Raw genomic sequence first — 54,160 nt, 5'->3', positions numbered from 1 at the left:
TCCGCCGCGCGGTGTCGCCCGCGATGCAGCTGACGGCGGTGGTCTGGTACTCCTGGAGAGTTCCGTTCCGGATGGACAGCACAGTGCCGTAGCCGTCTGTGCGCCAGATTCCGTCGGTGGCCGGCTGGTGGGCGGTGGCAGCCGGCGCGGCTGCGCCGACGAGGGCCAGGGCGACGGCGGTGGCTGTGACGATGCGCACGATGTTGCCTTCTCTGTAAGCGACTTGCCGGGTACCGCCCCACCGTCGCCGACACGGGACCCACCGGGCCATCCGGCTGTCCGGCCGATGGAGGGTGGGGCCAGCCCCCGCCACCCGCGGTACCCGGGACCACCACGCACTTAGGGCTCTTCCCCGATGTCCTCGTGCCAGAGGGCGGGGTGCGCGGCGATGAACTCCCGCATGAGGGCCACGCATTCGGGATCGTCGAGGACGATCACCTCGACGCCGTGCCGGGCGAGCCAGTCGTGCCCGCCGTGGAACGTCTCGGCCTCGCCGACGACGATCCGCGAGATCCCGAACTGCCGGACGAGGCCGGAGCAGTACCAGCACGGCGACAGGGTCGTGACCATGGTCGTCCCCCGGTACGAGCGCTGCCGGCCGGCGGCGCGGAACGCGGCGGTCTCGGCGTGCAGGGAGGGGTCCCCGTCCTGCACGCGCCGGTTGTGCCCGCGCCCGAGGAGCGTGCCGTCGGCGCCGTAGAGCGCGGCCCCGATCGGGATCCCGCCTTCGGTGAGCCCGGCGCGGGCTTCGGCGAGGGCGGTGCGGAGCCAGCGCTGTGCCTGTTCCTGGTCCATGGGGGACCTGTTCCCCGCCGGACCGTCGGCGTCACGCCTTGGGGTCGCCCGGGGTGGGGGTGACGTAGGAGCCCTTGCCGCGCACGGTGATCACAAGCCCGCGATCGCGCAGTTCCTGGGTGGCACGCCGGGCGGTGAGCCGGGCTACGCCGTACTCCTCGGCCAGGCGGTTCTCGGAGGGGATGGGGCGGTCGGGGGCGAGGGCGCCGGAGGCGATCTGCTTGCCGATGAGCTCGGCCAGCTGGATGTAGAGCGGGGTGGCGCTCTGCGGGTCCAGGGGGCCGGTCGGCGTGGAGTTATCGCTCATGTGTCCAGCGTAGAGCGATGTGCATCTACACGATTGGGTGGATCTCTCTCCACTTGTCTACAGAGGACTGTGAGGAAGCGCTAGATTCCTCGGGCAAGTAAGACCCCGGCAACCGCTGGCACGGCCCCGGGGCATGGCCACCAACTATCAACGGAGTTGATGACGTGCGGAACCCTATCGCGCGCGTACTGGGCAGGGCGCTGATCCCCGTACTGCTCGGGCTGCTGATGCTGACCCTGCCTGCCACCGGCAGGCACCGCCCCCGCCGGATGACCCACCCCCGCCGGGTGACGCCGGCCCCCGCGCCCCGGCACCGCGCGCCCTCCCGGCGGTCTCCCTACGCCGTCGAGCAGACCGCGCTCCTCGATGGCGCCCGATCGCCCCTGGAGCGGCCCTACTTGGCGGCGGACTCGGCGCGGGCCGTGCAACGGCGTCGGCGGCGGGCGCTGTGGCTGGCGACGGTCGGGGTGGACGTCGATCAGCGCAACATCCACGCCGGGAGCCCCCGATGAGTCGCTGCGGGGCGCGGCGGTCCGTGTTCGACGTCGCCGAGGCGGTGCGGCCGGTGTGGGGCGGCTCGGTCTGCGTGCTCGGCGTGGGCCACGACGGTCCGCACCGCGACCGCGCGGGCGACGGCTGGTGGGTGACGCCGGAGATCGCCGACGCCGTGACCGTGTCCCTGCTGACCCGCGCGCTCAAGGTCCCGCCGGAGCCGGAGTTCCGGTCACCGCGTTGCGTCGTCGGCCGCCACGACCGTTGCCGGGACGGGGTCCCCCGCGACAGCGGCGTACAGGGAGTCCGCTACCTCGTGTGCGGGTGCCTCTGCCATCCGGCGCCTCCGCCCCGGGCCGGCGACCGTCCATGACGTGCGGGCGCCGGCGGGCCTCCTCGGTCTCCCTACGGGGCAGCCTGGGCGTCGTTGGCTGCGAATACCGTGTCGGTGGCACAGGGCTTGCCGTCGAACCGGTCGGAACTTCCGCCGCCCAGCCCCACCTTGTCGCCTTCGCGGGCGAAGAGCTTGCCGTCGGCGTCGTACACGGCGGCCTTGCCGCTCTCCTCGCGAACCGACCAGCCGTGGCCCCAGACAACGGCAATCGGCTTCTCGCTCCGGGCGGTGGTCACGGCGATGCAGTTGTCGTCGGTGACGACGAGAGTCCCTGGGAGGTGGGCGTAGAGGCTGGGAGTCGGGTCGCCCGCACCACGGGTGATGATCTTCGCGGAGGGCTTCTCGTTCGCCGTGACCTGCGAGTCGCCGTTCGCGGCCTTCACCGGTGCGGGGGCAGCCGCCTTCGCGCTCTCCGCGTCGGCTCCTCCGCACGCGGAGAGCGCGGCGGCGAGGAGCAGGAAACCCGCGAGGGCGTGGATGCCACGGTGGGTTGCCTCGGGACGTCGATCGCGGTTCTCGGGCATGGCATCCGACTCCTTCGGACTCTTCGGGAGAACAACGTATCCCGCGCCAACTCCCTTTGCAGAGAGTCAGGTTCATGATGGATGGTCACAGATGCACATGGGCAGGAAAGCGACGGCCTTGGTGGCGGGCGGGGTGGTCGCCGGGGCGTTGGCGTTGGGCGGCTGGTCCGGCTATCAGTATCTGGAGGGGCAGGTGTCTTCTGGCTGTGTCCTGCGGGGGTACGACGCCACCAGCGTGGTGGACACCGCCTCGTACGCCGAGAACGTCTTCACCGGGCGCGTCGTGGAGTCCGTGGAGCCGCGCGTGGACGAGTACTGGGCTACGGACGTCTACCGGGTGGAGGTCGTTTCGGCGCTGCGCGGGGACGTGCGGGGCACGGTGTTCGTCCCGTTCGCGTCGGACGAGCGGCCCGCTCGGCGGTTGGCGGACGGCGAGACGTACGTGTTCGCGACCCAGGCGAAGGCCGACGACGGTTACTGGCTCATGTTCCAGGGTGAGATGACGCCCGTGGACGACGGGCAGTTGCTCCTGTGGAAGGCGGCGGTGGCACTTCCGAGGGAGGGGGAGAGGGAGTCGTAGCGGTCGCGCGGGCGAAGCATCGCGTCCGCCGATGGGCCCCTCATCGGTCCCGCCGATCGGGCCCATCGGGAGGACGGGGCACTGGCTCGTGGACCGGGGCCCGGGCCCGCTCGTAGCGTCGCTGTCATGAGAAACGAGACCAGGGGAACCGTCGAACTCACCCTCGCCATGGTGCTCTCCGGCACGCTCGGCGTCTTCGTCGTCGAGTCCGGGGCTTCGCCCTTCGAGGTGGTGTTCTTCCGGTGCCTCTTCGGCGCCGCCGCGCTCGGGGCGTACAGCCTCGCCCGGGGGTTCTTCACCGGGCACGGGTTCACCGCCAAGAAGCTCGGGCTCGCCGCACTCGGCGGGGTGTTCATCGTCTTCAACTGGGTTTTCCTGTTCGAGGCCTACGAGGCCACCTCGATCTCCCTCGCCACCGTCGTCTACCACACGCAGCCGTTCTTCCTCGTGCTGCTCGGGGCGGTGTTCATGCGGGAGCGGATATCCGGTGCCAAGCTCGGGTGGCTCGCGCTCGCCTTCGGGGGGCTCGTGCTCGTCTCCGGGGTGAGGCCCGGGGACACCGCCTCCCTCAAGGGGCTCGGCTTCGCCCTCGCCGCCGCCGTCCTCTACGCCCTCGCCACCTTCGTCACCAAGCGGATCACCGGCGTGCGGCCCCATCTCGTCGCGCTCGTCCAGGTTCTTGTGGGACTGCCGCTGCTCCTGCCCTTCGTCGACTTCGGCGCCGTCGGCGGGATCGGAGGCGGGTGGCTGTGGCTCGTCGGGCTCGGGGTCGTGCACACCGGGCTGATGTACGTCCTCATGTACGCCGCCTACGCCAAGCTGCCGACCGCCAAGATCGCCGTCCTCGCCTTCACCTACCCCGCCGTCGCCATGGGCGTCGACTGGGCCGTGTACGGGCACCACATCGGCCTCGTCCAGGCGCTCGGCGTCCCGCTCATCGTTCTCGCCAGCCTCAAGGTCACGCTGGCCGGGTCTGCTCGGACACCAGTCGCCGCGCCTGCTCCACGAACAGCCGGACATGCGCCGGAAGCTTCTTCCCCCGCCGCCACGCGAGCTGTGTGAAGAGGGTGAAGGGGGCCTCCCAGTCCAGGGCGACCAGGGTGCCGGAGGCCAGTTCCTCCGCCACCGCCACCCGGGGGAGCAGGGCCACGCCCAGGCCCGACGTCACTCCCCGCTTCGTCGCCTCGATCGTGCCGAACTCCATGAAGGGCGGCGCCCACTCCCGCAGCTCCTCCTCGAAGAGGTCGCGGTACGGGCAGCCCGGTTCGGTGCCCACCAGGCGGGCCGCCGCCAGGTCCGCGCTCGTCAGACCCGTACGGCCCGCCAGGGGATGGCCCGGGCCGGCGACCAGGACCAGCGGCTCCGGCGCGAGGACCTCCGACTCCAGGCCCTCGTGCTCCGTGCCCGGCTCCATCAGGAAGCCCACGTCGTACGTGCCCTGGCGCAGCGCCGCCCGGGTCTCGTCGCCCAGGGTGGGCCGCAGCGTCAGCCGTACCTTCGGGTAGCGGTGGTGGAAGTACTCCAGCAGTGGCGGCAGGCGGTACGAGGTCAGGGACTCCATCGTGCCGACGGCGATCGTCCCCGAGGGTTCCGCGGCGGTCGCGACGGCCGTCCTCGCCTCCTCGGCCAGCTCCGTCATCCGGCGGGCGTACGGCAGGAGCCGCTCCCCGGCCTCCGTGAGCCGGATGCGGCTGCCGAGCCGCTCGAAGAGCTCCACGTCGAGCGACGACTCCAGGGAACGGATCTGGCCCGTGACGCTGGACTGGGCATAGCCGAGGTCGGCGGCCGCCCGGGTGAAGGAGAGGACGTCGGCGACCTTCTCGAAGGTGAGGAGGAGTCGCAGTTCCATCGGTTCTCCGTCAGCTCTCGCGGTTCTCCGTCAGCTCTCGGTCTCCTCGCCGCTCTCGCGCTTCCTCAGTTCTTCCTCGCGGCGGCGGAGGTCCGCCTCCCGCTCCTCGAACCCCTGGGTGTTCTCGTCCTTCAGGGACTTCAGGAACTCCGGGTTGTCGTCGGGGGCGACCCAGCCGCCCGTCCTGCCCCGCGCCCCGGCCGGGCGCCGCACCTTGCCCGCGAAGAACCAGACGATCGGCCCGACGATCCAGAACAGCAGGATGATGATGACCCAGACCACCTTCGGCAGGTGCTTGGTCTCTTCCTCCGGGGTGTTCAGGCAGTCGATGAAGGCGTAGATCGTCAGCGCCAGCGGCAGGATGTACAACAGCGCCCTGAGCATGTGGGACAGCCCCCTGGAAGCGGTGGCGGGGGCGCGTTTCGGCGGCCCCGGTGACAGGTCAAGGGTAGCCGGTGACCGATACTGGCCCTTATGGCTTACGACGATCTCCGCTCGCTGCTCAGGGCCCTTGAGCGCGATGGCGACCTCAAGCGCATCAAGGCCGAAGTCGACCCGTACCTGGAGGTCGGGGAGATCGTCGACCGAGTGAACAAGGCAGGAGGCCCGGCGCTTCTCTTCGAGAACGTCAAGGGCTCCTCGATGCCGCTCGCGATGAACGTCTTCGGGACCGACCGCCGGCTGCTCAAGGCCCTCGGCCTGAAGTCGTACGGCGAGATCAGCGAGAAGATCGGCGGGCTGCTCAAGCCCGAGCTTCCGCACGGTTTCGTCGGGGTCCGCGAGGCCTTCGGCAAGCTCGGCTCGATGGTCCACGTGCCGCCGAAGAAGGTCAAAGAAGCGCCTGTCCAGGAGGTAGTGCTCACCGGGGACGACGTCGATCTCGACGCGCTCCCCGCGCTCTTCACCTGGCCCAAGGACGGCGGCTCCTTCTTCAATCTCGGGCTCACGCACACCAAGCACCCCGAGACCGGCGTGCGGAACCTGGGGCTCTACCGGCTCCAGCGGCACGACAAGCGCACCATCGGCATGCACTGGCAGATCCACAAGGACAGCCGCAACCACTACGCGGTGGCGGCGGCCCGTGGCGAGCGGCTGCCCGTCGCGATCGCCTTCGGCTGCCCGCCGGCCGTGACGTACGCGTCGACGGCCCCGCTGCCCGGTGACATCGACGAGTACCTGTTCGCCGGCTTCGTGCAGGGCAAGCGGATCGAGATGGTCGACTGCAAGACCGTGCCGCTCCAGGTGCCCGCGCACGCCGAGGTCGTCATCGAAGGGTGGCTGGAGCCCGGTGAGACCCTGCCGGAGGGGCCCTTCGGCGACCACACCGGCTTCTACACGCCGCAGGAACCGTTCCCCGCACTGAAGATCGACTGCGTGACGATGCGGAAGCGTCCGCTGCTCCAGTCGATCGTCGTCGGCCGGCCTCCCACCGAGGACGGGCCGCTCGGCCGGGCCACGGAGCGGTTCTTCCTGCCCCTGCTCAAGATCATCGTGCCGGACATCGTCGACTACCACCTGCCGGAGTCGGGCGGCTTCCACAACTGCGCGATCGTCTCGATCGACAAGAAGTACCCGAAGCACGCGCAGAAGGTCATGCACGCCATCTGGGGCGCGCACATGATGTCGCTGACCAAGCTGATCATCGTGGTCGACAAGGACTGCGACGTGCATGATCTGCACGAGGTGTCCTGGCGGGCCCTCGGCAACACCGACTACGCCCGCGACCTGACGGTGGTGGAGGGGCCGGTCGATCATCTGGACCACGCCTCGTACCAGCAGTTCTGGGGCGGCAAGGCCGGTATCGACGCGACCAAGAAGCTGCCCGAGGAGGGCTACACCCGGGACGGCGGCTGGCCGGACATGGTGGAGTCGGACCCGGCGACCGCGGCCCTCGTGGACCGCCGCTGGAAGGAGTACGGCCTGTGACCACGGCCGCCGTACCGGGCGCCGATCCGGGACGTACGAAGGCGTTCCTGCGCCTCGTGATGATCGAGCACTCGGTCTTCGCGCTGCCCTTCGCGTACACCGCCGCGCTCACCGCGATGTACCAGGTGGACAAGAACATCCACTGGTGGACGCTCTTCCTCGTCACCGTCTGCATGGTGGGCCTGCGGACCTTCGCCATGGCCTGCAACCGGATCATCGACCGCGAGATCGACGCCCGCAATCCGCGGACGGCGGGGCGCGAGCTGGTGACCGGGGCGGTGTCCGTGCGGTCGGCGTGGACCGGGGCCGGCATCGCGGTCGTGGTGTTCCTCGGGGCCGCGGCGCTCCTCAACCCGCTCTGTCTGGCGCTCGCGCCGCTCGCCGTCATCCCGATGGTCGTCTACCCGTACGGCAAGCGGTTCACGAACTTCCCGCACGTCATCCTCGGGCTCGCCCAGGCCATAGGGCCGATCGGCGCCTGGCTCGCGGTCACCGGCGAGTGGTCCTGGGACGCGGTGATCCTCGGCCTCGCGGTCGGCATCTGGATCGGCGGCTTCGACCTGATCTTCGCCTGTCAGGACGTCCAGGCGGACCGCGCCGAGGGTGTCATGTCCGTCCCGGCGCGCTTCGGCGTTCCGGCGGCCCTGTGGGGCGCGCGCGCCTCGGCGGTCGTGACGACGGGGCTGCTCGTCTGGTACGCGGTGGCCACGGACGCGGGGATGTTCTTCTGGGTCGGCCTCGTCATCGTGGCGGCGGCCTTCTGCTACGAGCACTCGATCGTGAAGCCGAACGACCTGTCCCGGCTCAACCGGGCGTTCTTCACGACGAACGGCTTCATCGGGATCAGCCTGTTCGTGTGCGCGCTGCTCGATCTGCTGGTGCGCGGGTTGTCTGTCTGAGCCTTCAGGCTTCGGGGGCGAAGCGGTCCAGGAGGGCGTCGAGGCCGATGGCCAGGCCCTCCGGGGCGCCGCGCCGGGCGAGTGTCGGGGCGGCGCCGCGCAAGGAGGGGAGCTCGCGGGCCGGCATGCGGTGCAGGCCGAGGCGGAAGGCGGGATCGGGCTCGTCGGGGTTGTCGACCATGGCCCGCAGGTCTCCGAGGATGTAGCCGAGGACCCAGCCGGTGACGGCCCGGAAGGCCATGACGGTGGCGTCCTCGTCCAGGCCCGCCCGGTTCAGGAGGACCAGGATCCGCTCGTGGTCCCGGAGGACGGGGAGCGGGCGGCGGGCGAGCGGGACCGCCAGCATGCGCGTGGCCAGGAGCGGGGCCACCTGGGGATGCGCGAGGGCGACCCGGTAGGTCGCGGCGGCGATCCGGTGGAGTTCGTCCCGCCATCCGGGTGACTCGTCGGAGGCGGCCAGCTGTTCCTCCAGCTCGGTGTAGAGGGCCTCCACCAGACCGTCGAGCAGCGCGTCCTTCCCGGCGGCGTACCGGTACAGCGCCATGGCCTCCACTCCGAGCTCCGCGCCGGTCCGGCGCATGCTCAGCGCGGACAGCCCCTCACGGTCGACCAGCTCCAGGGCGGTGGCGAGCACGCGCTCGCGGCTCAGGCGGCCGTACCGCCCGTGGTCGCCGGCGCGGCGGCCCGGCGCGCGGCGGCCCGACGAGGGGTCCTTCTCGATCGCCATGTGTCCGCCTTCGCTGTGCACGCCTTGACCGCAGGACATCCAGGGATAAAGTGTACATATACGACGTAAACGTATGGTGCATTTCGAGGGTCGACGTACCTGTCACCCGGCACCTCACTCCGGCGGACGGCCTCCGCAGCACGACGCGACCGTGCACCGATTCGATCCCGGAGACATCATGACCACTCACCCGACTCTGCGGCAGAACACCGACTTCCCGCCCACAGAGCACCCACTCCGCCGCTCCACCGACCCGGCCCCGCACCCCATGCGGCGCGCCGAGGACAAGGCGCCGACCCGGCTCGCGGTGAGCCTGGTGATCCCGGCCCTCAACGAGGCGCGCAACATCCCCTGGGTCTTCGAACAGATCCCGGACTGCGTCGGCGAGGTCCTGCTGATCGACGGCGACTCCCACGACGCCACGGTCCGCATCGCGACCCAGATCCTGCCGACGGTCCGCAGCCTGAAGCAGAGCGGGAAAGGCAAGGGGAACGCGCTGCGCACCGGCTTCCTCGCGGCGCGCGGCGACTACGTGGTGATGATGGACGCCGACGGCAGCATGTCGCCCGCGGAGATCCCGCACTTCGTGCACTTCCTCGAGAACGGCTACGACTTCGTCAAGGGCTCCCGTTTCGTCGAGGGTGGCGGCTCCCTCGACATCACGCGCTTCCGGCAGCTCGGCAACCACGCCCTGCTGGCCCTCGTGAACCGGCTCTACGACGCCACGCTGACCGACCTCTGCTACGGCTTCTGCGCGTTCCGGCGCACCTTCCTCGACCAACTCGACCTGCACGCCACCGGTTTCGAGATCGAGGCCGAGATGATCGTGCACGCGCTGCGCTCCGGACTGCGGATCGCCGAGGTCCCCAGCCTCGAACTGCCCCGCCGCAACGGCCGGTCCAACCTGCACGCGATCTCCGACGGCCGCAGGGTGCTGAAGACGCTCCTGTCCGAGCGCCCCGGCGGGCAGAAGGCGACCGCCCAGCCGGCGTCCGCTCCGCTGGAGCGGAGCGCGTCGTGACCGGCGGACGCGCGCTCGCGTCCGCCGCGCCGCTGCCGGTCGTGGACATCGACCTCGCCGAGCCCGGGGCGTTCCGGCTCCCCGGGGGCGGGGTGCGGACCAGGCCGTCCGGCCGCGCGCTCGGACTCGTACGGTTCCACGGCCGTCCGCTGGGGATGGCCGAGGCGTCCGGCGGCGGGCCCGAGGAGCTGTGGCAGGCGCTCGCGGCCGCGGCGGTCCGGGAGTTCGCGGTCACCGATGAGGACCCGGAAACCCACGAGCCCCACCGGACGCCCGTCGAGGCGCCCGTCAGGACGCCCGCGATCAGCGTGATCGTCGCCACGAGGAACCGCGCCGGGATGCTCCGGGACTGCCTGGACTCGCTGCTCGCGCTGACGTACCCGCGGTTCGAGGTGATCGTGGTGGACAACGCCCCGGCGGACACGACCACGGAGGAGCTGGTCCGGCGGGAGTACGACGGCGGCACACGTCCCGTGGTCCGCTACCTGCGCGAACCCGTGCCCGGTCTCGCCCGCGCCCACAACCGCGGGCTCGGCGCGGCCCGTGGCGGCATCAGCGCCTTCACCGACGACGACACGCTCGTCGACCCGCAGTGGCTGACCGCGCTCGCCGCGCCCTTCCTGGCGGACCCGCGCACCGGCTGCGTCACCGGGCTCATCGTCCCCGCCGAGCTGGACACCGAGGCGCAACTCGCGCTGGAGCGGCACGGAGCGTTCGCGAAGGGGTACGCCCCCCGCGTCTGGTCGCTGCGCGCTCCGCCCGCGGACCCGCTGTTCCCGTTCACCGCGGGCCGCTTCGGCTCCGGCGCGAACATGGCGTTCCGTACGGAACTGCTGCGCGACCTCGGCGGCTTCGACCCCGCCACCGGCGTCGGCACCCCCGCGCACGGCGGTGACGACCTGCTCTCCTTCTTCCGGGTCCTCGCCCGCGGCCGCTCCCTCGCCTACGAGCCCGCCGCGATCGTCTGGCACCGGCACAAGCGCACCGCCGAAGCGCTCGACGCGCAGGCGTTCGGCTACGGCGCGGGCTTCGGCGCCTATCTGGCCGGGGCGATCGTCCACGAACCACGCATGCTGCCCGCGCTGCTGCGACGGCTGCCCGGCGGCGTACGGCACGCGCTCACCCGACACCACGAACACGGTGGATCGGACTCCGGGAGCGGCGCCACCCCGGCCAGGCTCACCCGCCTGGAGCTGCGGGGCATGCTCTACGGCCCGTACGGCTATCTGCGCAGCCGGCGGATCGAGCGTCGGGTGCTACGGCGGACCGAAGGCCGCCACGACGACCTCGCGCACCCCGGCCCGCGGAGACGGGGCGGACCCCGATGACCGAGCCGCGCACCACACGGCACGCCCGGACGTCACCGGCGGCCGGCACCACGGTCGCGGTCGTGGAGGACAGGCCTTCCCCCGACGCGCCGCGCCGCTCGGTCGGTTCGGTGGTCCGGTCCGGCGTCACCGCGGTGTTCCCCCGCGACCCGCTGCTGCGCAACGGCCACCTCCTCGCGATCAGCTCCCTCGTCAGCGCCGCGCTCGGCTCCCTCTTCTGGGTCCTGGCCACGCGCTGGTACGACGACGAGGTGGTGGGGCTCAGCTACTCCGCGCTCTCCATGACCCTGCTCCTGGCCAACATCGGCCAGCTCAACCTCTCCGACTTCCTCGTCCGGTTCGTGCCCTCCGCAGGCCACCACACCCGCCGGCTGATCCTCCTCTGCTACACCGTGAGCGCCGTCATGAGCGCCCTGGCGGCCTTCTGCTTCCTGCTGCTCGTTCCCTCGGTCGCCCCCGGCCTCGACTTCCTGCTGACCCCGGTGACCGCCGTCTGCTTCATCACGGCCACCGCCGGATACGCCGTCTTCGTGATGCAGGACGGCGCGCTGACCGCGGTGCGGCGGCCCGGCTGGGTGGTCGGCGAGAACGTGATCTTCGCCTGCGTGAAGATCGGGCTGCTCGGCGTGGGTGCGGCACTGGCGCTGTTCTCCGGCATCCTCCTCTCCTGGGTCGGGGCGCTCGCCGTCTCCCTCCTCGTCGCCAACTTCGTCCTGCTGCGGCGGGCCGTACCCGAACACGTGCGGGTGTCGACGCAGGCGAAGCGACCGGACCGGGCGCTGCGGTACGCCGCCGCCGACTACTTCGGCTCGCTGTTCCGGATGGCGGCGTACACCGTGGTCCCGCTGATGGTCCTGAACGCTCTGGGCGCCGAGCAGAGCGCCTACTTCTCGCTCGCCTGGATCGTCGGCTACGTGCTCTACCTGGTCGCCCGCAACCTCGGCAGCTCCCTCGTGGTGGAGGCCGTGAGCAACCCGGAGCGGCTGGTCGAGCACACGGTGAGGATGCTGCGCCACACGGGTCTGCTGCTCGGCGCCGGCATCGTCTTCGTCGCCGCGCTCGCGCCGCAGATCCTCTGGTTCTTCGGCCCCGGGTACGCCGAGCACGGCACCACCCTGCTGCGGCTCCTCGCCCTGTCCGCCCTGCCGAACATCGTGGTCAGCCTCGCCATCGACGTGTGGCGGGCGCGGCGGCGCCTGCGGTGGGCGGTCGGGGTCCAGATCGCGATGTGCGTGATGGTCCTGGGGCTCACCAAGTTGCTGCTCCCCACGATGGGGATCACCGGCGCGGGCGTCGCCTGGCTGGTGACCATGTGCGTGCTCGCCACGCCGCTGCTGATCTGGCGGAAGCGCTGGCTCACGACCGGAACCGGGAGGTCCTCGTGAACACCGACACCCGCAGCCTGCCGACTCTGACCGTCGTCGTCTGCGCCTACACCCTCGACCGCTGGGACGACCTGCGGGCGGCGATCGGGTCGCTGCGTGCCCAGCGGCGCCCCGTGGAGGAGACCGTGCTGGTCGTCGACCACTGCCGCGAACTGTACGAGCGGGCCGCCGTCGCCTTCCCCGGCGTGCGGGTGCTCGCCAACGCCGAGCGGCAGGGCCTGTCCGGCGGACGCAACACCGGTGTGGCCGCCGCCCGTTGCGAGGTCGTGGCCTTCCTCGACGACGACGCGGCCGCCGATCCGGACTGGTCCGCGCGGCTCCTCGCCCGCTATGCCGACCGCGCCGTCGCGGGCGTCGGCGGTCTGGTCCGGCCATGGTGGGTCACCCGGCGGCCTGTCTGGTTCCCGCGCGAGTTCGACTGGGTGGTCGGCTGCTCGTATCACGGACTGCCCGAACAGCCTTCCCCCGTACGGAACTTCATCGGCGCCAACATGTCCTTCCGTCGGTCCGAGCTGGTCGCCGCCGGTGGCTTCCGGACGGATCTGGGCCGCGTGGGGACCCGCCCCCTCGGCTGTGAGGAGACCGAGCTCTGCCTGCGCATCGCGGCCCGTCGCCCGGCCGCGGTCCTGCTCCACGAACCCGCCGCCGCGGTCCGCCACCGCGTGCCCGCGGCCCGCGCCACCTGGGCCTACTTCGTCGCCCGGTGCTACGCGGAGGGCCTGTCCAAGGCGCGCGTCGCCCGGCTCGGCGGCACACGCGCGGCCCTGTCCAGTGAGCGGGCCTATCTGCGGTCGACCGTCCCGAGGGCGTTCGTCCGGGCGCTGCGGCCCGGCCGCCCCGGGGGTCTGCGCACGGCCTCGGCGCTCGCGGGAGGCGTCGGGGTGACCGTCGCGGGCTACGTAGCGGGCCGGGTCCGGCATGCGGAGCCGGACCCGGTGCCGGACCCGCCACCAGGGCCGGCCGCCGTACCGGCCCTGGGACGGGTGGGGGAAGCCGGCGGTGGGCTGCCATGACCGCCGTACCCGTCTTCCTCTACCACTCGGTGGCGTCCGACCCGGCGCCCTGGATCGCGCCGTTCACGGTCGGCCCGCGCGCCTTCGCCGAGCAGCTGGAGACGATCGCCGACAGCGGTCTGCGGATCGTGCCGCTGCACCGGCTGGTGGCCGCGCAGCGCGGCGGCCCGCCGCTCCCCGACCGGGCCGCGGTCCTCACCTTCGACGACGGCTTCGCGGACTTCCACTCGACCGTGCTGCCCCTGCTCGCACGGCGGGACCTGCCAGCGACCCTGTACGTCACCACCGGCGCGCTGCGCGGCCGGGCCGGCGGGCCGACGGAGGGCGTCTTCCCGCCGGAGTCCCGGATGCTGAGCTGGCGGCAGCTCGTCGTCCTCGACGCGTACGGCATCGAGATCGGCGGCCACACGCGGACGCATCCGCAGCTCGACACCCTGCCCGCCGACCGGGCGTGGGACGAGGTGGCGGGGTGCGGACGCGAGCTGGAGGACGTCCTCGGCCACCCGGTCACCTCGTTCGCCTATCCGCACGGGTACTCCAGCCCCGCGGTGCGCGACCAGGTGCGCGCGGCGGGCTGGACGTCGGCCACGGCGGTGCGCGACGCGTTCAGCTCGGCGGATGACGATCCGCTGCGCATCGCCCGGCTGATGGTGCGCGCCGACACGGACCGGGAGCGGTTCCGGCAGTGGACGACGGGCGCCGCGGCGCCGGTCGCGCCGTTCCCCGAAGGGCCGAGGACCAGGGGGTGGCGGGCCTACCGCCGGATGAGGGCACGGCTGAACATGCCGTACAAGGCGGTCGCCTGAGGGAGCCCGGGGCGGGGCGCCTCACCGTGCCGGGAGGCGCCCCGCCCCGGCTCACCGCTCCCACACCCGTACCCAGTCCACGCGCATCCGGGCCGTGTCGACCGTGTCCGGCGGGGGCTTCGGCACCCCGACCGCCAGATTGATCAGCACCTCCATGGGCACGTCCGGGATCCGTTCCGTGTCCGTCACCCGGAGGCGTTCGACACCGTCGACGTACCAGACCAGCGCGTCGGGCTCCCACAGCAGACCGAACATGTGGAACCGGTCCGGGAAGTCGGCCGGGCCGTACGTGCCGCGCTGCCGTTCCTCGTCGCCGTCGGATCCGCGCCAGTGCACGTACATGCTGACCTGCTCGGTGGTGTCCAGGAACTCCATGATGTCGATCTCCGGCGGCGTGAACTTCGACTCGGGCATCATCCAGAACGCGGGGAACATGCCCGCCTCGGGCGGGATCCTGATCGCCGCCTCGAAGTAGCCGTACGTGAACGTGCGCCGCGGCTCGCCGTACCAGTCGTCCCGGCCGGTGGAGATCATGCCGGAGGTCCACGGGTAGGTCAGGTCGTCGCTGCCCTCCGTCTCGCGCCGCTCGGCGGTGAGGGTCAGTTCGCCGTCCCGCACCGAGACCTGCTCCGGCAGGTACCACTGTTCTTCGTCGTTGCCGCTGTTGGTGCAGCCGTCCTTGTTCCAGTCGTAGCAGGTGGTCCACGTCCGGCTGTCGAGTTCCGTTCCGTCGAACTCCTCGTCCAGGACGATCCGCCAGGAGCCGGACGGCGGCGGCCCGGTGGTGGGCGCCCGCGGGGCCTCGGCCGTTCCGGCGCAGGCGGTGGCCGTCATCAACAGGGCGGACGACAGCGCCAGCGCCACCCGCCGAAGGGACCGGCGGGCGCCCTTCGCGGTCACCGTGTCCCGCCCGCGACCGAGCCCGCGACCGAGCCCGCGACCGAGGCCGCGACCCGGTGGGCGGCGAACGTCGTCCCGTGGACGAACCGCAGGAGCGGGCCGAAGGTGGGGGCCGCGGCCAGGCCGGTGAAGTACAGGCCGGGGACCGAGGACTCGAACCCCGCCGAAAGCACCGGAGCGCCGCCGGACGAGGTGGCCACCGACGTCCGCAGCGCCGGTTCCAGGACGGGGATCCGTCCCACGTCCACCCGGTAGCCGGTGGCCGCCAGGACGTGGTCGGTGTGCAGGACGTCCCGCCGTCCCGCCGGGTCCTCCAGCTCCAGGCGTACGGCACCGTCCGTGCCGTCCTCCTGCCGGGCCGAGACCAGGCCGCGGTCGCACCACACCGGGAAGCGTCCGTCCACCCGGTCCCGGAGCCACCAGGCGCCGGACGGTCCGAGCACGGTGCGCAGGAAGTGCGCGCGTACCGGGAGCGGCAGACGGCGGTAGGCGGCCGGGCCGTGGCTGACCGCGAACAGCGACCAGCCCGGGCCCAGCGCCGAGCCGGGTTTGCGCAGCCGGGTGGACCGGGACCGGGAGGCCGGCCGGTCCGCCGGCGGAGGGTCGCCGAACAGCAGGGCCCGGGTCCGGGCGATCACGACGGGCCGGGCGCCCGCCTCGTGCAGCAGCGCGGCGCTCTCCAGGGCCGACTGACCCGCGCCGACGACGGCGACGCGCCGGCCCTCGAAGGCGGCGAAGTCCTGGTGATCGCAGGAGTGGGACGCGAGGCCCGCCGTGAAGAGCGGCGCCAGTCCGGCGGGCCGGTGGGCGTACGCGACGAGTCCGGTCGCCACCACCACGGCCCGCGCGGTGACCTCCTCGCCGGTGTCCAGGGAGACGCCGAACCCGCCGTCGGCGCTCCGCACCTCGCGCACGGCCGTACGCTCCACCTCCGGCACCAGGCGCTCCTGGAACCAGTGGCCGTACGCGATGAACTCCTCCACCGGGATCGGATAGGTGTCGCCGACCGGGGGCCGTCCCCGCGCGGCACGGAAGTCCGCGAACCGGTGCCCGCTCTCGGGGGCGGAGATCGAGGAGGCCGCCGGGACCGACTTGAGGAACATGCCGTCGGGCATGTGGGCCCGCCAGGTCGCCATCGGATCGCCGAACACGCGGGTGGTCACGCCGTTCGCGGTCAGCCAGGCGGCGGTGGCGAGTCCGAACGGACCGGCGCCGACGACCACCACGGGAAGCCGCCGGCGCGCGCCGGGGTGCGGGGGCGGGATCGGGGGCGGGTCCTGGGCCATTGCGCGCCTCCTCTCCCGTGCGGGCTTCCTCGGTGCGGAAGGGCTCTTCAACCAGCGTGCACCTCCGTGTCCCGGTTCCGCGCGCCGGAGCGGCCGGGCAGCAGGGCCAGGACGGAGGTCAGGACGGCGAGGACGAGGAGGGACCGGGTGGCGGTGAAGACACCGCCGAGGAAGAGCGCGACGGCCACGAGGGTCGCCGTCGCGAGACCGAGCACGAGGCTGACGAGGGCGGTCTCCAGGGCCGCGGCCGGGTTGCCCCACAGCGGGCTGCCGGCCGGCCGCAGGACGCGCAGGGCCGCGAGCCCCGGGCAGGCGAGCAGGAACGCGGTGACGACGGCCACCCGCACCGGGGCGGCGTCGGGAAGCGTCGTGGCGAGCAGCGCGAGCCACCCGGAGGCGGCGAGTCCCAGGCGCGGGAGGATCGGCGGGAGGTTCACGGGTGCCTCCTCAGTCCGGTGGCGGTGTCACGTAGCGGTAGACGATCGCGTCGCCGTTGTCGTAGACGCGGGTGAAGCCCGGCGCGCCGGCCAGCGCGGCCTGCAGCCGCTCCGAGACGTCGGCCGGCAGGGCCCCGGTGACGTAGAGGTTCATGTCCTGGGCGCGGGTGAGCACGACGTACGCGGGCTTCTCCTCGGTGGCGCCGTAGATGAACCCGGTCACCCCTTCCAGTGGGTCGACGACCATCTGCCGCAGGTCGTCCTCGTCCTGGTAGGCCAGCTGGACCCGGCGGTGTTTCTCGTAGTCCAGGTCGAGGTCGGGCACGTCGGCGGTGAGCGAGACGATCGTCGAGCCCGGTGGGGCGTTCTCGATCACGTAGCGGGCGGCGGCGACCTCCTTGAGCGTGTACTGGTTCAGGGCTTCCTTGCCGAAGTAGCCGAAGACCAGCCCGCCGAGCATGGCGAGGAGGACGGGGTAGACGGCGAGCGTGCGCGCGACGCCCCGCCGGTCGCTCGTCGGCAGCAGGAGGGCCGCCACCAGGAACGCGGCGGCGGGCAGCGCGAAGAGGTAGGCCCGGAAGAGCATCTCGCCGCCGTAGGCGTTGACGGCGAGCAGCGGCAGCGGGGCCACGGCCAGCAGGGGCAGGCCGGTGCGCCAGGTCCACCGGCGGATCAGCATGCCGGCCAGAGCCAGGAGGGCGACCGCGGCCGACAGACCGCGGTCGACCCAGGACAGCAGGATCTGTCCCGGAGCGGCGTCGCCCAGCGCGGCAAGGCCGGAGGCGACGTTCTGGTCGGGCTCGGTGAGGGACTGGATGACGGCGCTGATGTTGACGGAGATGTACGACCGGGCCACGGTCGCGTCCCAGACGGCGGTGAGGACGACCGCGGCGATCAGCACCGGCAGGGCAAGCCGTCGGCTGCGGCGGGGGAAGGACAGCATGGCCATGGCGCTGATCAGCATCAGCGGCGTGAGCGGGTGGGAGACCACGATCGCGGCCACGATCACCACGACCACCACGAGGAGCCCGGGCGGCCAGCCGTCCCGGCGGTCCGGATCAGGGCGGGGGAGCATCGACGACGGCAGCTGCCGGTACAGGAGGGCGATCACGGTCAGGAAGAGGAGGAAGGCGAAGGACTGCGGCGCGAAGTAGTCCTGGCCCACCCAGGAGCAGCTGTAGAAGATCCAGACCGCGCCCCACACGAGCCGCCGGTCGCGGGTCACGCTCCGGTACACCAGGAGCAGCGGGGCGAGCAGCAGGACGTTGGCGACCGGGGGCGTCCAGGAGGCGTACCCGACGGCCGAATCCAGGCCGGTGGTCCGCAGGAACATCGCGTGGAGGTCGAAGAAGCCCGGCCACTCGTTGTAGACGGAGAACTTGTCCGCGTTCGGCACGTCGCCGCCGTGCCGGTTCACCGCGTCGATGACCGCCAGGTGTTTCCAGGCCCAGGAGTAGCGCAGGGTCGGGTACAGCAGCGTGGGCGTGGCGTGGATCAGGGCGATCAGCGCGAAGACGTAGCCGGCCAGCCAGGCGCTGTGGGTGCGGCGGTCGCTCAGGGCCAGCAGGAAACCCAGCGTGAGCAGGGCCGTCGCGACCCAGAAGAGCGGGGGCAGCACCTGGAGCAGTCCGAGGTCCCGCATCTTGTCGAGCGGGACCGAGCGCAGCGACAGCAGCCAGAGGGCGACCGAGACGGGCAGGACCACCCGTGCGGCCCGGACGCGGACGACGTCGGCCCGGGTGCGCGCCGCCGGGGCGGTGGTCTGCTCGGCGGCGGACTGCTCGGCGGCGGGCTGCCCGCTCATCAGGAAACGTCCATGACCTGTTCGGCGGGACCGCACCTTTCGGGAAGTCGCAAAAGGGACATAGTGGTGGTAATTCTAGAACGCCCCCTGCTGTGGGGCCTGATGAGGACGTCGGGCCCCCGGAAACCCGCCGAAGGGAGAGCCGTGAGGCAGCGCGCGCCGGGCGACCCCTCCCTCGATCCGGCGGTGCCCGCGCTCCTCGCCAAGGTCGGCGGGTACCCCCAGCACCACGGCGGGCTCGGCGTGGTGCGCAGCCTCGGCCGGGCGGGCGTCACCGTCCACGCCGTCGTCGAGGACCGGCTCACCCCGGTCGCGCTCTCCCGCCACCTGTCCCGCGCCTTCGTCCGGCCGACGACCGGCCTGGAGCGGCAGGACGAGCTCGTCGCGGCCCTGCTCGACATCGGCCGGTCCGTCGGTACGCGCTGCGTCCCCGTGCCGACCGACGACGAGGCCGCGATCCTGATAGCGGAGCACTACGACGCCCTGTCCGAGTGCTTCCTGCTGCCCCGGGTGCCTCCGGGCCTGCCGCGACTCCTCGCCGGAAAGGCGAGCCTGCACGTGCTCTGCGAGGAGCTGGGGGTCCCGTCGCCGCGCACCAGGGTGCCCGTCACCCGCGACGAACTCGTCGACGCGGGCAGGGAGCTGGGCTACCCCGTCGTGCTGAAGAACCGCGACGCGTGGACCAGGCTGCGCAACCCGGCCGTGGGCGGCACCACCGCGGTCCGCGACGAGCGCGGACTCCTGGACCGGTTCGAGCCGGGCGTCCTGCCCCCGCTCCTGGTGCAGGAGTACATCCCGAGGGAGTGGGCGGAGGACTGGATCACCCATCTGTACTGCGGATTCGGGGGCGAGCCCCGGGTCGCGTTCACCGGTCTGAAGCTGCGGTCCTGGCCGCCGTACGCCGGGGTGACGACCCGGGCCGTGGCGCTGGGCAACCCCACCCTCGTGAAGCTGGCCGCGGACCTGTGCCGCCGGATCGGCTACAGCGGCGCGGCGGACCTCGACTGGCGCTACGACCGCCGCGACGAGCGCTACAAGCTGGTGGACTTCAATCCGCGGACCGGCGCCCAGTTCCGGCTGTTCGAGAACGTCGACGGCGTCGACGTCGTACGGGCCATGCATCTCGACCTGACGGGCCGTGACGTGCCCCGGGGTCCGCTGGTCGAGGGGCGGGTGTTCGTGGCCGGACAGCTCGACCTGCCGTCCGTGGCGGCGTGGCTGCGCGAGGAGCACCGGCTCCCGCCCGGTCTGCTGCCGGGACCGGAGACCGAGCGGGCCTGGCTCAGCCGCGAGGACCCGCTGCCGGCCGTGGCCGAGGCCGTCCGGTTCCTCGGCACCGTCGCACGCCGTGTCGGCCGGGAGGTGAGGGCGAGCGGCGCGCGGAGGTCGTCAAGGCATGGTTAGAGTGAAATATCCGCATTCATTCGATGAATGGCCGGGAGGATCCGTGGACACCGCGCTCCCCCGGACCGTGCCGGGGGACCGGCCCGGCCCCGGACGGTCGGGATGGAGCGGCTTCCTTCCGCTCGATCCGAACCCGCTCCTGACGCGGCCGCTCGACCTGGTGCGGGCCCGCCGCCTCGCCGGTCTGCTGCGCGGCCGGGACGTCCGCTACCGCGATCTGCACCGGCTGGAGCGGACCGTCTCCGACCTGCTGGTGTTCCGCCTGGACGACCGCGCCACGGATCCCCTCGTCATCAAGTACCCGCGCAGTGCCCGCGCGGCCGGATCCCTCACCCACGGTTGCGCGGCCCTGCGGGAACTGGCCGGGGACGACCGGGTCGGGGAGTGGCGACGGCTGCTGCCGCCGGCCGAGGAGCTGCGGTACGACGGCCGGCTGCTGCTCGTGGCGGAGCGCTGCCTGCCGGGTGTCGAGGGAGACGTACTGCTCCGGCGCGCACCCGGCAGGGCCTGGCCCCTGGCCGTCGCGGCGCTCGACTCCGTCGCGGCCCTGCACCGCGCGACCGGCCGCCCGGAGCGGGCCGAGCGCAGGACCGTCGACTGGGTGGACGCCCGCCTGGCGGTGCTGGCCCAGGAGGTCCCCTGGTGCGGCGGGGCCCGCGGCACGGCCGCCGTACGGGCCCTGCGGGAGCGCCTCAACGGCGGCCTGGCCGGACGCACCCTGACCGCAGCCTGGACCCACGGCGACTACCACCCCGGGAACATCCTGGTGGACGAGGAGAGCGGGGCGCTGTCCGGAGTGATCGACTGGGCGGACGCGCGCCCCGACGGGCCGTGCGCCGTCGACTCGTACCTCTTCGTCCTCACGCTGCGGCGGCAGCGCGAGCGGCGGGAACTGGGGCGCATCGTGGCCGACGCCGTGCGCCGCGGCGGGCTGCTGCCCGAGGACCGCGCCCTGCTCGCCCATTCCGACGTCCCGCCCCCGGGGCAGGAGTCCGACGAGGCCCTGCTGCCGCTGCTCACCTGGCTGTGGCACGTGGCGGGGAACGCGGCCAAGTCCGCGCGCTACGGACGCAGTCGCCGCTGGGTGGCCGGCAACGTGGTGCCGGTCCTCACCGAGGTGGTGGCGCGGCGATGAGCACGGTGGAGGTCCTCGCGCGGACCACCGCCGCGGGCCCTGTGCGGGTGACGTCCCCGGCCCCGCGCGACGTCTGGTGGCGGCTGGCCGAGGAGGACGGGGCCACCCTGGTCACCCAGACCCCGTCCTGGCTCGACTGCGTCTGCGACACGGGACCGTACGAGGACGCCAGCCGGCTGTACGCCTTCGAGGGCGGCCGCCGGGTCCTCGTCCCCCTCGTCCGGCGGCGCGGACTGCCCGGGCGGCTGACCGCCGAGGAGTCCTTTCCGTCCGTCTGGGGGATCGGCGGGCCCATGGCGTCCCCGGGCGCGCCCGACGCGGAGGAGGCCCGGGTCGTCTTCCGCGACCTGGCCCGGCGCCCGGCGCTGCGGGTCGGCGTGCGGTTCGGGCCGGACGCCGACCCGGTGTGGCCGTCCGCCGCACCGCCCGACTTCGTCGCCGAGGGGCTCACGACGCACGTACTGGACCTGAGCGGGGGCTTCGGCACCGTCTGGGACCAGCGCTTCCACCAGCGGGCCAGGCGCGACGCGCGCAGGGGGGAGCGGTCGGCCGTCGAGGTGGAGATCGACCGCGAGGGCCGGCTGGTGGGGGAGTTCTACGGGCTGTACGAGACGTCCATGCAGCGGTGGGCCCGGCAGCAGCACGAGCCTCCGGCGCTCGCCCGCCTGCGCAGGTCCCGGGCGTTTCCGCGGCGGTACCTGGAGGCGGTCGCCGACCGGTTCGGCGCCTCGTGCGCCGTCTACCTGGCCCGCGTGGACGGGGAGCCGGCCGCCGGCCTGGTGGTGGTGTCGTACGGAGGCTGGGCGAAGTACTGGCGCGGCGCGATGGACAAGGAACTGGCCCATCCGGTGCGGGCGAGCTTCCTCCTGCAGCGGCTCGCGATCGAGGACGCGTGTGCCGAGGGCCGCGGGTTCTACATCATGGGCGACTCCCGTCCGGGGTCCTCGCTCGCGCGCTTCAAGGAGGGGTTCGGGGCCGAGGGCCGCCCCTCGCTCCGCTACCGCCGCGAACGCCTTCCCCTCACCGAGGCGGACCGCCTCATGAGGGCCACGGCCAAGCGGCTGCTGCGCTTCCGGGACGCCTGACCGGACGCCTGACCGAGGTGGTCCGGGGCCGGGTCGGGGCCGGGAGCGTGCCGTGCTCAGGCCTGGCTTTTCCCGGCCGGATAGGCTCACTGTCGTGGAGTCGCAGGAGATGAAGAGTCGTCGGCCCTGGGTGGTGGGGGTTTCGGGCGCGTCGGGTACGCCGTACGCGGCCGCCGTACTGAGGGGGTTGCTCGCCGCGGGCGAGAGCGTCGACCTCGTCGTGTCGAGGGCCTCGCGGCTCACGCTCCTCGACGAGACGGGCATCTCCTTCCGGGACGCGCACTGGCGCGAGGACCTGGGGACCTGGCTGGCGCGGGGCGCCGACGGGAAGCCCGGCACGTTCGAGGTCGGGGACGCTCTCGACGACGTCCGGTACTGGGCGGCCGGGGATCTGGCCGCGGGGCCGTCCTCGGGCTCGTACCCGGCGAAGGGGATGCTGGTGGTGCCGGCCTCGACCGCCGCGGTGGCGGGAGTGGCACTCGGGCTCTCGAAGGACCTGCTGCAGCGGGTCGCGAGCGTGACGCTGAAGGAGCGGCGGCCGCTGGTGGTCGCCGTGCGGGAGACCCCGCTGAACGGTCAGACGCTCAAGCACATGGTGGCGCTGGACGAGGCGGGCGCCGTGGTGCTGCCCGCCTCTCCGGCGTTCTACGCGGGGGCGACGCACATCCAGGATCTGGTGGACTTCGTCGCCGGGCGGGTGCTGGACGCGGCAGGTGTGCCGCATCGGCTGTACCGCCGGTGGGAGGGAGAGCTGGGTGCGGCTCTCCAGGCTGATTAGCGCTTCTTGGCGCGCTTCTTCGCGGCGCGCTTCGAGGCGGAGGTCGACTGGTGGGCACGCGAGCGGTTGGCCAGGTCCTGCAGCTCGCGCATACGGGCGTAGGCCATCTCGATCGTGTACACGGTGAACACCACTCCTGAAAGATCGTCTTTGATCAACTGAAAGATTCACAGGGCGTCTTCCCTGTGTACCTTAGATTCTATACCTAAACTCGCGGTATCGCTGGACAATGGAAGGCCTCATACCTATGGACGCCGTGGACAGGCAGCTCATCCAGGCTCTGCGCGAGAACGGTCGTGCCTCGTACGCCGAGCTCGGCCGGCTCGTCGGGCTCTCCGGCCCCTCCGTCACCGACCGCATCAACCGTCTTGAGGCGGCCGGGGTCATCACGGGCTACCGCGCCACCGTCGACGCCGCCTCGCTCGGCCTCGGCGTCACCGCCCTCATCGGCATCTCCCTCTCGGACGCCGCCGACCACGAGGACGTGGCGCGCCGTCTGAAGGACCTCGCCGAGATCGAGGACTGCTGGTTCATCGCCGGTGACGACTCGTACATGCTCAAGGTCCGCGTCGGCGACGTCGACGGCCTGGAGAAGACGATCCGCCGCCTCAGCGGCACGAAGGGCGTCTCCCGCACCCGTACGACGATCGTGCTCTCCACCAAGTGGGAGAACCGGGTCGGGGACCTGCCCGAAGAGGGCTGAGAGTACGGTGGTGGAGCCTGATTTCGGAGACGTGGAAGACGAGAGGGAGGCGGCCGTTCATGACCGCATCTATCAAAGATGTAGGCCTCAAGCGCGAACTTGAGCAGAAGGTCCGGGACGGTGAGCGGCTGAGCCGCGAGGACGGCATCGCCCTGTACGAGTCCGATGACCTCGCCTGGCTCGGCGGGCTGGCCCACGAGGTCCGGACCCGCAAGAACGGCGACGTGGTGCACTTCAACGTCAACCGTCACCTCAACATGACGAACGTGTGCACCGCCTCCTGCGCGTACTGCTCCTTCCAGCGCAAGCCGGGCGAGAAGGACGCGTACACCATGCGCATCGAAGAGGCCGTGCGTCTCGCGAAGGCGATGGAGAACGACAACCTCACCGAGCTGCACATCGTCAACGGGCTGCACCCCAACCTGCCCTGGCGGTACTACCCGCGCTCGCTCTCCGAGCTCAAGAAGGCCCTGCCGAACGTCTCCCTCAAGGCCTTCACCGCCACGGAGATCCACCACTTCGAGACGATCTCCGGGATGTCGGCCTCCGACATCCTCGACGAGCTGATCGAGGCCGGTCTGGAGTCCCTGACCGGCGGCGGCGCCGAGATCTTCGACTGGGAGGTCCGGCAGCACATCGTGGACCACCGCACCCACTGGGAGGACTGGTCCCGGATCCACCGCCTGGCGCACTCCAAGGGCCTCAAGACGCCTTCGACGATGCTGTACGGGCACATCGAGGAGCCGCGCCACCGCGTCGACCACGTGCTGCGGCTGCGTGAGCTCCAGGACGAGACCGGCGGCTTCCAGGTCTTCATCCCGCTGCGCTACCAGCACGACTTCGTCGACATGCAGGACGGCAAGGTCCGCAACAAGCTCCAGGCGCGCACGACGATGGCGACCGGCGCGGAGGCCCTGAAGACCTTCGCGGTCTCCCGGCTCCTCTTCGACAACGTGCCGCACGTCAAGGTCTTCTGGGTCATGCACGGTGTCCAGACCGCGCAGCTCGCGCTCCAGCACGGCGCGGACGACATGGACGGCTCGGTCGTCGAGTACAAGATCACGCACGACGCCGACAACTACGGCACGCCGAACAAGCTGGGCCGCGAGGACCTGCTGGAACTGATCAGGGACGCGGGCTTCCGCCCGGTCGAGCGGAACACCCGCTACGAGATCATCCGCGAGTACGACGGCCCGGACGCGAGCCGCCGCGAAACGCCGCAGTCGATGCGCTTCTGACGACGTGTGAGGCACCAGGAGAAGGGCCGGCGGCGACACCCCGCCGGCCCTTTTCTCACAGGGGCAGCAGCATGATGATGTCGTCGCGGTCGTCGCCGGGGGCGACCCGGATCGCGTCGGGGACGCGGCCGACCTCCTTGTACCCGGACTTGGCGTAGAAGCCGTCGACTCCGGTGCCGCCTCGGCAGGTCAGGCGGATCGCGTCGATCGCCTCGAAGCCCTCGGCGGTACGGGCAGTGTGCTCGACGGCCGCCATGAGGTCGGCGCCGTAGCCCTTGCCCTGGTGGCGGGGGTGGACCATCACCGTGTAGAGCCACACCCAGTGGGTCATCAGCGGGTGGGTGTTGAAGGTGAAGAACGCGGTGGCGGCGACCTCGCCGTCCTCGTCGCGGCCGACGAGCAGGCGCGTACCGCCCTCGGTCATGGCGACGAGGTGCTTGAGCAGTGCGGGGCGGATCGCCTCGGGGGTCACAGGGGGGACGAAGCCGACGGCGCCGCCCGCGTTCGAGACGTCCGCCCAGAGGGCGAGCACGCCGTCGCGCAGGGTCCGGTCGACCGCCGGATCGACCTCGAAAGTAAGGGTCATGGGCGAAGCCTATCTATTACCTCTCGCGGCTCAACCCCCCGCTCCCGGCGAGCGCCCCTCGCCGTGCTTCACTGGAGGGGCGCTCGTCCCGTATGGGAACTTTTCGGAACGGAAGAGTGGACTGACTGACATGCTCCGCTACTCGCTGATGCGGCTCGGCATCTTCGCCGGGTGCTTCTTCGCCCTGTGGGGTCTCGTCTACGTCGGCGTGCTGCCGCGCGGCCTGGGCGACTCGAACCTGCTCTGGGTCCTCGCCCTCGCCATCGTCATCTCCGCCCCCCTCAGCTTCGTCCTCCTGCGCAAGCAGCGCGACGACATGAGCGTCGAGATCGTCGAGAAGGTCGACCGCGCCAAGGGCCGGCTGGCCTCGAACCGGTCCCAGGAAGACGCGCTCTAGCCCGTATAAGGGCTGCGTAAGCTTCGTCACAGATCCACCCGGATCCTCCCGGATCCCACCCACCCCAGCTGGAGCTTCCCAGGCTCCTGCCTGGGGTGTTCTGCGTTTCGGAGGCGCGGAGGCCTCTCCAGGTCTCAAAGAATGGCTTTGAGGATCTCAAAGTTCAAGTGTTAACGTGTTCGACATGACGACAGCAGTGCGCCTCTCTCATGCCGCGAGCATCCCGCTCGTGGCGCGCCTGCACGTCGATCTGTGCCGCTGTATGTCCGCGGTCTGTTGCCGCGAGCTCTGACCCGGCATCATGCAGCGGCCCGCGTGAAAACGCGTGTGTGCCGCACCCCCGTCCCGTATTCCCCGATACGCACCTGTGGAGTGTGTCTGTGTCCGCGTCCGCGACCACACCCGAGCAGAAGTCCCCGGCTTCCTCGCGCATACCCAAGATCCCCTTCTGGGCCCAGATCATCGCCGGTCTCGTCCTCGGCGCACTGCTCGGCTGGATCGCCCGCAGCCAGGACGTCTCCTGGCTGAAGGAGACCCTCGGCCAGGTCGGCGACATCTTCGTCCAGCTGCTGAAGCTGGCCGTCGCGCCGCTCGTCTTCTTCGCGATCCTGGTCTCGATCACCAACCTGCGGAAGGTGAACAACGCCGCCAGGCTCGCCACCCGCACGCTGCTCTGGTTCATGATCACCTCGCTGATCGCGGTCGCCATCGGCCTCGCGATCGGCCTGATCACCAACCCGGGCGCCGGCACCGGCCTCACCCCGCAGGACGGCAAGCTGCCGAAGCGCGAGGGTTCCTGGATCGACTTCCTCACGGGCATCATCCCGTCGGACGTCATCACGCCCTTCACCGAGCTGAACGTCCTCCAGATCGTCTTCATGGCCGCCGTCGCCGGCATCGCCGCCCTCAAGCTCGGCGACCGCGCCAAGCCGATCCTCACGCTCTCCGAGTCGATCCTGGAGCTCCTCCAGAAGGCCCTGTGGTGGGTCATCCGCCTCGCCCCGCTCGGCACCGTCGGCCTCATCGGCTTCGCCATCGCCGACTACGGCTGGGACCTGATCGGCAAGTACGCGACCTTCACCGCCGACGTCTACATCGGCTGCGCCCTGGTCCTCTTCGGCGTCTACCCGCTGCTGCTCGCCACGGTCGCCAAGGTCAACCCGCTCCAGTTCTACAAGGGCGCCTGGCCGGCCATCCAGCTGGCCTTCGTCTCCCGCTCCTCGGTCGGCACCATGCCGGTCACCCAGAAGGTCACCGAGCGCCTCGGCGTCCCGAAGGAGTACGCCTCCTTCGCCGTCCCGTTCGGCGCCACCACCAAGATGGACGGCTGCGCCGCGATCTACCCGGCGCTCGCCGCGATCTTCATCGCGCAGATCTTCGACGTCCAGCTCGGCATCGGCGACTACCTGCTGATCGCCTTCGTCTCGGTCATCGGCTCGGCGGCCACCGCCGGTCTGACCGGCGCGACGGTCATGCTGACGCTGACCCTCTCCACCCTCGGCCTCCCGCTGGAGGGCGTCGGCCTCCTCATGGCGATCGACCCGATCCTGGACATGATCAGGACGGCCACGAACGTCGCAGGTCAGGCGCTCGTCCCGGTGATCGTCGCCGCCCGCGAGAAGATCCTCGACCACACCGCGTACGCGAACGCCTCCTCGTCCCCGCTCGACGAGCTGGTCGCGGTCGGCGAGACCGACCAGAAGGTCGCGGTCACCGCCGCCGCCTGACGTACCACCAGCCCTGCCTGAACGCCTTCGTGCCCCCTGCCCCCGTCCGGGCAGGGGGCACGTAGGCTTTGGCGGGGCAGCCGATCGATCTTGGAAACAGGGGTGGGCGCCATGACCGACGGCGCGAAGGCGCGGCGGTTGCCGCGGGCCGTCCGGGAGCGGCAGATGATGGACGCGGCCGTGTGCTGCTTCGCCCGGCACGGGTACCAGACGGCGTCCATGGACGAGATCGCCGAGCTCGCGGGGGTCTCCAAGCCGCTGGTCTATCTGTATCTGGGCTCCAAGGAGGAGCTGTTCACCGCCTGCATCCGGCGGGAGGCGGGCGCGCTGCTCGCCGCCGTGGCCGCCGGTGTCGAGGACCGGAGCCGGCCCGCCGACGAGCAGCTGTGGGCGGGGCTGCTCGCCTTCTTCACGTACGTCGCGGACCACCCGGACGCCTGGGTGATGCTGAGCCGGCGGTCGTGGACGCAGGGGGAGCCGTTCGCGAGCGAGGCGGCGCGGATGCGGGAGGGGATCGCGGCCTTCGTGGCGGGGTTGCTCGGGGAGGCACACGGGGGCGTCGCCGGGCGGGAGGTGGAGGCCCTCGCGCAGGCGCTCGTCGGGGCCGCCGAGTCGCTGGCCGACTGGGCCGGTTCGACGCCCGGGACGACGGCCAGGGACGCCGCCGCGACGCTGATGAACTTCGCGTGGGCGGGGCTCGGAAACCTCATGAAAAGCGAGCGCTGGTCTCCCCCTTGAGGCTTACCCCGCAGTAAGGTTACCGGCTAGTCATCACCTGGCACGGCCACCGCCGGCGGTCCCCAGGAGCGCAACGTACCGACGCACGACCTCAGTTCATCGCGAAGACCGAGGAGCCGCACGTGTCCGTCGTCACCGCCGCATCCGGGACCGAGCCGGTCGAGCCGCAGAAGTTCCTGGTGGACGGGCGGGTACGGGAGGTCTCCATGCCCGCCCTCGTGCCCCAGGTGCGCCGCGGCTCCCTCGCCGACCTGCCGTACGACAACGCCCGTCAGGACCCCGAAGCCCCGCTCTTCTCCCGCAAGAACCCGCAGGGCGAGTGGTACGACGTCACCGCGTCCCGCTTCGCCGCCGACGTCCACGCCGTCGCCAAAGGGCTCATCGCCCACGGCCTGCGCCCCGGCGACCGGCTCGCCCTCATGGCCCGCACCACCTACGAGTGGACCCTGATCGACTTCGCCGCCTGGGCCGCGGGACTCGTCACCGTCCCCGTCTACCCCACCTCGTCCGCCTTCCAGACCCGCTGGATCCTCCAGGACTCCGGCGCCGCCGCCTGCGTCGTCGAGGACCCCGAGCAGGCCCGACTCGTCTCCGCCGAACGGCGCCAGCTCCCCGGCCTCGCCCACCTCTGGGCCCTCGACACCGGCGCCGTCGACCTGCTCCGCAGAGCGGGTGCTCGGGTCGCCGACGAGGCCGTCACCGCCCGGCGCGGACTCCTCACCCCCGAGACCCTCGCCACCCTCGTCTACACCTCCGGCACCACCGGCCGCCCCAAGGGCTGCGCCCTCACCCACGCCAACTTCTTCGCCGAGGTCGACAACGCCGTCCGGCTCCTCCACCCCGTCTTCCTCGCGGAGAGCAAGGAGCCCGCCGCCACCCTCCTCTTCCTTCCGCTCTCGCACGTCTTCGGCCGGATGGTCTCCGTCGGCTGTGTACGGGCCCGGGTCCGCGTCGGCCACGCCCCCTCCGTCGAGGGCGAGGAACTCCTCACCGACCTCGCCGCCTTCCGGCCCACCTTCCTCCTCGCCATCCCGTACGTCCTGGAGAAGGTCTTCAACACCGCCCGCGCCACCGCCGAACGCGGAGGCAAGGCCGCCGCCTTCGACCGCGCCGCGAAGATCGCCCGCCGGTACGGCGGGACTTCGGCCCCCTCGGTGCCCCTGCGGGCCGCGCGGGCGCTGTACGACCCGCTCGTCTACCGGCGGATCCGGGCCGCGCTCGGCGGCCGCGTGAAGTACGTGATCTGCGGCGGATCCCCGCTCGGCGCCCCGCTCGCCGAGTTCTTCAACGGCGCGGGCGTCGAGGTCTTCGAGGGGTACGGCCTGACGGAGACCACGGCCGCCTCGACGGTCACCCCGCCGCGGCGGCCGCGCACCGGCACCGTCGGCTGGCCCCTGCCGGGCACCGCCGTCCGGATCGCCGACGACGGGGAGGTCTGGCTCAAGGGCGCCCACGTCTTCGCCGGGTACTGGGACGCCCAGCGCGGGGCGGCCGTGCCGTACACCGACGACGGCTGGTTCCCCACCGGCGACCTCGGCTCGCTCGACGACGACGGCTACCTGCGGATCACCGGCCGCAAGAAGGACATCCTCATCACCTCGGCCGGCAAGAACGTGGCTCCGGCCCCGCTGGAGGACTGGCTGCGCGCCCACCCGCTGGTCGCCCAGTGCATGGTCGTCGGCGACGACCGCCCGTACGTCACGGCCCTGATCACCCTCGACCACGAGGGCCTCACGCACTGGCGGCGGATGCGGCACAAGGACCATCTGGCGCTCTTCGAGCTGACCCGGGACGAGGAGCTGCTCGCGGCGGTCCAGCGGGCCGTCGACGACGCCAACCGGCTGGTCTCGCGGGCCGAGTCGATCCGCGCCTTCCGGCTCCTGACGACCGAGTTCTCGGAGCGCTCGGGCCACATGACCCCGTCGCTGAAGCTCAAACGGCGGGCCGTGCTGCGGGACTTCGCGCGCGAGATCGACGAGATGTACGGGGCGGGGGGCACCCCGTGAGGGGTGCCCTTCGGGGATTCCTCACACCGTGAGGGACACCTCGTGGATCTCGTCGGCCGGGTGGCCCGTGCGGGCGTGGACCCGCTGGACGGATTCCATCGAGGGGCCGTGCGACAGGCAGTAGACCGTTCCGGACTCCGGGTCGGCCCACGCCCTCTCGAAGTGGACGCCCTCGTCCTTCTCGACGGCGAGGTCGGCCGCGTGGGCTTCCTTGAGCTGCTCGGCCGTGATGCCCACCATGTCGCGGTGCACGTCCATGTACGTCGCCATGGTTCTCACACCTCCACTTCCATGGTGCGCCGCTTTCACGGCCAGAGCAGCTCGCGGACCCAGCCGGTGCCGGTCGCCGGGTCGCGGCGGTAGCGGAGGCGGAGGTGGCGGCGCCGGGCGTCGCCCTGGAAGAACTCGACCTCGGCCGGTTCGACCACGTACAGGGTCCAGGTGGGGGCGTGGGCCTCCGGTTCGGCCTCGGCCCGGCGCCAGGCCGCCGCGCTCGCCTCGGCGAGGGCCTCGGGGGAGTCCAGGACCTCGCTCTGCCGGCCGACGAGCGCCGAGGCGAGGGCACCGGTGGTGCGGGCGTGGAGGTCCTCGTACGCCTCCTCGGCGGTGCCGGTGGTGACGTGGCCCCGGATCCGGACCTGGCGGCCCTGGACCGGCCAGTAGAAGCCGAGGGCGGCCTCGGGGCGGGCGGCGAGCTGGCGGCCCTTGGCGCTGCCGGCGTGCGAGGCGAAGTGCCAGCCGCGCTCGTCGGCGTCGTGCAGCATCACCGTACGGACGTCGGGCCTGCCGTCCTCGTCCACGGTGGCCAGGGAGAGGGTGTGCGGCTCGGTCTGGCCGGCCGCGACCGCCTCCGCGAACCAGTCGTGGAAGAGGGCGAGGGGCTCGGGCGGGGCGCCCGCGGGGTCGAAGGAGGGCAGCTCGGTGTCCCAGACCCGGAGGGAGCGGAGGGCGTGGTGGAAGTCGGTCATGCGGTCACGGTAGGGCTCGGGGTGCCGTCGCCGGTGGCCGGAGTGGTGGCCGGAGTGGCGGGCGGCGTGGGGGTCGAGGCGGCGGTCGGTGCGGCGGGCGCCGCGTAGTCCTCGATCGGGACCGCGTTCGCCGCCGCCTGGATCCCGTCGCGGATCTTCTTCGCGATGAGGTTCTTCCAGGGCGTCTTCGGCAGCGTCCGCACCATGAGCATGCGCAGGGCGATCTTCCACTTCGAGCCGACGGTCATCTCCTTGACGAAGCCCTCGGCCATCTTCTGGTTCTGCTCCACGCCCGGCCGCATCCGCTCCTCGTAGCGGGCGAAGGCCACGGTGTGGTCGCCGCCCGCCCGGGCCAGCTCGCCCGCCAGGACGTACGCGCCGGTGAGGGCGAGGCCGGTGCCCTGGCCGGAGGCGGGGGAGGAGCAGTGGGCGGCGTCGCCGAGGAGGACGACGCGCCCCCGCGACCAGCGGTCCATCTCGACGAGGGCCATGGAGTCGAGGTAGAAGTCGTCGGCGTCGGCCGCGTGCCCCAGGAGCCGGGGGACCTCCCAGCCGTCCCCCGCGAAGGTGTCGGCGAGCAGCCGCTTCTGGTCGGTGACGTCCCGGAGGTCGTAGGGGACGTCCTCGGGTGCGGAGAAGATGAAGAGGTTCTTCGCGTCCGTCTCGCCCGAGGCGCTGTAGACGCAGAGCAGCTTCTCCGGGATGGCGTGGTACGTCTCCCAGCGGTCCAGGCCCAGGTGGTTGGGGGCGGTGAAGATGGAGATGTACGCGCCGAGGTGGCGCTTGAACCGCTCCTCCTCGCCGAAGACCAGGCGCCGGGTGTTCGAGTGCAGTCCGTCGGCGCCGACGACGAGGTCGAAGCGGCGGACGGTGCCGCTCTCGAAGGTCACGGTGACCCCGTCCGTGTCTTCGGGGCCGTCTTCGAGTGCGGCGATCGAGTCGTCGAAGAGGTACTCGACGTCGTCGCGGGTCCGGTCGTAGAGGATGCGGGCGAGGTCGCCGCGCATGATCTCGTCGTCCTCCTCGACGCGTCCGCCGAAGATGTCGGCGGGCAGCTCGCCGATGGTGCGGCCGGCGTCGTCCACGTACGAACCGCCGCGCATGTCCGTGGACTTGGCGCGGATCTCGTCGAGGACGCCCATCCGCCGGCAGACCTCGATCGCGGTGCCGCGGATGTCGACCTTGTAGCCGCCGGTGCGGAGCTCGGGGGCGCGCTCGACGACGGTGGGGGCGAAGCCGTAGCGGTGCAGCCAGAGGGCGAGGGCGGGGCCGCCGATGGAGGCGCCGGAGATGAGGACGGTCTTGGCGGCGGTGTTCATGGCCTGGTGCGTCATCGCAGGACTCCTTGTCGGGTGGTGCGGGCCTTCCCCTGCCCGCACCGATGACTATACGGATGTCCTACACGTCTGTCTATGACGCTTGTATAGATTCTTGGGGCGACGTCGGGCGCCGGGGTCAGTCGCGGCCGAGCACCACCGTCCCCGAGGAGCAGAACCAGCCCCCCGTCCCCGAGGCCACCGCAAGCCGCGGGAGCGAGCCGTCCGCCCGCCGCACCTGGAGTCCTGGCGCCTCCCCGCGCAGCTGCCGCACCGCCTCCACCAGCAGGAACAGCCCCCGCATCCCGGGGTGGCAGGCCGAGAGCCCGCCGCCGTCCGTGTTCACCGGCAGCCGGCCCTTCTCCCCGAAGAACGCGCCCCCCTCGCCCTTCGCGCAGAAGCCCAGGTCCTCCAGGGTCACCAGGGTCATGTAGGTGAAGGCGTCGTAGATCTCGGCGAGGTCGACGTCGGCCGGGGTCACCCCCGCCCGCTCGAAGGCGAGCCGGCCGCTGACCGCCGCCGGGGAGACCGTGAAGTCCTCCCACTCCGACATCGTGGTGTGCGAGACGTGCTCGCCCGTGCCGAGGATCCAGACGGGGGTCGTCCGGCAGTCCTTGACGTACTCCTCGGCGACGAGCAGCACCGCGCAGCCGCCGTCGCTGCGCAGGCAGCAGTGCAGCTTGGTGAACGGGTCCGCGATCATCGGCCCGTCCAGGACCTCGTCGACGGTGATCGGGTCGCGGAACATCGCCTCGGGGTTGAGCGCCGCGTTCGCCCGCGCCTCCACGGCGACCTCGGCGAGCTGCTCCAGGGTCGTCCCGTACTCGTGCATGTGGCGGCGGGCGGCCATCGCGTACTTGGCGATCAGGGTGTGCCCGTACGGGACTTCGAACTGGAGAGGGCCGCGCGAGCCGAAGGAGAGGTTCGCGGTGCGGCGCCGGGCCCGGATGTCGGCGCGGGCGGTGGAGCCGTACACCAGCAGCACCGCGTTCGCGTGGCCGGCGGCTATCGCGTCGGCGGCGTGCGCGGCCATGACCTCCCAGGTGGCGCCGCCGACGGCGGTCGAGTCCACCCAGCGGGGGCGCAGGCCCAGGTATTCGGCGACCTCGACCGGGGCGAGCGTGCCGAGCCCCGTCGAGGCGACGCCGTCGATCAGCGAGCGGTCGAGGCCGCTGTCCGCGAGGGCGCGCCGGGCGGCCTGGGCGTGGAGTGCGTACGGGGTGGCCTCGTCGACGCGGCCGCTGTCGGAGAGGGAGACGCCGACGACGGCGACGCGGCGGGGGCTGCGTGGAGTGGCGGGCATGAATCTGACGGTACATCAGATTTGTCGAAACGGGACCGGCGTCTCTCTGGGCAACCGGCACCGTACCGCCCTAGCATGACGCACCGTCAGATACGGAGGGAGCTCCATGGACGCCGCCGACACAGCAGCGGACTCAGCCGCCCGCGCCACCGCGCCCGAGGTCGCGCTCGCAGTCGCGCTCACCGGGGAGCAGCAGAAGTTCCGCCACACCCTGCGCGACCTGCTCGCCGAACGGGCCCGACCAGGGGGGAGCCGCGCCGCCGGCCCCGAGGGGTACGACACGGGGCTCTGGGCCCGGCTGGCCGACACCCTCGGCCTCGCCGGGCTCGCTCTCCCCGCGGAGTACGGAGGCGCCGGCCGCGGGTCCGCCGAACTCGCCCTCGCCTGCGAGGAGACCGGCCGCGCCCTCGCGCCCTCCCCGCTCCTCGCCACCGCCGTGCTCGCCGCCCCGCTCATCGCCGCCCTCGGCACCCCCGCCCAGCGCGCCGAACTCCTCCCGCGCATCGCCGACGGGAGCCTGACCTGCGCACTCGCCGTCCCGGGCGGCTCCCTCGCGCTCGCCCTCGGCCTGACCGGCGACAACACGGCGGAGCACTGGTCGGGCGGCGGCCGGGCCGGCGGGATCCAGGCGCGCGCGGTGGACGGGGGCTGGCGGCTGTACGGGGAGGCCGCCCAGGTCCTCGACGGACACACCGCGGACCTGCTGCTCGTCGCCGCCCACACCGGCGGCTTCGCCCGCAGCCGCACCCTTCTCTTCCTGGTGAGGGAACGGGAGGGCGGGACCCCCGGGGTCGTACGGACCCGGCGGACCGCCCTCGACCCCACCCGCCCCCAGGCCGGCGTCGAACTCCGGGACGCCGAGGCCGAACTCCTCGGCGAGGAACCGGCCGACGTCCTCGGCGCGCTCGCCGCCACCGGCCGCACCGCCGCCGTGATGCTCGCCGCCGAGGCGGTGGGCGCGGCCGGCGCCGCGCTCGACCGGGCGATCGCCCACCTCGGCTCGCGCGGACAGCCACAGGCACAGGCGCAGGCACTGGCCGCCAAGGGCACCCTCGCCGACCTGTACGTCCGGGTCGAGGCCGCCCGCTCCCTGACGTACTGCGCGGCCCGGGAGCCCGGGCCCGGACCCGAGGGCGGGCCGCTCGCGCTCGCCCAGGCCCTGGAGGCACTGCGCGCCACGACGGGCGAGAGCGCCCGGCTCCACGGCGGCGACTCCACCGAGGACCAGGAGGCACGGCTCTTCTTCCAGCGGGCCGCCTCCGACGAACTGCTCTTCGGGCCCGCCCGGCGCCTGCGCGCCCGGGCGGCGGAACGGACCGGACTCTTCGGAGAGGTGGCGGCGTAGATGCCCGTCGGCGTGAGACTGATGCAGAAGGTGTCCTCGACCAGGACGTTCGCCCGGATCGCCCCGCACGTCATCCCCGCGATGGACAAGACGGTGCACCGGCTGACCAGGGGAAAGGTGCTGCTCAGCGCCCGGATGCTGCCGGGGGTGATCCTCACCGCCCGGGGCGCGAAGAGCGGGCAGCCCCGGGTGACGCCGCTCGCCTGCATGCCGGAGCCGGACGGCGGCTGGCTACTCATCGGCTCCAACTTCGGCCGCCCGGGTCATCCCGCCTGGACGGCGAACCTCCTCGCCCACCCGGACGCCGAGGTCAACTGGCGGGGCGAGGACATCCCCGTACGGGCGGAGCTCCTCGCGGGGGAGGCGCGGGCGGCGGCCTGGAAGTCGGCCCTCGTGTTCTGGCCGCCGTACGCCACGTACCAGCAGCGGGTGGAGCGGGAGATCCGGCTCTTCCGGCTGACCCGGCGCTGAGGTCCGGCTGTCGCCCCGGAAACGGCGACGCCGACGGCGGTTCCGCTCCGTGGGGGCGGAGCGGTACCACCGTCGGCGTCGACGACAGGACGGGTGAAGGAGGGGGAGGGAGGGGGGTAGGGGCTATCTGGTCGGCTTCTTGCCGGTGATGCCCAGGTGGACCAAGAGGGCGAGGTTCGGCTTGAGTTCGGCCTGCTTGACGCCCCAGGTCTGGAAGCCCTTCTGGTGGCCGGCGACCGAGGCCAGCATCGCCACCAGGGAGCCCGCCATGGCGGCAGGGTTGACGTCCTTGTCGACCTTGCCCTTGGCCTGGAGCTCCTTCACCGCGTCCGTGAGGGAGTTGGTGACCGAGTTCAGGATCTTCATGCGGATCTTGTAGAACCGCTTGTCGCCCTCGGCGGCACCGAGGTCGACGACCCGGAGGATCGCGTCGTGTTTGCGCCAGAAGTCCAGGAAGCCTTCGACGAGTTCCTCGGAGGTCTGCCAGCCGGCCTTGCCGACCCAGGAGCGGCCGGAGACCAGCTCGGTCAACCCGGCGCCCTCCTTGGCCATTTCCTCCGCGATCTCGAGGACCGCACCCTCGACGTCCGGGAAGTACTGATAGAACGTCGCGGGTGAAGTACCCGCCTTCCGGGCCACGTCGATGACCTTGACGTCCCGGTACGGCGAGGAGCTGAGCATCTCACCGAGGCAGTCGAGCAGCTTCTGCCGCGTCGCCTGGCCGCGTCGTCCGGCCACGCGGCCGTCGACGGTGCGTACTTGTCCTGTCATGCCGTCAGCTTACCGAGGGGCGATCGGCGCGCGATTCGGCCGACTGCAAATGGGGTGCGGCCCGGTTCCGGGGGCGTTCCGGGAGGTCGGGGAGGGTCTGGGGCCCGGGGTGCGGGGGCGGGTTCAAGCCAGGGCGAGGGGGTCATCGGATCGGCCGGGGGAGCCCCGTACCCGAATAGGCTTATGAACAGCCTGTGGACAACTTCGGTGGACAACTCAAGCGCCCCAAGGGTTCCAGGCCCCTAAATCGCCCACTTGTTCCCATATCGGGGTGTGCGGGTCCGACCACACCGTCATAGCGTGGACCCATGGCGCCACGTACTGAGGGCACCCCGTGCTGGGTGGACGCGCAGCTCCCCGATCTCGAAGCGGGCAAGCGCTTCTACGGCGAGCTCTTCGGCTGGACCTTCGACCCCGATCGCGACGAAGCCCTCCTCGACGGGCGCCGGGTCGCCGGGCTCCTCCCCAAGCGGGACGGCCGCATGCCCACCACCTGGACCGTCTACCTCTTCACCGAGAACGCGGGCACCCTCGCCCAGCGGATCAAGGCCGCCGGCGGACAGATGGTCATGGAGCCCTACCCCGTCGGCCCGTTCGGCGTCCTCGCGCTCGCCGCCGACCCCGGCGGCGCCGTCTTCGGACTCCGCCAGGCGGGCGACGACAACGGCTTCGAGAAGACGAACGAACCGGGCGCCTTCTGCTGGATGGAGGTGTACACCCGCCGGCCGGACGCCGTCGACACCTTCTACGCCACCGTCTTCGGCTACCTCGGCCGCCAGGCCGACGCCGACGAGGAGGGCAGGTCGGCCGGCTTCGACTACCGCGTCTGGTCGCCCCCCGGCTCCCGCCCCGGCGACGACAGCGCCTTCGGCGGGCGGGCCGTCATCACCGACGACTTCCCCGCCGAGATGCCCGGCCACATCCTCGTCTACTTCGTCGTCGACGACTGCGACGAGGCCTGCGAGACCACCGTCCGGCTCGGCGGCCGGGTCGCCACCCCGCCCTTCGACACCCCGCACGGCCGCATCGCCGTCCTCCACGACAACCAGGGCGCCCGCTTCGCCGTCCTCGCGGAACCCGCCGCTACGCCCTGATCCGCCCCGATCCGTCCGGGCCGGGAGGATCCGCGCACCCCCCACCGGGCCGGACCGATATGAGGTGTGACACCCCGATCCGCCCCCGGGTTCGCAACCAGGCCCTCGGACAGGAAGAATCAGGGCCACGGGGCCGTACCCTCATGGCCCGTACGGGGAGGTGGCAGGCAAGTGGAACAGCTGACGCAGCACGACCCGAGACGTATCGGGCCCTTCGAGGTGCTGGGCCGGCTCGGCGCGGGCGGAATGGGCCTGGTCTATCTCGCGCGCTCGGCCTCGGGCCGGCGCGTGGCGATCAAGACCGTGCGCACGGAGCTCGCCGAGGACCAGCTGTTCCGGGTCCGTTTCACCCGGGAGGTGGAGGCCGCCCGGGCGGTCTCGGGCTTCTACACGGCCGCCGTGGTGGACGCCGACCCACGGGCCGCCGTGCCGTGGCTGGCCACCGCCTACGTCCCCGCGCCCTCCCTCGAAGAAATAGTGAACGAGTGCGGGCCGCTCCCGGCCCAGGCCGTGCGCTGGCTCGCGGCCGGTGTCGCCGAGGCCCTCCAGTCCATCCACGGCGCGGGCCTGGTCCACCGCGACCTCAAGCCCTCCAATGTCCTCGTCGTCGAGGACGGCCCCCGGGTGATCGACTTCGGCATCGCGTCGGGCGTCTCCAACACGCGCCTGACCATGACCAATGTCGCCGTCGGCACCCCCGCCTACATGTCGCCCGAGCAGGCCCGCGACTCGCGCAGCGTCACCGGCGCGAGCGATGTCTTCTCGCTGGGCTCCATGCTGGTCTTCGCCGCCACCGGCCACGCGCCCTTCCACGGCGCCAACCCGGTCGAGACCGTCTTCATGCTGCTCCGCGAGGGCCCCGACCTGGAGGGCCTGCCCGACGAGCTGCGGCCCCTCATCGACTCCTGCATGCAGATGGACGTCACCCGGCGGCCCAGCCCGGCCGACCTCCAGGCCCAGCTCGCCCCGCACCTCTTCGGTCCCGGCAGCGACGACAGCGGCACGGCCTCGGCCTGGCTGCCGCACACCGCCACCGCCATGATCGAGGAGCGGCGCAACGGCGGCCGCTCCGTCCCCGGACCGGTCGCCCCGCCGAGGCCGCCGCGCCCGCCCCGGGAGCCCGCCGACTGGTCCGGCGACCCGCGCTCCCCGGAGCCCGGTCCCGGGCCTTCCGGCGGCCGGCAGCCCGCGCACGCCGGCGGCGGCCCGCAGCCCTCGCACGCCGAAGGCGGCCGACAGCCCGAGCCCGCGCACCTCGGCGGCCGGCACGCGGGTCCCGCCGAGAGCGCCGGCGGCCCCGTCCGCCTGGGCGGCGCCACCGTCCCGATCGGACCGGGCCCCCGGGTCTCCGACACCCGGGCCGCGCTCGCCGTCGGCCGGAGCGCCGACGCGGGCCCGGCGACCGGCTGGATCCGGCCGCCCGCCGGCGGCCCGCACGGCGCCGAGCCCGGCCCGCTGCCCGGCTCCCGCCCCGTCTCCGTACCCCCGCAGGGTGAGGCCGCCGCTCCGGCGCAGCCGCCGGAGCCCGGCCCCTGGCGGCCCTGGCGCTTCCGGATGTCGAACGACGTCTGGGGCACCCCGGTCGTCGACGGCGACCTGCTCTACGTGACCTCCTTCGAGGTGCACGCCCTGGACACCGGCAGCGGCCGGCGCCAGTTCAAGACCCGGGACGTGGCCTGGTCGATGGCCGTCGCCTCGGGCCGTATCCACGCCTCCGACGGCCCCACGCTGTACGCCCTCGACGCGACCGACGGCAGCGAGCGCTGGCGGCTGCACACGGACGCCTGGGTGTACTCCCTCCAGGTCGACCGGGGCACGGTCGTCACCGGGACGCGCGGCGGCGGGGTCCAGGGCTGGGAGGCCTCCAACGGCGCCAAGCTGTGGGAGATCACCGGCGCCCAGACCGACTTCGAGACCCCGGAGGCGGGGCCCGCCGTGCACGGCGACACCGTGTACGTGTGGCGGGAGGCCCGGCTCCAGGCCCTCGACGCCCGGACGGGCGCGGAGCGCTGGTCGTACCCGATCGGCGACGCCGCCTCCTGCGCCAACGTGCCCATCCGGGTCGCCCCGGCCGAGGACGGCTGCGTGTACGTCTCCGCCGGCACCCGGGTCCTCTCGATCGACATCGCCGCCGGACACGTCCGCTGGCACTTCGAGGCGCCCGCCGTCTTCCTCTCCCCGCCCGCGTTCGCCCCGGGACCGGCCGTCACGGGCGGCGGCGTGTACCTCTCCGACCACCTCGGCACGGTGTACGCGCTCGACGCCACGACCGGCCAGGACCGGTGGCGGATCGCGACCGAGCCGCGCCAGTCGGCGGAGCCGGTGCTCGTCGCCGACGGCAATGTCCACGTCGGCAGCGGCAGCGCGCTCTACACGCTCGACGCGGTCACCGGCACCCCGAGGTGGCGGTTCGCGGCGGGCGGCGAGCTCGTCGGCTCCCCGGTCGTCGCCGACGGACGGGTGCACTTCGGCTCCGCCGACCACGTCCTGTACACCCTGGACGCGACCGGCGGCCAGCTGCGCTGGAAGCTCGCGACGGGCGGCGAGATCACCGGCTCGCCGGTGGCGAAGGGCGGAGTCGTGTACGCGTGCAGCAAGGACCGCTGCGTGTACGCGCTCGACGCGGTCAAGGGCACGGCCACGGGCAGGGGGTCGGCTCCGCGCTGACGCCCGCTTCCCGCCGGGGCTAGCGCCTGTCCGGCGGAGGCGGTGCCTGCGGAGGCGGGCCGTCCCGGTCCGGGTCCCGGACCGGGACGTCGAACGGCTGGGTCGGGGCCGCGTACGGGGCCGAGGCCTGCGGGTGGCGGTGCGGCTCGTCGCCGAGGTCGTGCGGCAGGTCGTCCGGCGGCGGACCGTCCAGCGTGGGGTGGGTGGGCCGCGGCTCGTGGTCCCCCCGGTCCACCCGGTGCGTCCCGTGCGGCCGGGTCCGGCCGGACATGACGAGCGCGCCGATCAGCAGCAGGACCCCGCCGCCGAAGGCGTTCGCGACACCGTCGCCCAGTCCCCTGCCGTCGCCGGAGATCACGAGGCTCCCCTCGGCCTGGCCGACCCGCACCATCCAGAAGACGGTGAAGCCGAGGACGACGAGGCCGGCGAGGGCGACGAGCAGTCGGGAGCGGAGGGCGATCCCGACGAGCGTGACGAGGGCGGCGAAGGCGAAGGGCAGCAGGATCGAGCCGATCACCTCGGCCTTTGCGTCCGTGATGCCCGTGAACAGCTCGTCGATCGCGTAATCGCGTCCGTGACGGCCGTCGTACCAGGCACGGAAGGGACTCCAGACGGCGGCCGTCGCTCCGGTGAGGGCCAGCACCGAGCCGATGACGTTACGGATCATCGATCGGCCTCCTTGGCGGTCCGGCTCCCGCTCCCGACGCTACGCCGGGTGCGGGGGGCCCGCCAGGCGGCACGCGCCATCCCCTAGGGTGGCGCGGACACGACATGGAGACACGGGAGGACCGATGGTGCGCACGCGCCTGAAGATGGCGGCGACGCTCACGGTGGTGGTGCTCGCGCTGACCGGATTCCAGACAGGTCACGGCAGCAGCAGCGGCGGCGGCGGCGGCAGCGGCAGCGGGAAGAGCAAGAGCGGCAAGAGCCGCGGTCACTCGGACGACGACGATTCGGGCGGCGGTTGCTCCAGCGACGAGAAGAGCAACGACGACTACAGCGGCTCGGGCGGCTCCGGGTCGCAGGCGACGGCGCCCACCCCGACGGCCTCCCGCGCGGTGGCCGAGGTCGTGGTCGTCGACTGCGTGAAGCCCGCGCAGCGGAAGCGGAAGGGCAAGCCCGCCCGTAAGGCGGACACCACGGCGACCCTGCGGATCACCTCGAAGAGCGCGTACACGGAGACGTTCGCGGTGACCCTGGAGTTCAAGGGCGCGTCGGGGTCCGCGGTGGACTCGGCCGAGGCCCTCGTCACCGTCGAGGGCGGTGCGACGAAGACCTTCGAGGTCGCGATGAAGACCCCGAAGGCCGTCGATCGGGTGAAGAACTGCTGGGTGTACGACGTGCGCGAGGAGCCCGGCGCGACCGACATCCCCTCGGAGACCCCCTCCGCTACCTCGTCCTGAACCCCGCCCCCCGCCGGGTGAACAGCTCCGCCTGACGCTCCGGCGTCAGGTTGCCCAGGGCGACCAGGTGCGGCGCGTGGGCGAGGGCCGGGGTGCGGGACGGCTCCGTGACCGACCAGAGCGCCCGGACCGTGCCCTGGACGGCCTCGGTCGGGTGCCCTGCGATGACGGCGGCGGCCCGCACGGCGGCCTCCAGGGCCCCGCCGGCCGGGGTCAGCTCGGAGACGAGGCCCGTCTCGTACGCGCGCCGGGCCGAGACCCGTTCCGCGCTGCCCATCAGGGCCATCCGGGCGATCTCCCCGTAGGGCATCCGCTGGGCCATGTGGATGGTCTCGAAGGCGCTGACCATCCCGTAGGTGGTGTGCGGGTCGAAGAAGGTGGCGTTCTCCCCGGCGACCAGGAACTCGGCCTCGCCGAGCAGGTAGAACGCCCCGCCGCACGCCATGCCCTCGACGGCGGCGACCACCGGTTTCCACAGGTCGTTCGCCTTGGGGCCGATCGTGAGGAGCGGGTCGTCGATCGTGTACGGGGACGAGGGCTGCGGGATGTTCCCGACGGCGTCCCGGTCGATGCCGGTGCAGAAGGCCCGCCCTCCGGCCCCGGTGACGACGATCGCGCGGACCTCGTCCTCGTACCGGAACCCCCGCCAGGCGGCGGCGAGCTCGCGGGCCATGTCCAGGGTGATCGAGTTGTGCTTCTCCGGCCGGTCGAGGGTGACGACGGCGACCCCGGTCTCCTTGTCGCGCTCTACGCGTACGGTCATCCGCGCTCCAGGAGCCAGCGCGGGACGGTGACGCCGTCGACCTCGGTGAAGGCGACCTTCACCGCGGCGCCGATGCGCAGCCGGCCCGGGTCGACCGAGTTCAGGGGTGCGTCGGGGGTGGTGACGACGTTGCCGACGAGGCGGATGCGGGGGGCCTCGGCCAGTTCGACGAGGACCGCGTTGTACCCGGGCTGGGCGGCGTAGTCGGGCAGGAGGGGCGGGTGGGGCAGGACGTACGACCAGATGCGGCCGCGTCCGGACATGAGCCGCCACTCGCTGTCGAAGGAGCGGCAGTGCGGGCAGCAGGGGCGGGGCGGGAAGCGCAGCTCGCCGCAGTCGGGGGCCGCGCAGGCCTGGACGCGGAGCTCGCCCCGGGCGGCGTACTCCCAGAAAGGAGCGCCGTCCTCGTCGGCGACGGGTGTCAGCATCGGCATGGGTGTCTCGGCTCCTCAGGCTCGAAGGAGGATCGCGGAGGTGGGGACGCCCTCGCCGGCCGTGACCAGGCAGGTGGCGGCGTCGGGTACTTGGGCGGTGGAGCTGCCGCGGAGTTGCTTCACGCCTTCGTTGATGAGGTTGAAGCCGTGGACGTACGCCTCGGAGAGGCCGCCGCCGCCGGTGTTGAGGGGCAGCCGGCCGCCGATCTCCAGGGCGCCGCCCTCGGTGAACGCGGCGCCCTCGCCGCGCCCGCAGAAGCCGTAGCCCTCCAGGGAGAGCGGGACGAGCGGGGTGAAGGCGTCGTAGATCTGGGCGACGTCGACGTCCTCGGGGCCGAAGTCGGCCTGTTTCCAGAGGTGTCGGGCGGCGGTCCAGGCGGGTCCGGAGAGCGGGTCGTCGTTCCAGTAGTTGACCATGCCGTGGTGCTGGGCGGGCAGGCCCTGGGCGGCGGAGTGCACGTACACCGGCTTCTGGCGGCAGTCGCGGGCCCGTTCGGCGGAGACGATGACGCAGGCCAGCGCCCCGTCGGTCTCCAGGCAGTTGTCGAAGAGGCAGAGGGGTTCGCTGATCCAGCGGGAGGTCATGTACATCTCGCGGGTCATCGGGCGCTCGTACATGATCGCGGCGGGGTTCTGGTTGGCGCGGTTGCGGCAGGCGAGCGCGACGTTGAAGAGGTGGTCGCGGGTGGCGCCGTACTCGTGCATGTAGCGGCGGGCGAGCATGCCGATCTCGTCGGCGGGGCGGAGCAGCCCGAAGGGGCGGGTCCACTGGCCGGGGGTGGCGAGCTGGGCGGCGGTGTTGGTCCAGGGCCGGGGGCCGCTGCCCCGCTTCCGCGACCGCCAGGCGATGCCGACGCTCGCCTGCCCGGCGGCTATGGCGGCGGCGAGGTGGCCGACGGTGGCGCAGGAGCCGCCGCCGCCGTAGCCGACCTTGGAGAAGAAGGTGACGTCGCCGGCGCCGATGGCCTTGGCGACCTCGACCTCGTCGGTCTCCTCCATCGTGTACGAGGCGAAGCCGTCGACCTCGGAAGGGTCGATCCCGGCGTCGTCGAGGGCGGCGAGGATCGCCCGGCAGGCGAGGGCCTTCTCGGACTCGGGGAGCTGTTTCGCGAAGGCGGTCTGTCCGATACCGACGATGGCCGTGGCGTCCTTGAGCAAGACAACCTCCAGGAATGGCGACGCTACTGAGCCGCTGGGCTACTGACAGCGCGTCAGGTTACAACTAATCTGACGGATAGTCAGCTCACGGGAGCGGGCGGAGCAAGCGCTGGAGGTGGAGATGCGCGGAGACCTGGAGTGGGGCACGATCCCCGGGCTCGTACGGGCGGCGGCCGAGCGGTACGGGGAGCGGGAGGCCGTCGTCGACGGACGCGCCCGCGTCACGTACGCCGAACTCGGCGAGCGCGTCGAACGGGCCGCCGCGGCCTGTCTCGCCACCGGGATACGGGCGGGGGACCGGGTCGCGGTCTGGGCCCCCAACACCCTCGACTGGATCGTCTCGGCGCTCGGCGCCGTCACCGCGGGCGCCGTCCTCGTCCCCCTGAACACCCGCTTCAAGGGCACCGAGGCGGCGTACGTCCTCCAGAGCTCCCGGGCCCGCCTGCTCTTCGTCACCGGCACCTTCCTCGGCACCTCGTACGTGGCCTCCCTGCGCCGCTCCGGCGTCGCCCTCCCGGATCTGGAGAAGGTCGTCGTCCTCGGCGACACCGCGCCCGACGAGGCGGGCTGGACGACCTGGAAGGCCTTCCTCGCGGAGGGCGACCGGGTCCCGGCCGCGCGGGTCCGCGCCAGGGCCGACGCGATCGACCCCTCCGACCCCTCCGACATCATCTACACCTCGGGCACCACGGGCCGGCCCAAGGGGGCCGTCATCGGCCACGCCCAGACGCTGCGCTGCTACGAGGTCTGGTCCGAGCTCGCCGGCCTCCGCGAAGGCGACCGCTACCTCGTGGTCAACCCCTTCTTCCACACCTTCGGCTACAAGGCCGGGATCCTCGCCTGCCTCATGCGCGGCGCGGTGATCGTCCCGCAGCCCGTCTTCACCGTGGACACCGCCCTCGCCAACATCGCCGCCGAGCGCATCACGGTCCTCCCCGGACCGCCCACCCTCCACCAGTCCCTCCTGGACCACCCCGCCCGCGCCGCGCACGACCTCTCCTCGCTCCGCCTCGTCGTCACGGGCGCGGCCGTGGTCCCGCTCCGGCTCGTCGAGCGGCTCCGCACGGAACTGGGCGTCGGCACGGTCCTCACGGCGTACGGACTCTCCGAGGCGAGCGGCATCGTCACGATGTGCCGCCGCGACGACCCGGACGAGACCGTCGCCACCACCTCGGGCCGCCCGATCCCGGACACGGAGGTCCGCCTCTCGCCCACCGGCGAGGTGCTCGTCCGGGGTCACCACGTCATGCGCGGCTACTTCGAGGACGAGGAGGCGACGGCGGCGGCGATCGACGGGGACGGCTGGCTGCACACCGGGGACGTCGGCGTCCTGGACGAGGCGGGGAACCTGCGGATCACGGACCGGCTGAAGGACATGTTCATCGTGGGCGGCTTCAACGCCTACCCGGCCGAGATCGAGCAACTCCTCGGTCTCCACCCCGACATCGCGGACGTCGCGGTCGTCGGCGTCCCCGACCCGAGGCTGGGCGAGGTGGGCAAGGCCTTCGTGGTCAGGAGAGCGGAGGCGCGGATGACGGCGGACGACCTGATCGCCTGGTCGCGGCGGGAGATGGCGAACTTCAAGGTGCCGCGGGAGGTCGAGTTCGTGGCGGAGCTGCCGAGGAACGCGAGCGGGAAGGTGGTGAAGGGGGAGCTGAGGGCACGGGGCTGAAGGCGGCGGGCTCGCGGCGCGGGCTCACTGCGCGGGCTCACGGCGCGCGCTCGCGGCGCGGGGGAGTGCAACCAACTCCCCACGTGTACACGTCATACGAGCAGTCTTACGCTCCCCTTACCCCGCCCCCTCCTCCAGGAGCAGCCGGTGTCGACGCAAGAGATCCGCCTCACCCTCACCCCGCAGCAGGCCGCCACCGGCGTCGTCATCCCGGTCAACCTGCCGACGGGTCCCGTGCAGCTCGCCGTCCCGCCCTGCCGCAACGGCGACCTGGTTCCGGCGCGGCTCGGCAACGACACGGTGTACGTGCGCATCACGGTCTCGGGCGGCAAGAAGTCCGGCGTCCTGGGCTGCCTGGTCCCGCTCGTCGTGATCGGCGCGCTCGTGGGCGGCGCGTTCCTCCTGAACGACGACAAGGACTCGGCCGGCTCCAGGGGCCCGGGCCCGATCCCGACCTTCTCGGTCTCGCCGTTCCCGACGCTCGACCCTCTGGGCACGGCCACCGCGACCCCCACCGAGGAGGAGCCCGAACCCTTCGACAAGGGCACCTGCCTCAACGGGCAGCTGCCCGACTCGGAGACGGCGCAGACCGTCGACGACGTCGAGGAGGTCTCCTGCTCGGCCTCGGACGCGCACTACAAGGTGATCCAGACGTTCCCGTTCACGTCCGACATGAACAAGTGCAACGCCAACCCCAAGACGGAGTACGCCTTCTCGCACCGGTACACGATGAACGGCGCCGTCATCAGCCAGTACGTCTACTGCCTGGTCGGCCTGGGCTCCTACGCCCGCTGAGGCGGCCTGCCGAGGCCGCCCGCTGAGGCGGCCCGGCATCCACGACGACGAGGAGGGGCCGGGCAATTGCCCGGCCCCTCCTCGCGGTGGTCCGATCGCGTTGCGCACGGGCCCCGCCCGGACGGATCCCCCCTGGGTCCGTCGGGTGTCCCCCGAGTCCGTGTGCTCCCCCGTCGACCGGACCTCCCTGGGCCCCGGCGGCTCCCCCGAAGTCGCCGCCGCGGCCTTTCCCCGTCGGGAATGGTCTACTTGGCCGGCTCCGACGTCGCGTGGAGGTCTTCGGTCGTGGCGACGGGCGGCTGCTTCTGGGTCAGGATCTTGTCCGCGATCGCGTTCGCGGGCTCGGACGTGGCGTGCAGGTCCTTGGTGACGATCTGCTCGCTTCCGGTGCCCGTGGCGTGCAGGTCCTGCGGCTTGACGATCGGGTCCGTGGCGTCGATGTCGCCCATGGTGGTCCCTTCCTGATGGATGGCTTCGCGTGCTGGTGTGTGGAGCCCGCCCGGCTGTTCCCCCGTGGACGGTCGGACGGGCCCCTGGGGGCCGTTCACCCTAGTGCTTCGGAGAGACGGCTTCACCGGCGACCCGTCTGCCCCCCGACGCGGCGGATCGATGAGGACGACTCTGCCGGGTGGCGATAAACGAATGATGAACGTTCGTTGGAACGGCCCGGGGTCAGGCGGCCATGCGTGCTGCCAGCAGCGCCCTGACCTCGGACGCTTCCGGGACCGACAACTCCTCGTAGATGTCGAGGGCTTCCTGCCAGCAGACCTGGGCGCGTCCCGACTGCCCGATTCCGTGGAGCGCCCGGCCCAGGACGGTGAGGACGTTACCGCGCCGCCATTCGCCGCCGATGCCGCGGAGGACGGTCAGTGCCTTCTCCGCGCTCGCCGCGGCCGCCCCGTACCGGCGGGCGGCGATGTCGACCTCGGCGATGCGGAAGAGGGCCATGCCCTCCCACAGCCTCTGCCGGCTGTCCACGAAGACGGCGAGCGCCTCGCGGAGCCGCTGACCGGCGGCCGGGAGCTGTCCGCTCGCGGTGAGCGCGAGGCCGAGGGCGTAGCGCCCGTTCGCGCCCCTGAGGGCGTGGCCCATGTCGTCGTACATGTCCACCCCCTGCTGGGCCATGCGGACGGCGTCCTCCTGCCGGCCCGTCGCGAGGTGGATGCGGGAGAGGTTGCACAGTGCCGCGGCCTCGCCGGCGCGGTCCCCTGCGGCACGGAACGCGTCGATGGCCAGGGTGAGGTGCCTGTCCCCGTCCTCGTAGCGCGTCTGGTAGAGCGCGATGGCGCCCCTGGCGTTCGAGGCCCAGCAGGTGGGGAGCGGATCCTCGACGGACCGGGCCATGCGGACGACCTGCTCGGCCTCCTGCTCGGCGCGGTCGAAGCGTCCCTGGTGGTGGTGCACGTACGCCAGGGTCAGGGCCGCCCGGCCCTCGGTCCGGACGTCGCCGGTCCGGCCCGCCGCCTCCCGCAGCACCGTCGCCACCGCCTCGTACTCCCGGGAGTTCGCGCCCGACTCCGCCAGGTCCAGGGACGCCCACAGCAGGTCGACCGCTCGGCGGAGGGTCGTCGGGGACGGGGCCGACTGGCGGACCGTGGCCAGGAGGCAGTTGGCCTCCGCGTACAGCCAGTCCTGGGCCGTGTGGCGGTCGGTGAAGGTGAGGCCCTCGTGGGTGGTGGGTTCCAGGTGGTCGACGAGGCGGTCGCCCGGGCGCTCGATCGCGTACACCCTCGCCGCCGTCGAGAGGTAGAAGTCCAGGAGGCGGGACAGGGCCGCCTCCTTCTCCGACGGGGGCTGCTCGTCGCGGTCCGCGCAGGCACGCGCGTAGAGCCGGACCAGGTCGTGGTAGCGGTAGCGGCCCGGTGCCGCGGATTCCAGGAGGGACGTGTCGACCAGGGCCTCCAGGAGGTCCTCCGTGTCCCAGAGGGGGAGGTCCAGGACGGCCGCCGCGGCCGCGAGCGAGATGTCCGGGCCGTCGGCGAGGCCGAGGAGGCGGAAGGCGCGGGCCTGGGCCGGTTCGAGCTGGCCGTAGCCGAGTTCGAAGGTGGCCTTGACCGCGAGGTCGCCCGCCTGGAGTTCGTCGAGGCGGCGGCGCTCGTCGGCGAGCTTCGCGGCCAGGACCGAGACCGTCCAGGTGCGGCGGGCCGCCAGGCGGGACGCCGCGATGCGGATCGCGAGGGGGAGGAAGCCGCAGGCGGCGACCACGTCGAGGGCCGCTTCCCGTTCCGCCTGGACGCGTTCCTCGCCGACGATCCTCGTGAAGAGCTGGAGCGCCTCCTCCGGGGACATCACGTCCAGGTCCACCAGGTGCGCGCCCGCCAGGTCGACCATGCGGATGCGGCTGGTGACGAGGGCCGCGCAGCCTGCCGTGCCGGGCAGGAGCGGGCGGATCTGGGCCGCGTCCCTCGCGTTGTCGAGGAGGACCAGGACCCGCCGGCCGTCGAGCGTCGAGCGGTAGAGCGCGGCGCGGTCGTCGAGGGAGTCCGGGATGGCCGAGTCGGGGGTGCCGAGCGCGCGGAGGAAGGAGCCGAGGACCGTCTCGGGTGCGGTGGCGCGGTTGCCCGCGCCCTGGAGGTCCACGTACAGCTGGCCGTCCGGGAAGTGCGGCCGGGCCTCGTGGGCGACGTGGACCGCGAGGGTCGTCTTCCCGACGCCGCCGATTCCCGCCAGCGCCGAGACGGCCATGACGTGGCCCTCGGCCGTCGCGAGACGGGCACCGAGCTCCCGTACGAAGGAGACGCGACCGGTGAAGTCCGGGACAGTGGCGGGGAGTTGGGCGGGGCGTGCCACGGGTGCGGCCGCCGGGGCCGCTTCCTCGACGGGGAGGGCCAGTTCGGCGTCGCCCTGGAGGATGCGCTGCTGGAGCCGGGAGAGTTCGGGCGTCGGGTCGACGCCGAGCTCGTCGGCGAGGAGCCGGCGCGTGTCCGCGTACACGGCGAGCGCCTCCGCCTGCCGTCCGCCCCGGTAGAGGGCGAGCATGAGGAGCTCGCGGAGCCGCTCGCGCAGCGGGTGCGCGGCGGTGAGGGCGGTGAGCTCGGAGACGGCCTCGGCGTGCGCGCCGACCTCCAGGTCGATGTCGAGCCGGGTCTCCAGGAGCGTCAGCCGCCACTCCTCCAGGCGGGTCCGCTGCGTCTCGGCGTACGGGCCGGGTACGGAGGCGAGCACCTCGCCGTCCCACAGGGCGAGCGCCTCGGCGAGCCGGGCCCGGGCGCCCGCCCGGTCTCCGGAAGCCCGTAGCTTCTCGGCCTCGCCGGCCAGTTCCTGCGCGGTGAGGAGGTCCAGGGCCTTGGTGCGCAGGGCGTAGCCGCCGGACTCGCTGACCAGGACCTTGGGATCCAGGGCCTTGCGGAGGCGGGAGGCGTACGTCCGTACGGCCGCGAGGGCCTGCGAGGGCGGTTCCTCGCCCCAGAGCGCGTCGATCAGCTCCGAGGCGGTGGCGGTGCGTCCGCCGCGCAGGAGCAGGGCGGCGAGCAGGGCGCGTTGCTGCGGCGAGCCGGTGGGCAGGGCTTCGCCGTCCCGCCAGGCGCGTACGGGGCCGAGCACGCCGAAGCGCAGCTCGCCGCCGATCGCACTCCTGATGCCCGTGTCCGCGCTCACGTCGGAATCCGTGCCCGCGCCCGCGTCGGCACTCGCGCCCGCCTTCCGAGCGCGCTGCACCGGAACTCGCGGCCCGTCTTCACGGCCCATAGCTCCCCCTGCCCGTACCGCTGGTTTCGCCCAGGACAGTCTGCCTTGTCCGGAGGGAGTCCGTCAGCATCGGGTCGGCCGAGAACGGGGCCGGGAGCGGGACTGGAGCGGGGCTGGAACCGGGTCGTTGCACGACCGTTGTACGCCACGATAGCTGACGGGTCGTCAGATCAGCGCTACCGTGAAAGCCATGGAGCGCATGGAGAGCACGGAGAGCAGTAGGGAGAGCGGCATGGAGCGCGGCATGGACAGCGGCACGGAGACCGTCCCCGGGGACTTCCCGCAGATCATCTCGGTGGACGACCACACCGTGGAGCCCCCGCACGTATGGCGGGAGCGGCTCCCGTCCCGCTTCCACGACACCGGCCCCCGGATCGTCCGCGCCCCCCTCAAGGAGATGACCTTCCTCGGCGGCAAGTTCGCGCCGGTCATGGGCGCCAAGGGCGACGACGGGCCCATCGGCGACTGGTGGGTCTACGAGGACCTGCACCGGCCCCTCACCCGGCTCGACACCGCCGTCGGCTACGACCGGGACGAGATACGGCTCGAAGTCATCACCTTCGAGCAGATGCGGCCCGGCTCCCACTCCGTCCCCGACCGCCTCGCCGACATGGACGTCAACCACGTCCAGTCCGCCCTCTGCTTCCCCACCTTCCCGCGCTTCTGCGGGCAGACCTTCACCGAGGCGAGCGACCGCGAGCTCGGCCTGCTCTGCGTCCGCGCCTACAACGACTGGATGGTCGAGGAGTGGTGCGGCCCCGAGGCGAACGGCAGGCTCATCCCGCTCACCCTCATCCCGCTCTGGGACCCCGAACTCGCCGCCGCCGAGGTCCGCCGCAACGCCGCGCGCGGGGTGCGGGCCGTCGCCTTCTCGGAGATCCCGCCCCACCTCGGGCTCCCCTCGGTCCACACGGACCACTGGGACCCCTTCTTCCGCGCCTGCGACGAGACCGGCACGGTCATCGCCATGCACATCGGCTCGTCCAGCCGGATGCCGTCCACCTCCGCCGACGCGCCGCCGGCGGTCGGCTCCACCATCACCTTCGCGAACTGCTGCTTCTCGATGGTCGACTGGCTGATGAGCGGCAAGTTCGAGCGCTTCCCGAACCTGAGGATCATGTACGCGGAGGGGCAGATCGGCTGGATCCCGTACATCCTGGAGCGCGCCGACGTCGTCTGGGAGGAGAACCGCGGCTGGGGCGGGGTCGCGGACAAGGTCCTGCGCCCGCCGTCCGAGCTCTTCGCCGGGCACGTCTTCGGATGCTTCTTCGACGACGCCTTCGGCCTGAAGAACCTCGACTCGATCGGCGTCGGGAACGTCCTGTACGAGACGGACTACCCGCACTCCGACTCCACCTGGCCCAAGTCGCGCGAGGTCGGCGAGGCGCAGATGGGCCACCTGGCACCGGACGTCGTCGACCGCATCGTCCGCGGCAACGCGATCGACCTCCTTGGGCTCACGGCGGAGGGGCTCTGGCGGCCGTAGAGGCCCCGTAGGGGCCGTAAGGGCCGTAAGGGCCGTAGGGGCCGTAGGAGCCGTAAGGGTGCCGCACCCCTTGTCTGATGGACCGTCAGGTACGAGCATGGGCTCCGCTCGCATACGTGACGGTTCGTCAGATCGAGGGGGTTTCCCATGGTGGTCTACGGGATGCAGCTGCCCGTCCAGTCGCAGTCCACCCTCTACGCCGAGGCCTGGGAGGCGGCCGCCGGGCCCGGTGACCTGCTCGCCGTCGCCCGGGCCGCCGAGGAGCACGGCTTCGACTACCTCGCGAGCTGCGACCACGTCGCCATCCCGCGCCGTCTCGCCGGGGCGATGAGCACCGTCTGGTACGACCCGGTCGCCACGCTCTCCTTCCTCGCCGCCGCCACCGAGCGCGTCCGGCTCCTCTCGCACGTCGCCGTCGTCGGGCTGCGTCATCCGCTCGTCACCGCCAAGGCGTACGCGACCCTCGACCACCTCTCCGGCGGCCGTCTGGTCCTCGGCGTCGGCGCCGGACACGTCCAGGAGGAGTTCGAGGTGCTCGGCGTGGACTTCGCGCGCCGGGGCGCCGTCCTCGACGAGACCGTCGACGCGCTCCGGGCGGCCCTCGGCCCCGAGGAGTACCCCGAGCACCTCGGGGAGCGGTTCGCCTTCAAGGACCTCGGGCAGCTGCCCCGGCCCGCCCAGGAGCGGGTCCCCGTCTGGGTGGGCGGCTCCTCGCCGGCCGCCGTGCGCCGGGCCGCGCTCAAGGGCGACGGCTGGCTGCCGCAGGGCGACCCGCGCGACAGGCTCGCCGAGCAGATCCGGCGGATCCTGCGGCTCCGCGCCGAGGCGGGCATCGCCGAGCCGATCACGGTCGGCGCCATCACCGAGGCGCTGTACGTCGGCGCCCCCGGCTGGGAGGTCGGCCGCCGCACCCTGAGCGGCTCCCCGGAGGAGCTCGCCGCCTCCCTGCGCGCGTACGGGGAGATGGGCGTGCACCAGATCCAGGTCCGGTTCCGCTCCCGGAGCCGTACCGAACTCATCGACCAGATGGCGGCCTTCGGCACGGAGGTCGCCCCCCACCTCTAGGGAGTACGGACATGGGCAAGCTCGACGGGCGGGTCGTCCTCGTCACCGGCGCGGCGCGCGGGCAGGGCGAGCAGGAGGCGCGGCTCTTCGCCGCCGAGGGGGCGCGGGTCGTCCTCGCGGACGTGCTCGACGACGCCGGCGAGGCACTGGCCAAGGAACTGGTGGAGTCGCTGGGGGAGGAGCGGGCCGTCTACGTCCACCTCGACGTGACCAGGGAGGAGCAGTGGGCGGCGGCCGTGGCCGTCGCCAAGGACCGGTTCGGGAAGATCGACGGGCTCGTCAACAACGCCGGGATCCTCCGCTTCAACGAGCTGCTCTCCACGCCCCTGGAGGAGTTCCAGGCGATCGTCTCGGTCAACCAGACGGGCTGCTTCCTGGGCATCAGGACCGTCGCGCCCGAGATCGCGGCGGCCGGCGGCGGCACGATCGTCAACACCGCCTCGTACACGGGGCTCACCGGCATGGCCGGGGTAGGCGCCTACGCGGCGAGCAAGCACGCCGTCCTGGGCCTCACCAAGGTCGCGGCGCTGGAACTGGCCGCGCGGAACATCCGGGTGAACGCGGTCTGCCCCGGGGCGATCGACACCCCGATGAGCAACCCGGAGGGCGTGGACCCGGCGGCCACGGCCGAGCTGTACCGGAAGCTCGTGCCGCTCGGGCGGATCGGGCAGGCCGCGGAGGTGGCGGCCCTCGCGCTCTTCCTGACGGGGGAGGACTCGGCGTACATCACGGGGCAGCCGTTCGTGATCGACGGCGGGTGGCTGGCCGGCGTCAGCCTGTTCTGACGAGTCATCAGGTATTGACCGCGGTCGCTTCGCGGTGCCACAGTCGGGCACATCAGAGATCTGACGGTTCGTCAGAAATAATGAGGACGGTGAACCCCTTGGAATTCGGGATCTTCGTACAGGGATACGTCGGCAAGCGGGCCGAGACCGATCCCGAAGCCGAGCACAAAGCCCTCATGGAGGAGACCGAGTACGTCATCCAGGCGGACAAGTCCGGCTTCAAGTACGCCTGGGCTTCCGAGCACCACTTCCTGGACGAGTACTCGCACATCTCCGCCAACGACGTCTACCTGGGCTACCTCGCCCACGCCACCGACCGGATCCACCTCGGCTCCGGCATCTTCAACCCCCTCGCCCCCGTCAACCACCCGGTGAAGGTGGCCGAGAAGGTCGCCATGCTCGACCACCTCTCCGGCGGGCGCTTCGAGTTCGGCTCCGGACGCGGCGCGGGCTCCCACGAGATCCTCGGGTTCATGCCGGGCATCACCGACATGAACCACACGAAGGAGATCTGGGAGGAGACGATCGCCGAGTTCCCCAAGATGTGGCTCCAGGACGAGTACGTCGGCTTCCAGGGCAAGCACTGGTCGCTGCCGCCGCGCAAGATCCTGCCCAAGCCGTACGGGAAGTCCCACCCCGCCATGTGGTACGCGGCCGGGTCCCCCTCCTCGTACGCCATGGCCGCCAAGAAGGGCCTCGGCGTCCTC

At 72.3% G+C, this 54,160-nt stretch carries 56 protein-coding genes (2 of these 56 running past the window's edge); 32 read left to right on the top strand and 24 right to left on the bottom strand.

What is annotated here, in order from left to right; all coding sequences use genetic code 11:
* The 3 genes from ACIBG6_RS29560 to ACIBG6_RS29550 form a co-directional block, all read right to left on the bottom strand.
* On the bottom strand, window positions 1-199 hold the 5' end (the start) of the coding sequence (locus tag ACIBG6_RS29560; RefSeq protein WP_399225721.1) for a S41 family peptidase. The gene continues 1,184 nt to the left of window position 1, outside the view; 199 of the gene's 1,383 nt are visible here — the first part of the coding sequence; it begins with the start codon at window positions 197-199; its stop codon lies beyond the left edge, outside the window.
* Between the two features lie 140 nt (window positions 200-339).
* Entirely contained in the window at window positions 340-795 is a 456-nt protein-coding gene (locus tag ACIBG6_RS29555) for a nucleoside deaminase (protein WP_399225720.1), read from the bottom strand.
* 31 nt (window positions 796-826) lie between these two features.
* Entirely contained in the window at window positions 827-1,102 is a 276-nt protein-coding gene (locus ACIBG6_RS29550) for a GntR family transcriptional regulator (protein ID WP_399225719.1), read from the bottom strand.
* Between the two features lie 164 nt (window positions 1,103-1,266).
* Here ACIBG6_RS29550 and ACIBG6_RS29545 point away from each other — a divergent pair, with 164 nt between their 5' ends.
* Both ACIBG6_RS29545 and ACIBG6_RS29540 read left to right on the top strand, forming a co-directional pair.
* On the top strand, window positions 1,267-1,614 hold the full coding sequence (locus tag ACIBG6_RS29545) for a hypothetical protein (RefSeq protein WP_399225718.1): 348 nt from the start codon (window positions 1,267-1,269) through the stop codon (window positions 1,612-1,614).
* Window positions 1,611-1,967, top strand: a complete 357-nt coding sequence (locus ACIBG6_RS29540; protein WP_399225717.1) for a hypothetical protein — start codon at window positions 1,611-1,613, stop codon at window positions 1,965-1,967. Before ACIBG6_RS29545 ends, ACIBG6_RS29540 begins: the two co-directional genes overlap by 4 nt.
* A gap of 32 nt (window positions 1,968-1,999) precedes the next feature.
* On the opposite strand, the gene ACIBG6_RS29535 is transcribed toward ACIBG6_RS29540, so the two are convergent.
* Window positions 2,000-2,512 (bottom strand): hypothetical protein, encoded by a 513-nt coding sequence (locus ACIBG6_RS29535; RefSeq protein WP_399225716.1) that lies wholly within the window; start codon window positions 2,510-2,512, stop codon window positions 2,000-2,002.
* A gap of 97 nt (window positions 2,513-2,609) precedes the next feature.
* On the opposite strand from ACIBG6_RS29535, the gene ACIBG6_RS29530 reads away from it, so the two are divergent.
* Together ACIBG6_RS29530 and ACIBG6_RS29525 are read left to right on the top strand one after the other, a co-directional pair.
* A complete protein-coding gene (locus tag ACIBG6_RS29530) occupies window positions 2,610-3,092 on the top strand; it encodes a hypothetical protein (protein ID WP_399225715.1) in 483 nt (160 codons plus the stop codon).
* A gap of 126 nt (window positions 3,093-3,218) precedes the next feature.
* Window positions 3,219-4,154 (top strand): DMT family transporter, encoded by a 936-nt coding sequence (locus tag ACIBG6_RS29525; RefSeq protein ID WP_399225713.1) that lies wholly within the window; start codon window positions 3,219-3,221, stop codon window positions 4,152-4,154.
* Here the strand turns inward: ACIBG6_RS29525 and ACIBG6_RS29520 are convergent.
* Together ACIBG6_RS29520 and ACIBG6_RS29515 are read right to left on the bottom strand one after the other, a co-directional pair.
* Complete coding sequence (locus ACIBG6_RS29520; protein ID WP_399225712.1) at window positions 4,051-4,941, bottom strand: LysR family transcriptional regulator; 891 nt, start codon at window positions 4,939-4,941, stop codon at window positions 4,051-4,053. The two genes, ACIBG6_RS29525 and ACIBG6_RS29520, sit on opposite strands and share 104 nt — an antisense overlap.
* A gap of 30 nt (window positions 4,942-4,971) precedes the next feature.
* A complete protein-coding gene (locus ACIBG6_RS29515; RefSeq protein WP_399225711.1) occupies window positions 4,972-5,325 on the bottom strand; it encodes a PLD nuclease N-terminal domain-containing protein in 354 nt (117 codons plus the stop codon).
* A 90-nt stretch (window positions 5,326-5,415) separates the two neighbouring features.
* Between ACIBG6_RS29515 and ACIBG6_RS29510 the strand changes: the two genes are divergently transcribed.
* Window positions 5,416-6,867 carry a menaquinone biosynthesis decarboxylase gene (locus ACIBG6_RS29510; protein ID WP_399225710.1) on the top strand — a complete coding sequence of 484 codons (1,452 nt, stop codon included), beginning with the start codon at window positions 5,416-5,418 and terminating at the stop codon, window positions 6,865-6,867.
* On the top strand, window positions 6,864-7,766 hold the full coding sequence (gene mqnP, locus ACIBG6_RS29505) for a menaquinone biosynthesis prenyltransferase MqnP (protein ID WP_399225709.1): 903 nt from the start codon (window positions 6,864-6,866) through the stop codon (window positions 7,764-7,766). Before ACIBG6_RS29510 ends, mqnP begins: the two co-directional genes overlap by 4 nt.
* 4 nt (window positions 7,767-7,770) lie before the next feature.
* Here the strand turns inward: mqnP and ACIBG6_RS29500 are convergent, their stop codons facing one another.
* Window positions 7,771-8,493 (bottom strand): TetR/AcrR family transcriptional regulator, encoded by a 723-nt coding sequence (locus ACIBG6_RS29500; RefSeq protein ID WP_399225707.1) that lies wholly within the window; start codon window positions 8,491-8,493, stop codon window positions 7,771-7,773.
* A gap of 178 nt (window positions 8,494-8,671) precedes the next feature.
* Between ACIBG6_RS29500 and ACIBG6_RS29495 the strand changes: the two genes are divergently transcribed.
* Genes ACIBG6_RS29495 through ACIBG6_RS29475 form a run of 5 tightly spaced genes read left to right on the top strand, consistent with a single transcriptional unit; the run spans window position 8,672 to window position 14,046 of the window.
* The gene (locus ACIBG6_RS29495; RefSeq protein WP_399225706.1) at window positions 8,672-9,514 is read left to right on the top strand and encodes a glycosyltransferase family 2 protein; all 843 of its coding nucleotides are present in this window, start codon (window positions 8,672-8,674) and stop codon (window positions 9,512-9,514) included.
* Window positions 9,511-10,842, top strand: coding sequence for a glycosyltransferase (locus ACIBG6_RS29490; RefSeq protein WP_399225705.1), 1,332 nt, complete (start codon window positions 9,511-9,513; stop codon window positions 10,840-10,842). Before ACIBG6_RS29495 ends, ACIBG6_RS29490 begins: the two co-directional genes overlap by 4 nt.
* The gene (locus tag ACIBG6_RS29485; protein ID WP_399225704.1) at window positions 10,839-12,227 is read left to right on the top strand and encodes a lipopolysaccharide biosynthesis protein; all 1,389 of its coding nucleotides are present in this window, start codon (window positions 10,839-10,841) and stop codon (window positions 12,225-12,227) included. The genes ACIBG6_RS29490 and ACIBG6_RS29485 overlap by 4 nt, the downstream gene beginning before the upstream one ends.
* Window positions 12,224-13,240 carry a glycosyltransferase family 2 protein gene (locus ACIBG6_RS29480; RefSeq protein WP_399225703.1) on the top strand — a complete coding sequence of 339 codons (1,017 nt, stop codon included), beginning with the start codon at window positions 12,224-12,226 and terminating at the stop codon, window positions 13,238-13,240. Before ACIBG6_RS29485 ends, ACIBG6_RS29480 begins: the two co-directional genes overlap by 4 nt.
* Window positions 13,237-14,046, top strand: a complete 810-nt coding sequence (locus tag ACIBG6_RS29475; RefSeq protein ID WP_399225702.1) for a polysaccharide deacetylase family protein — start codon at window positions 13,237-13,239, stop codon at window positions 14,044-14,046. Before ACIBG6_RS29480 ends, ACIBG6_RS29475 begins: the two co-directional genes overlap by 4 nt.
* A 51-nt stretch (window positions 14,047-14,097) precedes the next feature.
* Here ACIBG6_RS29475 and ACIBG6_RS29470 read toward each other — a convergent pair whose 3' ends face one another.
* Genes ACIBG6_RS29470 through ACIBG6_RS29455 form a run of 4 tightly spaced genes read right to left on the bottom strand, consistent with a single transcriptional unit; the run spans window position 14,098 to window position 18,473 of the window.
* Window positions 14,098-14,946 carry a family 16 glycosylhydrolase gene (locus tag ACIBG6_RS29470; RefSeq protein WP_399225701.1) on the bottom strand — a complete coding sequence of 283 codons (849 nt, stop codon included), beginning with the start codon at window positions 14,944-14,946 and terminating at the stop codon, window positions 14,098-14,100.
* Window positions 14,943-16,232: an NAD(P)-binding domain-containing protein gene (locus tag ACIBG6_RS29465; RefSeq protein ID WP_399225700.1), complete on the bottom strand. Its 1,290-nt coding sequence runs from the start codon at window positions 16,230-16,232 to the stop codon at window positions 14,943-14,945. Before ACIBG6_RS29465 ends, ACIBG6_RS29470 begins: the two co-directional genes overlap by 4 nt.
* Before the next feature lie 47 nt (window positions 16,233-16,279).
* A complete protein-coding gene (locus ACIBG6_RS29460) occupies window positions 16,280-16,669 on the bottom strand; it encodes a hypothetical protein (RefSeq protein WP_399225698.1) in 390 nt (129 codons plus the stop codon).
* A gap of 10 nt (window positions 16,670-16,679) precedes the next feature.
* Window positions 16,680-18,473, bottom strand: a complete 1,794-nt coding sequence (locus ACIBG6_RS29455; RefSeq protein WP_399225697.1) for a glycosyltransferase — start codon at window positions 18,471-18,473, stop codon at window positions 16,680-16,682.
* Between the two features lie 144 nt (window positions 18,474-18,617).
* Between ACIBG6_RS29455 and ACIBG6_RS29450 the strand changes: the two genes are divergently transcribed.
* From ACIBG6_RS29450 to ACIBG6_RS29435, 4 genes are all read left to right on the top strand, one after another.
* Window positions 18,618-19,877, top strand: coding sequence for an ATP-grasp domain-containing protein (locus ACIBG6_RS29450; RefSeq protein WP_399225696.1), 1,260 nt, complete (start codon window positions 18,618-18,620; stop codon window positions 19,875-19,877).
* Window positions 19,878-19,920: 43 nt separating this feature from the next.
* Entirely contained in the window at window positions 19,921-21,012 is a 1,092-nt protein-coding gene (locus tag ACIBG6_RS29445; protein WP_399225695.1) for a phosphotransferase family protein, read from the top strand.
* Window positions 21,009-22,097 carry a GNAT family N-acetyltransferase gene (locus tag ACIBG6_RS29440; protein WP_399225694.1) on the top strand — a complete coding sequence of 363 codons (1,089 nt, stop codon included), beginning with the start codon at window positions 21,009-21,011 and terminating at the stop codon, window positions 22,095-22,097. The genes ACIBG6_RS29445 and ACIBG6_RS29440 overlap by 4 nt, the downstream gene beginning before the upstream one ends.
* A gap of 109 nt (window positions 22,098-22,206) precedes the next feature.
* Window positions 22,207-22,875 (top strand): UbiX family flavin prenyltransferase, encoded by a 669-nt coding sequence (locus ACIBG6_RS29435; RefSeq protein ID WP_399225791.1) that lies wholly within the window; start codon window positions 22,207-22,209, stop codon window positions 22,873-22,875.
* Here ACIBG6_RS29435 and ACIBG6_RS29430 read toward each other — a convergent pair.
* Window positions 22,872-22,997 (bottom strand): hypothetical protein, encoded by a 126-nt coding sequence (locus ACIBG6_RS29430; protein ID WP_361973296.1) that lies wholly within the window; start codon window positions 22,995-22,997, stop codon window positions 22,872-22,874. The two genes, ACIBG6_RS29435 and ACIBG6_RS29430, sit on opposite strands and share 4 nt — an antisense overlap.
* Window positions 22,998-23,122: 125 nt before the next feature.
* On the opposite strand from ACIBG6_RS29430, the gene ACIBG6_RS29425 reads away from it, so the two are divergent.
* Together ACIBG6_RS29425 and mqnE are read left to right on the top strand one after the other, a co-directional pair.
* Entirely contained in the window at window positions 23,123-23,578 is a 456-nt protein-coding gene (locus ACIBG6_RS29425) for an Lrp/AsnC family transcriptional regulator (protein ID WP_399225693.1), read from the top strand.
* 59 nt (window positions 23,579-23,637) lie between these two features.
* Window positions 23,638-24,816 (top strand): aminofutalosine synthase MqnE, encoded by a 1,179-nt coding sequence (gene mqnE, locus ACIBG6_RS29420; RefSeq protein ID WP_399225692.1) that lies wholly within the window; start codon window positions 23,638-23,640, stop codon window positions 24,814-24,816.
* A 55-nt stretch (window positions 24,817-24,871) separates the two neighbouring features.
* On the opposite strand, the gene ACIBG6_RS29415 is transcribed toward mqnE, so the two are convergent.
* Window positions 24,872-25,402 carry a GNAT family N-acetyltransferase gene (locus ACIBG6_RS29415; RefSeq protein ID WP_399225690.1) on the bottom strand — a complete coding sequence of 177 codons (531 nt, stop codon included), beginning with the start codon at window positions 25,400-25,402 and terminating at the stop codon, window positions 24,872-24,874.
* A 130-nt stretch (window positions 25,403-25,532) separates the two neighbouring features.
* On the opposite strand from ACIBG6_RS29415, the gene ACIBG6_RS29410 reads away from it, so the two are divergent.
* The 4 genes from ACIBG6_RS29410 (at window position 25,533) to ACIBG6_RS29395 (ending at window position 30,270) form a co-directional block, all read left to right on the top strand.
* Complete coding sequence (locus ACIBG6_RS29410) at window positions 25,533-25,799, top strand: DUF4229 domain-containing protein (RefSeq protein ID WP_399225689.1); 267 nt, start codon at window positions 25,533-25,535, stop codon at window positions 25,797-25,799.
* Window positions 25,800-26,179: 380 nt separating this feature from the next.
* Window positions 26,180-27,526, top strand: coding sequence for a dicarboxylate/amino acid:cation symporter (locus ACIBG6_RS29405; RefSeq protein WP_399225688.1), 1,347 nt, complete (start codon window positions 26,180-26,182; stop codon window positions 27,524-27,526).
* Between the two features lie 111 nt (window positions 27,527-27,637).
* Complete coding sequence (locus tag ACIBG6_RS29400) at window positions 27,638-28,264, top strand: TetR/AcrR family transcriptional regulator (RefSeq protein ID WP_399225687.1); 627 nt, start codon at window positions 27,638-27,640, stop codon at window positions 28,262-28,264.
* A 206-nt stretch (window positions 28,265-28,470) separates the two neighbouring features.
* The gene (locus ACIBG6_RS29395) at window positions 28,471-30,270 is read left to right on the top strand and encodes an AMP-dependent synthetase/ligase (RefSeq protein ID WP_399225790.1); all 1,800 of its coding nucleotides are present in this window, start codon (window positions 28,471-28,473) and stop codon (window positions 30,268-30,270) included.
* Between the two features lie 21 nt (window positions 30,271-30,291).
* Here the strand turns inward: ACIBG6_RS29395 and ACIBG6_RS29390 are convergent, their stop codons facing one another.
* The 4 genes from ACIBG6_RS29390 to ACIBG6_RS29375 form a co-directional block, all read right to left on the bottom strand.
* Window positions 30,292-30,540 carry an SCO4226 family nickel-binding protein gene (locus tag ACIBG6_RS29390; protein WP_399225686.1) on the bottom strand — a complete coding sequence of 83 codons (249 nt, stop codon included), beginning with the start codon at window positions 30,538-30,540 and terminating at the stop codon, window positions 30,292-30,294.
* A gap of 35 nt (window positions 30,541-30,575) precedes the next feature.
* Window positions 30,576-31,238, bottom strand: a complete 663-nt coding sequence (locus tag ACIBG6_RS29385; RefSeq protein ID WP_399225685.1) for a pyridoxal 5'-phosphate synthase — start codon at window positions 31,236-31,238, stop codon at window positions 30,576-30,578.
* Entirely contained in the window at window positions 31,235-32,572 is a 1,338-nt protein-coding gene (locus ACIBG6_RS29380; RefSeq protein WP_399225684.1) for an FAD-dependent monooxygenase, read from the bottom strand. The genes ACIBG6_RS29385 and ACIBG6_RS29380 overlap by 4 nt, the downstream gene beginning before the upstream one ends.
* Before the next feature lie 121 nt (window positions 32,573-32,693).
* Window positions 32,694-33,857: a thiolase C-terminal domain-containing protein gene (locus tag ACIBG6_RS29375; RefSeq protein ID WP_399225683.1), complete on the bottom strand. Its 1,164-nt coding sequence runs from the start codon at window positions 33,855-33,857 to the stop codon at window positions 32,694-32,696.
* A gap of 106 nt (window positions 33,858-33,963) precedes the next feature.
* On the opposite strand from ACIBG6_RS29375, the gene ACIBG6_RS29370 reads away from it, so the two are divergent.
* A complete protein-coding gene (locus ACIBG6_RS29370) occupies window positions 33,964-35,202 on the top strand; it encodes an acyl-CoA dehydrogenase family protein (protein WP_399225681.1) in 1,239 nt (412 codons plus the stop codon).
* Window positions 35,203-35,673: a nitroreductase family deazaflavin-dependent oxidoreductase gene (locus ACIBG6_RS29365; protein ID WP_399225680.1), complete on the top strand. Its 471-nt coding sequence runs from the start codon at window positions 35,203-35,205 to the stop codon at window positions 35,671-35,673.
* Window positions 35,674-35,796: 123 nt separating this feature from the next.
* Here ACIBG6_RS29365 and ACIBG6_RS29360 read toward each other — a convergent pair whose 3' ends face one another.
* Complete coding sequence (locus tag ACIBG6_RS29360) at window positions 35,797-36,444, bottom strand: TetR family transcriptional regulator (RefSeq protein WP_017241026.1); 648 nt, start codon at window positions 36,442-36,444, stop codon at window positions 35,797-35,799.
* A 308-nt stretch (window positions 36,445-36,752) separates the two neighbouring features.
* On the opposite strand from ACIBG6_RS29360, the gene ACIBG6_RS29355 reads away from it, so the two are divergent.
* Both ACIBG6_RS29355 and ACIBG6_RS29350 read left to right on the top strand, forming a co-directional pair.
* Complete coding sequence (locus ACIBG6_RS29355) at window positions 36,753-37,538, top strand: VOC family protein (RefSeq protein WP_399225679.1); 786 nt, start codon at window positions 36,753-36,755, stop codon at window positions 37,536-37,538.
* A gap of 171 nt (window positions 37,539-37,709) precedes the next feature.
* Complete coding sequence (locus ACIBG6_RS29350) at window positions 37,710-40,205, top strand: PQQ-binding-like beta-propeller repeat protein (protein WP_399225678.1); 2,496 nt, start codon at window positions 37,710-37,712, stop codon at window positions 40,203-40,205.
* A 19-nt stretch (window positions 40,206-40,224) separates the two neighbouring features.
* Here ACIBG6_RS29350 and ACIBG6_RS29345 read toward each other — a convergent pair whose 3' ends face one another.
* Entirely contained in the window at window positions 40,225-40,872 is a 648-nt protein-coding gene (locus ACIBG6_RS29345) for a hypothetical protein (RefSeq protein WP_399225676.1), read from the bottom strand.
* A 124-nt stretch (window positions 40,873-40,996) separates the two neighbouring features.
* On the opposite strand from ACIBG6_RS29345, the gene ACIBG6_RS29340 reads away from it, so the two are divergent.
* The gene (locus ACIBG6_RS29340) at window positions 40,997-41,608 is read left to right on the top strand and encodes a hypothetical protein (protein WP_399225675.1); all 612 of its coding nucleotides are present in this window, start codon (window positions 40,997-40,999) and stop codon (window positions 41,606-41,608) included.
* Here the strand turns inward: ACIBG6_RS29340 and ACIBG6_RS29335 are convergent.
* From ACIBG6_RS29335 to ACIBG6_RS29325, 3 genes are read right to left on the bottom strand one after another with little or no spacing between them, the layout of a single operon-like run.
* The gene (locus tag ACIBG6_RS29335) at window positions 41,595-42,371 is read right to left on the bottom strand and encodes an enoyl-CoA hydratase/isomerase family protein (protein WP_399225674.1); all 777 of its coding nucleotides are present in this window, start codon (window positions 42,369-42,371) and stop codon (window positions 41,595-41,597) included. The genes ACIBG6_RS29340 and ACIBG6_RS29335 overlap by 14 nt on opposite strands.
* Window positions 42,368-42,799 (bottom strand): OB-fold domain-containing protein, encoded by a 432-nt coding sequence (locus tag ACIBG6_RS29330; protein ID WP_317601909.1) that lies wholly within the window; start codon window positions 42,797-42,799, stop codon window positions 42,368-42,370. Before ACIBG6_RS29330 ends, ACIBG6_RS29335 begins: the two co-directional genes overlap by 4 nt.
* Window positions 42,800-42,820: 21 nt before the next feature.
* Window positions 42,821-43,963, bottom strand: a complete 1,143-nt coding sequence (locus ACIBG6_RS29325) for a lipid-transfer protein (RefSeq protein ID WP_399225673.1) — start codon at window positions 43,961-43,963, stop codon at window positions 42,821-42,823.
* A gap of 121 nt (window positions 43,964-44,084) precedes the next feature.
* Here ACIBG6_RS29325 and ACIBG6_RS29320 point away from each other — a divergent pair, with 121 nt between their 5' ends.
* Both ACIBG6_RS29320 and ACIBG6_RS29315 read left to right on the top strand, forming a co-directional pair.
* Window positions 44,085-45,635 (top strand): FadD3 family acyl-CoA ligase, encoded by a 1,551-nt coding sequence (locus ACIBG6_RS29320; protein ID WP_399225672.1) that lies wholly within the window; start codon window positions 44,085-44,087, stop codon window positions 45,633-45,635.
* A gap of 147 nt (window positions 45,636-45,782) precedes the next feature.
* Entirely contained in the window at window positions 45,783-46,430 is a 648-nt protein-coding gene (locus tag ACIBG6_RS29315; RefSeq protein ID WP_399225670.1) for a hypothetical protein, read from the top strand.
* Window positions 46,431-46,675: 245 nt separating this feature from the next.
* Here ACIBG6_RS29315 and ACIBG6_RS29310 read toward each other — a convergent pair whose 3' ends face one another.
* Window positions 46,676-46,879: a hypothetical protein gene (locus tag ACIBG6_RS29310; protein ID WP_399225669.1), complete on the bottom strand. Its 204-nt coding sequence runs from the start codon at window positions 46,877-46,879 to the stop codon at window positions 46,676-46,678.
* Between the two features lie 223 nt (window positions 46,880-47,102).
* On the bottom strand, window positions 47,103-50,117 hold the full coding sequence (locus tag ACIBG6_RS29305) for a BTAD domain-containing putative transcriptional regulator (protein WP_399225668.1): 3,015 nt from the start codon (window positions 50,115-50,117) through the stop codon (window positions 47,103-47,105).
* A gap of 244 nt (window positions 50,118-50,361) precedes the next feature.
* Between ACIBG6_RS29305 and ACIBG6_RS29300 the strand changes: the two genes are divergently transcribed.
* The 4 genes from ACIBG6_RS29300 to ACIBG6_RS29285 all read left to right on the top strand — a co-directional run.
* The gene (locus tag ACIBG6_RS29300) at window positions 50,362-51,603 is read left to right on the top strand and encodes an amidohydrolase family protein (protein ID WP_399225789.1); all 1,242 of its coding nucleotides are present in this window, start codon (window positions 50,362-50,364) and stop codon (window positions 51,601-51,603) included.
* A 147-nt stretch (window positions 51,604-51,750) separates the two neighbouring features.
* The gene (locus ACIBG6_RS29295) at window positions 51,751-52,668 is read left to right on the top strand and encodes an LLM class F420-dependent oxidoreductase (protein WP_399225667.1); all 918 of its coding nucleotides are present in this window, start codon (window positions 51,751-51,753) and stop codon (window positions 52,666-52,668) included.
* 11 nt (window positions 52,669-52,679) lie between these two features.
* Window positions 52,680-53,453, top strand: coding sequence for an SDR family NAD(P)-dependent oxidoreductase (locus ACIBG6_RS29290; RefSeq protein WP_399225666.1), 774 nt, complete (start codon window positions 52,680-52,682; stop codon window positions 53,451-53,453).
* Window positions 53,454-53,551: 98 nt separating this feature from the next.
* Window positions 53,552-54,160, top strand: partial view of an LLM class flavin-dependent oxidoreductase gene (locus ACIBG6_RS29285; RefSeq protein WP_399225788.1) — the 5' portion only. It continues 516 nt past the right edge of the window; only the first 609 of its 1,125 coding nucleotides appear in the window; the start codon lies at window positions 53,552-53,554; the stop codon falls past the right edge of the window.

Source organism: Streptomyces sp. NPDC050842 (assembly GCF_044456565.1).
Taxonomy (GTDB): Bacteria; Actinomycetota; Actinomycetes; order Streptomycetales; family Streptomycetaceae; genus Streptomyces.
This window is presented reverse-complemented; position numbering and strand designations above follow the sequence as displayed.

Coding starts and splice junctions, on each gene's coding strand:
- ACIBG6_RS29425 (WP_399225693.1), top strand. CDS start 23,123: ATGGACGCCGTGGACAGGCAGCTCATCCAGGCTCTGCGCGAGAACGGT.
- ACIBG6_RS29385 (WP_399225685.1), bottom strand. CDS start 31,238: ATGACCGACTTCCACCACGCCCTCCGCTCCCTCCGGGTCTGGGACACC.
- ACIBG6_RS29345 (WP_399225676.1), bottom strand. CDS start 40,872: ATGATCCGTAACGTCATCGGCTCGGTGCTGGCCCTCACCGGAGCGACG.
- ACIBG6_RS29355 (WP_399225679.1), top strand. CDS start 36,753: ATGGCGCCACGTACTGAGGGCACCCCGTGCTGGGTGGACGCGCAGCTC.
- ACIBG6_RS29395 (WP_399225790.1), top strand. CDS start 28,471: ATGCCCGCCCTCGTGCCCCAGGTGCGCCGCGGCTCCCTCGCCGACCTG.
- ACIBG6_RS29300 (WP_399225789.1), top strand. CDS start 50,362: ATGGACAGCGGCACGGAGACCGTCCCCGGGGACTTCCCGCAGATCATC.
- ACIBG6_RS29410 (WP_399225689.1), top strand. CDS start 25,533: ATGCTCCGCTACTCGCTGATGCGGCTCGGCATCTTCGCCGGGTGCTTC.
- ACIBG6_RS29540 (WP_399225717.1), top strand. CDS start 1,611: ATGAGTCGCTGCGGGGCGCGGCGGTCCGTGTTCGACGTCGCCGAGGCG.
- ACIBG6_RS29475 (WP_399225702.1), top strand. CDS start 13,237: ATGACCGCCGTACCCGTCTTCCTCTACCACTCGGTGGCGTCCGACCCG.
- ACIBG6_RS29520 (WP_399225712.1), bottom strand. CDS start 4,941: ATGGAACTGCGACTCCTCCTCACCTTCGAGAAGGTCGCCGACGTCCTC.
- ACIBG6_RS29440 (WP_399225694.1), top strand. CDS start 21,009: ATGAGCACGGTGGAGGTCCTCGCGCGGACCACCGCCGCGGGCCCTGTG.
- ACIBG6_RS29365 (WP_399225680.1), top strand. CDS start 35,203: ATGCCCGTCGGCGTGAGACTGATGCAGAAGGTGTCCTCGACCAGGACG.
- ACIBG6_RS29400 (WP_399225687.1), top strand. CDS start 27,638: ATGACCGACGGCGCGAAGGCGCGGCGGTTGCCGCGGGCCGTCCGGGAG.
- ACIBG6_RS29290 (WP_399225666.1), top strand. CDS start 52,680: ATGGGCAAGCTCGACGGGCGGGTCGTCCTCGTCACCGGCGCGGCGCGC.
- ACIBG6_RS29510 (WP_399225710.1), top strand. CDS start 5,416: ATGGCTTACGACGATCTCCGCTCGCTGCTCAGGGCCCTTGAGCGCGAT.
- ACIBG6_RS29375 (WP_399225683.1), bottom strand. CDS start 33,857: ATGCCCGCCACTCCACGCAGCCCCCGCCGCGTCGCCGTCGTCGGCGTC.
- ACIBG6_RS29380 (WP_399225684.1), bottom strand. CDS start 32,572: ATGACGCACCAGGCCATGAACACCGCCGCCAAGACCGTCCTCATCTCC.
- ACIBG6_RS29550 (WP_399225719.1), bottom strand. CDS start 1,102: ATGAGCGATAACTCCACGCCGACCGGCCCCCTGGACCCGCAGAGCGCC.
- ACIBG6_RS29390 (WP_399225686.1), bottom strand. CDS start 30,540: ATGGCGACGTACATGGACGTGCACCGCGACATGGTGGGCATCACGGCC.
- ACIBG6_RS29360 (WP_017241026.1), bottom strand. CDS start 36,444: ATGACAGGACAAGTACGCACCGTCGACGGCCGCGTGGCCGGACGACGC.
- ACIBG6_RS29370 (WP_399225681.1), top strand. CDS start 33,964: ATGGACGCCGCCGACACAGCAGCGGACTCAGCCGCCCGCGCCACCGCG.
- ACIBG6_RS29295 (WP_399225667.1), top strand. CDS start 51,751: ATGGTGGTCTACGGGATGCAGCTGCCCGTCCAGTCGCAGTCCACCCTC.
- ACIBG6_RS29485 (WP_399225704.1), top strand. CDS start 10,839: ATGACCGAGCCGCGCACCACACGGCACGCCCGGACGTCACCGGCGGCC.
- ACIBG6_RS29340 (WP_399225675.1), top strand. CDS start 40,997: ATGGTGCGCACGCGCCTGAAGATGGCGGCGACGCTCACGGTGGTGGTG.
- ACIBG6_RS29500 (WP_399225707.1), bottom strand. CDS start 8,493: ATGGCGATCGAGAAGGACCCCTCGTCGGGCCGCCGCGCGCCGGGCCGC.
- ACIBG6_RS29530 (WP_399225715.1), top strand. CDS start 2,610: ATGGGCAGGAAAGCGACGGCCTTGGTGGCGGGCGGGGTGGTCGCCGGG.
- mqnE (WP_399225692.1), top strand. CDS start 23,638: ATGACCGCATCTATCAAAGATGTAGGCCTCAAGCGCGAACTTGAGCAG.
- ACIBG6_RS29435 (WP_399225791.1), top strand. CDS start 22,207: ATGAAGAGTCGTCGGCCCTGGGTGGTGGGGGTTTCGGGCGCGTCGGGT.
- ACIBG6_RS29320 (WP_399225672.1), top strand. CDS start 44,085: ATGCGCGGAGACCTGGAGTGGGGCACGATCCCCGGGCTCGTACGGGCG.
- ACIBG6_RS29305 (WP_399225668.1), bottom strand. CDS start 50,117: ATGGGCCGTGAAGACGGGCCGCGAGTTCCGGTGCAGCGCGCTCGGAAG.
- ACIBG6_RS29415 (WP_399225690.1), bottom strand. CDS start 25,402: ATGACCCTTACTTTCGAGGTCGATCCGGCGGTCGACCGGACCCTGCGC.
- ACIBG6_RS29330 (WP_317601909.1), bottom strand. CDS start 42,799: ATGCTGACACCCGTCGCCGACGAGGACGGCGCTCCTTTCTGGGAGTAC.
- ACIBG6_RS29455 (WP_399225697.1), bottom strand. CDS start 18,473: ATGAGCGGGCAGCCCGCCGCCGAGCAGTCCGCCGCCGAGCAGACCACC.
- ACIBG6_RS29515 (WP_399225711.1), bottom strand. CDS start 5,325: ATGCTCAGGGCGCTGTTGTACATCCTGCCGCTGGCGCTGACGATCTAC.
- ACIBG6_RS29555 (WP_399225720.1), bottom strand. CDS start 795: ATGGACCAGGAACAGGCACAGCGCTGGCTCCGCACCGCCCTCGCCGAA.
- ACIBG6_RS29310 (WP_399225669.1), bottom strand. CDS start 46,879: ATGGGCGACATCGACGCCACGGACCCGATCGTCAAGCCGCAGGACCTG.
- ACIBG6_RS29495 (WP_399225706.1), top strand. CDS start 8,672: ATGACCACTCACCCGACTCTGCGGCAGAACACCGACTTCCCGCCCACA.
- ACIBG6_RS29335 (WP_399225674.1), bottom strand. CDS start 42,371: ATGACCGTACGCGTAGAGCGCGACAAGGAGACCGGGGTCGCCGTCGTC.
- ACIBG6_RS29535 (WP_399225716.1), bottom strand. CDS start 2,512: ATGCCCGAGAACCGCGATCGACGTCCCGAGGCAACCCACCGTGGCATC.
- ACIBG6_RS29525 (WP_399225713.1), top strand. CDS start 3,219: ATGAGAAACGAGACCAGGGGAACCGTCGAACTCACCCTCGCCATGGTG.
- ACIBG6_RS29465 (WP_399225700.1), bottom strand. CDS start 16,232: ATGGCCCAGGACCCGCCCCCGATCCCGCCCCCGCACCCCGGCGCGCGC.